This is a genomic window from Streptomyces sp. NPDC045701 (assembly GCF_056432045.1).
Window position 1 is genome coordinate 1 of sequence record NZ_JBWKJV010000020.1, and the last position, 54,713, is coordinate 54,713.

Annotated in this window: 55 protein-coding genes and 1 riboswitch (1 of these 56 running past the window's edge); of the genes, 30 read left to right on the forward strand and 25 right to left on the reverse strand. The window is 73.1% G+C overall.

The window, feature by feature from the left end; genetic code table 11:
- Positions 1–116 precede the first annotated feature (116 nt).
- From AC07DW_RS20865 to otsB, 3 genes are read left to right on the forward strand one after another with little or no spacing between them, the layout of a single operon-like run.
- Positions 117–1,337, forward strand: a complete 1,221-nt coding sequence (locus AC07DW_RS20865; protein ID WP_478859263.1) for an extracellular solute-binding protein — start codon at positions 117–119, stop codon at positions 1,335–1,337.
- A 13-nt stretch (positions 1,338–1,350) separates the two neighbouring features.
- The gene (locus AC07DW_RS20870) at positions 1,351–1,602 is read left to right on the forward strand and encodes a DUF3263 domain-containing protein (protein ID WP_478859155.1); all 252 of its coding nucleotides are present in this window, start codon (positions 1,351–1,353) and stop codon (positions 1,600–1,602) included.
- Positions 1,603–1,638: 36 nt separating this feature from the next.
- On the forward strand, positions 1,639–2,490 hold the full coding sequence (gene otsB, locus AC07DW_RS20875; protein ID WP_478859156.1) for a trehalose-phosphatase: 852 nt from the start codon (positions 1,639–1,641) through the stop codon (positions 2,488–2,490).
- Between the two features lie 129 nt (positions 2,491–2,619).
- Here otsB and AC07DW_RS20880 read toward each other — a convergent pair whose 3' ends face one another.
- Both AC07DW_RS20880 and AC07DW_RS20885 read right to left on the reverse strand, forming a co-directional pair.
- On the reverse strand, positions 2,620–4,062 hold the full coding sequence (locus tag AC07DW_RS20880) for an alpha,alpha-trehalose-phosphate synthase (UDP-forming) (RefSeq protein WP_478859157.1): 1,443 nt from the start codon (positions 4,060–4,062) through the stop codon (positions 2,620–2,622).
- 45 nt (positions 4,063–4,107) lie between these two features.
- The gene (locus AC07DW_RS20885; RefSeq protein WP_478859158.1) at positions 4,108–5,052 is read right to left on the reverse strand and encodes a glucosyl-3-phosphoglycerate synthase; all 945 of its coding nucleotides are present in this window, start codon (positions 5,050–5,052) and stop codon (positions 4,108–4,110) included.
- 132 nt (positions 5,053–5,184) lie between these two features.
- A riboswitch (SAM riboswitch) is annotated at positions 5,185–5,329 on the forward strand.
- Here AC07DW_RS20885 and thrC point away from each other — a divergent pair.
- The 5 genes from thrC (at position 5,323) to AC07DW_RS20910 (ending at position 10,092) form a co-directional block, all read left to right on the forward strand.
- Positions 5,323–6,630, forward strand: a complete 1,308-nt coding sequence (gene thrC, locus AC07DW_RS20890; RefSeq protein ID WP_478859264.1) for a threonine synthase — start codon at positions 5,323–5,325, stop codon at positions 6,628–6,630. Its footprint overlaps the riboswitch before it by 7 nt.
- A 24-nt stretch (positions 6,631–6,654) precedes the next feature.
- Positions 6,655–6,933, forward strand: coding sequence for a ubiquitin-like small modifier protein 1 (locus AC07DW_RS20895; protein WP_064067524.1), 279 nt, complete (start codon positions 6,655–6,657; stop codon positions 6,931–6,933).
- Positions 6,934–7,372: 439 nt separating this feature from the next.
- Positions 7,373–7,579, forward strand: a complete 207-nt coding sequence (locus tag AC07DW_RS20900; RefSeq protein ID WP_008743607.1) for a cold-shock protein — start codon at positions 7,373–7,375, stop codon at positions 7,577–7,579.
- 310 nt (positions 7,580–7,889) lie between these two features.
- The gene (gene groL, locus AC07DW_RS20905) at positions 7,890–9,512 is read left to right on the forward strand and encodes a chaperonin GroEL (RefSeq protein ID WP_478859159.1); all 1,623 of its coding nucleotides are present in this window, start codon (positions 7,890–7,892) and stop codon (positions 9,510–9,512) included.
- A gap of 133 nt (positions 9,513–9,645) precedes the next feature.
- Complete coding sequence (locus AC07DW_RS20910; protein ID WP_478859160.1) at positions 9,646–10,092, forward strand: SRPBCC family protein; 447 nt, start codon at positions 9,646–9,648, stop codon at positions 10,090–10,092.
- Between the two features lie 29 nt (positions 10,093–10,121).
- On the opposite strand, the gene AC07DW_RS20915 is transcribed toward AC07DW_RS20910, so the two are convergent.
- Positions 10,122–10,307, reverse strand: a complete 186-nt coding sequence (locus AC07DW_RS20915; RefSeq protein WP_478859161.1) for a DUF397 domain-containing protein — start codon at positions 10,305–10,307, stop codon at positions 10,122–10,124.
- Positions 10,288–11,130, reverse strand: coding sequence for a helix-turn-helix domain-containing protein (locus tag AC07DW_RS20920; RefSeq protein ID WP_478859162.1), 843 nt, complete (start codon positions 11,128–11,130; stop codon positions 10,288–10,290). The genes AC07DW_RS20915 and AC07DW_RS20920 overlap by 20 nt, the downstream gene beginning before the upstream one ends.
- Positions 11,131–11,251: 121 nt before the next feature.
- Between AC07DW_RS20920 and AC07DW_RS20925 the strand changes: the two genes are divergently transcribed.
- From AC07DW_RS20925 to AC07DW_RS20940, 4 genes are all read left to right on the forward strand, one after another.
- The gene (locus tag AC07DW_RS20925; protein WP_478859265.1) at positions 11,252–11,443 is read left to right on the forward strand and encodes a hypothetical protein; all 192 of its coding nucleotides are present in this window, start codon (positions 11,252–11,254) and stop codon (positions 11,441–11,443) included.
- Positions 11,440–11,643, forward strand: coding sequence for a hypothetical protein (locus AC07DW_RS20930; RefSeq protein ID WP_478859163.1), 204 nt, complete (start codon positions 11,440–11,442; stop codon positions 11,641–11,643). Before AC07DW_RS20925 ends, AC07DW_RS20930 begins: the two co-directional genes overlap by 4 nt.
- A 289-nt stretch (positions 11,644–11,932) precedes the next feature.
- A complete protein-coding gene (locus tag AC07DW_RS20935; RefSeq protein ID WP_478859164.1) occupies positions 11,933–13,381 on the forward strand; it encodes an ABC transporter permease in 1,449 nt (482 codons plus the stop codon).
- Between the two features lie 44 nt (positions 13,382–13,425).
- Positions 13,426–14,109 carry an ABC transporter ATP-binding protein gene (locus tag AC07DW_RS20940; RefSeq protein WP_478859165.1) on the forward strand — a complete coding sequence of 228 codons (684 nt, stop codon included), beginning with the start codon at positions 13,426–13,428 and terminating at the stop codon, positions 14,107–14,109.
- Here AC07DW_RS20940 and AC07DW_RS20945 read toward each other — a convergent pair.
- The 3 genes from AC07DW_RS20945 to AC07DW_RS20955 form a co-directional block, all read right to left on the reverse strand.
- On the reverse strand, positions 14,087–15,484 hold the full coding sequence (locus tag AC07DW_RS20945) for a PTS transporter subunit EIIC (RefSeq protein ID WP_478859166.1): 1,398 nt from the start codon (positions 15,482–15,484) through the stop codon (positions 14,087–14,089). The two genes, AC07DW_RS20940 and AC07DW_RS20945, sit on opposite strands and share 23 nt — an antisense overlap.
- A 67-nt stretch (positions 15,485–15,551) precedes the next feature.
- Positions 15,552–16,454: an N-acetylmuramic acid 6-phosphate etherase gene (murQ, locus tag AC07DW_RS20950; protein ID WP_478859167.1), complete on the reverse strand. Its 903-nt coding sequence runs from the start codon at positions 16,452–16,454 to the stop codon at positions 15,552–15,554.
- A gap of 93 nt (positions 16,455–16,547) precedes the next feature.
- Positions 16,548–17,489: a MurR/RpiR family transcriptional regulator gene (locus AC07DW_RS20955; protein ID WP_478859168.1), complete on the reverse strand. Its 942-nt coding sequence runs from the start codon at positions 17,487–17,489 to the stop codon at positions 16,548–16,550.
- Positions 17,490–17,554: 65 nt separating this feature from the next.
- Here AC07DW_RS20955 and AC07DW_RS20960 point away from each other — a divergent pair, with 65 nt between their 5' ends.
- Positions 17,555–17,911: a hypothetical protein gene (locus AC07DW_RS20960; protein ID WP_478859169.1), complete on the forward strand. Its 357-nt coding sequence runs from the start codon at positions 17,555–17,557 to the stop codon at positions 17,909–17,911.
- The gene (locus AC07DW_RS20965) at positions 17,908–18,177 is read left to right on the forward strand and encodes a DUF4031 domain-containing protein (RefSeq protein ID WP_478859170.1); all 270 of its coding nucleotides are present in this window, start codon (positions 17,908–17,910) and stop codon (positions 18,175–18,177) included. Before AC07DW_RS20960 ends, AC07DW_RS20965 begins: the two co-directional genes overlap by 4 nt.
- A 13-nt stretch (positions 18,178–18,190) precedes the next feature.
- On the opposite strand, the gene AC07DW_RS20970 is transcribed toward AC07DW_RS20965, so the two are convergent.
- From AC07DW_RS20970 to AC07DW_RS20985, 4 genes are all read right to left on the reverse strand, one after another.
- Positions 18,191–19,414: a Cmx/CmrA family chloramphenicol efflux MFS transporter gene (locus AC07DW_RS20970; RefSeq protein ID WP_478859266.1), complete on the reverse strand. Its 1,224-nt coding sequence runs from the start codon at positions 19,412–19,414 to the stop codon at positions 18,191–18,193.
- Between the two features lie 54 nt (positions 19,415–19,468).
- Positions 19,469–20,122 carry an HD domain-containing protein gene (locus tag AC07DW_RS20975; RefSeq protein ID WP_478859171.1) on the reverse strand — a complete coding sequence of 218 codons (654 nt, stop codon included), beginning with the start codon at positions 20,120–20,122 and terminating at the stop codon, positions 19,469–19,471.
- A gap of 238 nt (positions 20,123–20,360) precedes the next feature.
- Positions 20,361–21,062: a copper homeostasis protein CutC gene (locus AC07DW_RS20980; RefSeq protein ID WP_478859172.1), complete on the reverse strand. Its 702-nt coding sequence runs from the start codon at positions 21,060–21,062 to the stop codon at positions 20,361–20,363.
- A gap of 40 nt (positions 21,063–21,102) precedes the next feature.
- A complete protein-coding gene (locus tag AC07DW_RS20985) occupies positions 21,103–21,993 on the reverse strand; it encodes a hypothetical protein (RefSeq protein WP_478859173.1) in 891 nt (296 codons plus the stop codon).
- A 163-nt stretch (positions 21,994–22,156) separates the two neighbouring features.
- On the opposite strand from AC07DW_RS20985, the gene AC07DW_RS20990 reads away from it, so the two are divergent.
- Positions 22,157–24,409, forward strand: a complete 2,253-nt coding sequence (locus AC07DW_RS20990; RefSeq protein ID WP_478859174.1) for a heavy metal translocating P-type ATPase — start codon at positions 22,157–22,159, stop codon at positions 24,407–24,409.
- Between the two features lie 261 nt (positions 24,410–24,670).
- On the opposite strand, the gene AC07DW_RS20995 is transcribed toward AC07DW_RS20990, so the two are convergent.
- A complete protein-coding gene (locus AC07DW_RS20995; RefSeq protein ID WP_478859175.1) occupies positions 24,671–26,779 on the reverse strand; it encodes a HelD family protein in 2,109 nt (702 codons plus the stop codon).
- 218 nt (positions 26,780–26,997) lie between these two features.
- Here AC07DW_RS20995 and AC07DW_RS21000 point away from each other — a divergent pair, with 218 nt between their 5' ends.
- Positions 26,998–27,171, forward strand: a complete 174-nt coding sequence (locus AC07DW_RS21000; RefSeq protein WP_478859176.1) for a hypothetical protein — start codon at positions 26,998–27,000, stop codon at positions 27,169–27,171.
- Here the strand turns inward: AC07DW_RS21000 and AC07DW_RS21005 are convergent.
- The 3 genes from AC07DW_RS21005 to AC07DW_RS21015 all read right to left on the reverse strand — a co-directional run bounded on the left by AC07DW_RS21005 (position 27,158) and on the right by AC07DW_RS21015 (position 32,133).
- Positions 27,158–28,825, reverse strand: coding sequence for a DNA repair helicase XPB (locus AC07DW_RS21005; RefSeq protein WP_478859177.1), 1,668 nt, complete (start codon positions 28,823–28,825; stop codon positions 27,158–27,160). The genes AC07DW_RS21000 and AC07DW_RS21005 overlap by 14 nt on opposite strands.
- A gap of 182 nt (positions 28,826–29,007) precedes the next feature.
- A complete protein-coding gene (locus tag AC07DW_RS21010; RefSeq protein ID WP_478859178.1) occupies positions 29,008–29,160 on the reverse strand; it encodes a hypothetical protein in 153 nt (50 codons plus the stop codon).
- 351 nt (positions 29,161–29,511) lie between these two features.
- Positions 29,512–32,133, reverse strand: coding sequence for a helicase-associated domain-containing protein (locus AC07DW_RS21015; RefSeq protein ID WP_478859179.1), 2,622 nt, complete (start codon positions 32,131–32,133; stop codon positions 29,512–29,514).
- 42 nt (positions 32,134–32,175) lie between these two features.
- On the opposite strand from AC07DW_RS21015, the gene AC07DW_RS21020 reads away from it, so the two are divergent.
- Together AC07DW_RS21020 and AC07DW_RS21025 are read left to right on the forward strand one after the other, a co-directional pair.
- Positions 32,176–33,135, forward strand: coding sequence for a hypothetical protein (locus tag AC07DW_RS21020; protein WP_478859180.1), 960 nt, complete (start codon positions 32,176–32,178; stop codon positions 33,133–33,135).
- 57 nt (positions 33,136–33,192) lie between these two features.
- Positions 33,193–33,813, forward strand: a complete 621-nt coding sequence (locus AC07DW_RS21025; RefSeq protein ID WP_478859181.1) for an HAD family hydrolase — start codon at positions 33,193–33,195, stop codon at positions 33,811–33,813.
- Here the strand turns inward: AC07DW_RS21025 and AC07DW_RS21030 are convergent.
- Positions 33,792–34,040 (reverse strand): hypothetical protein, encoded by a 249-nt coding sequence (locus tag AC07DW_RS21030; protein ID WP_478859182.1) that lies wholly within the window; start codon positions 34,038–34,040, stop codon positions 33,792–33,794. The genes AC07DW_RS21025 and AC07DW_RS21030 overlap by 22 nt on opposite strands.
- A gap of 187 nt (positions 34,041–34,227) precedes the next feature.
- On the opposite strand from AC07DW_RS21030, the gene AC07DW_RS21035 reads away from it, so the two are divergent.
- The 6 genes from AC07DW_RS21035 to AC07DW_RS21060 all read left to right on the forward strand — a co-directional run bounded on the left by AC07DW_RS21035 (position 34,228) and on the right by AC07DW_RS21060 (position 38,557).
- A complete protein-coding gene (locus AC07DW_RS21035; RefSeq protein WP_031073201.1) occupies positions 34,228–34,611 on the forward strand; it encodes a cold-shock protein in 384 nt (127 codons plus the stop codon).
- A 168-nt stretch (positions 34,612–34,779) separates the two neighbouring features.
- Positions 34,780–35,583: an alpha/beta fold hydrolase gene (locus AC07DW_RS21040; RefSeq protein ID WP_478859183.1), complete on the forward strand. Its 804-nt coding sequence runs from the start codon at positions 34,780–34,782 to the stop codon at positions 35,581–35,583.
- Positions 35,583–36,917, forward strand: a complete 1,335-nt coding sequence (locus tag AC07DW_RS21045; protein ID WP_478859267.1) for a PP2C family protein-serine/threonine phosphatase — start codon at positions 35,583–35,585, stop codon at positions 36,915–36,917. Before AC07DW_RS21040 ends, AC07DW_RS21045 begins: the two co-directional genes overlap by 1 nt.
- The gene (locus AC07DW_RS21050) at positions 36,914–37,252 is read left to right on the forward strand and encodes an STAS domain-containing protein (protein WP_478859184.1); all 339 of its coding nucleotides are present in this window, start codon (positions 36,914–36,916) and stop codon (positions 37,250–37,252) included. The genes AC07DW_RS21045 and AC07DW_RS21050 overlap by 4 nt, the downstream gene beginning before the upstream one ends.
- Before the next feature lie 290 nt (positions 37,253–37,542).
- Positions 37,543–37,767 (forward strand): hypothetical protein, encoded by a 225-nt coding sequence (locus AC07DW_RS21055; protein WP_478859185.1) that lies wholly within the window; start codon positions 37,543–37,545, stop codon positions 37,765–37,767.
- Positions 37,760–38,557, forward strand: a complete 798-nt coding sequence (locus tag AC07DW_RS21060) for a DUF2637 domain-containing protein (RefSeq protein ID WP_478859186.1) — start codon at positions 37,760–37,762, stop codon at positions 38,555–38,557. Before AC07DW_RS21055 ends, AC07DW_RS21060 begins: the two co-directional genes overlap by 8 nt.
- A 183-nt stretch (positions 38,558–38,740) precedes the next feature.
- Here the strand turns inward: AC07DW_RS21060 and AC07DW_RS21065 are convergent, their stop codons facing one another.
- From AC07DW_RS21065 to AC07DW_RS21085, 5 genes are all read right to left on the reverse strand, one after another.
- Complete coding sequence (locus AC07DW_RS21065; RefSeq protein WP_478859187.1) at positions 38,741–39,196, reverse strand: cold-shock protein; 456 nt, start codon at positions 39,194–39,196, stop codon at positions 38,741–38,743.
- Between the two features lie 139 nt (positions 39,197–39,335).
- Positions 39,336–40,208: a 1,4-dihydroxy-6-naphthoate synthase gene (locus AC07DW_RS21070; protein ID WP_478859188.1), complete on the reverse strand. Its 873-nt coding sequence runs from the start codon at positions 40,206–40,208 to the stop codon at positions 39,336–39,338.
- Positions 40,205–40,984, reverse strand: coding sequence for a futalosine hydrolase (locus tag AC07DW_RS21075; RefSeq protein WP_478859268.1), 780 nt, complete (start codon positions 40,982–40,984; stop codon positions 40,205–40,207). The genes AC07DW_RS21070 and AC07DW_RS21075 overlap by 4 nt, the downstream gene beginning before the upstream one ends.
- A 2-nt stretch (positions 40,985–40,986) precedes the next feature.
- Positions 40,987–41,466, reverse strand: coding sequence for a DUF2771 domain-containing protein (locus AC07DW_RS21080; RefSeq protein WP_478859189.1), 480 nt, complete (start codon positions 41,464–41,466; stop codon positions 40,987–40,989).
- Between the two features lie 27 nt (positions 41,467–41,493).
- Complete coding sequence (locus AC07DW_RS21085) at positions 41,494–42,840, reverse strand: MFS transporter (protein WP_478859190.1); 1,347 nt, start codon at positions 42,838–42,840, stop codon at positions 41,494–41,496.
- A 286-nt stretch (positions 42,841–43,126) separates the two neighbouring features.
- On the opposite strand from AC07DW_RS21085, the gene AC07DW_RS21090 reads away from it, so the two are divergent.
- The 3 genes from AC07DW_RS21090 (at position 43,127) to AC07DW_RS21100 (ending at position 47,667) form a co-directional block, all read left to right on the forward strand.
- A complete protein-coding gene (locus AC07DW_RS21090; RefSeq protein WP_478859191.1) occupies positions 43,127–44,050 on the forward strand; it encodes a DUF3027 domain-containing protein in 924 nt (307 codons plus the stop codon).
- Positions 44,051–44,251: 201 nt separating this feature from the next.
- Positions 44,252–47,380, forward strand: coding sequence for a sacsin N-terminal ATP-binding-like domain-containing protein (locus AC07DW_RS21095; protein WP_478859192.1), 3,129 nt, complete (start codon positions 44,252–44,254; stop codon positions 47,378–47,380).
- A gap of 26 nt (positions 47,381–47,406) precedes the next feature.
- Positions 47,407–47,667, forward strand: coding sequence for a hypothetical protein (locus AC07DW_RS21100; protein ID WP_478859193.1), 261 nt, complete (start codon positions 47,407–47,409; stop codon positions 47,665–47,667).
- 70 nt (positions 47,668–47,737) lie between these two features.
- Here AC07DW_RS21100 and AC07DW_RS21105 read toward each other — a convergent pair whose 3' ends face one another.
- Both AC07DW_RS21105 and AC07DW_RS21110 read right to left on the reverse strand, forming a co-directional pair.
- Complete coding sequence (locus AC07DW_RS21105) at positions 47,738–50,188, reverse strand: HAD-IC family P-type ATPase (RefSeq protein WP_478859194.1); 2,451 nt, start codon at positions 50,186–50,188, stop codon at positions 47,738–47,740.
- Positions 50,189–50,281: 93 nt separating this feature from the next.
- Positions 50,282–50,554, reverse strand: coding sequence for a DUF2530 domain-containing protein (locus tag AC07DW_RS21110; protein ID WP_478859195.1), 273 nt, complete (start codon positions 50,552–50,554; stop codon positions 50,282–50,284).
- A gap of 191 nt (positions 50,555–50,745) precedes the next feature.
- Between AC07DW_RS21110 and AC07DW_RS21115 the strand changes: the two genes are divergently transcribed.
- A complete protein-coding gene (locus AC07DW_RS21115; RefSeq protein ID WP_478859196.1) occupies positions 50,746–52,203 on the forward strand; it encodes an NCS2 family permease in 1,458 nt (485 codons plus the stop codon).
- A gap of 100 nt (positions 52,204–52,303) precedes the next feature.
- Here AC07DW_RS21115 and AC07DW_RS21120 read toward each other — a convergent pair whose 3' ends face one another.
- Positions 52,304–52,492, reverse strand: a complete 189-nt coding sequence (locus tag AC07DW_RS21120) for a ribbon-helix-helix protein, CopG family (protein WP_478859197.1) — start codon at positions 52,490–52,492, stop codon at positions 52,304–52,306.
- 131 nt (positions 52,493–52,623) lie between these two features.
- On the opposite strand from AC07DW_RS21120, the gene AC07DW_RS21125 reads away from it, so the two are divergent.
- Together AC07DW_RS21125 and AC07DW_RS21130 are read left to right on the forward strand one after the other, a co-directional pair.
- On the forward strand, positions 52,624–53,067 hold the full coding sequence (locus AC07DW_RS21125; protein WP_478859198.1) for a MarR family winged helix-turn-helix transcriptional regulator: 444 nt from the start codon (positions 52,624–52,626) through the stop codon (positions 53,065–53,067).
- 27 nt (positions 53,068–53,094) lie between these two features.
- Positions 53,095–54,534 carry an MFS transporter gene (locus tag AC07DW_RS21130; protein ID WP_478859199.1) on the forward strand — a complete coding sequence of 480 codons (1,440 nt, stop codon included), beginning with the start codon at positions 53,095–53,097 and terminating at the stop codon, positions 54,532–54,534.
- Here the strand turns inward: AC07DW_RS21130 and AC07DW_RS21135 are convergent.
- Positions 54,488–54,713, reverse strand: partial view of a GNAT family N-acetyltransferase gene (locus AC07DW_RS21135; protein ID WP_478859200.1) — the end only. It continues 284 nt past the right edge of the window; only the last 226 of its 510 coding nucleotides appear in the window; its start codon lies beyond the right edge, outside the window; the stop codon is at positions 54,488–54,490. The two genes, AC07DW_RS21130 and AC07DW_RS21135, sit on opposite strands and share 47 nt — an antisense overlap.

A 54,713-nucleotide genomic window follows, 5' to 3' on the forward strand; every position in this document is an offset into this window, starting at 1 on the left:
GCCCGCGAGGTCTACCGCGCCCTGACCAGCACACCAACCGAACGAATCACTCAAACCGACCTCGCTCCAGCGGCTTGACAGCCATAGGAGCATCCGCGGCGGTGGCCGCACTGGGCATGGCGGCGACGCTGGCCGGCTGCGGAGCCGGTGAGGGCGGCGGGGACGTGACCCTCAAGCTCGTCGCCGCCGACTACGGCAGCAGCGACGCCAACAGCTCCCAGGGGTACTGGGACGGCGTGGCGCGCTCGTTCGAGAAGACGCACCCCGGCATCACCGTCGACGTCGACGTCATGTCGTGGAAGGACGTCGACCGGGAAGTCGCCGAGATGGTGCGGAACGGCGAGGCGCCCGACCTCGCGCAGATCGGCGCCTACGCGGACCACGCCGCCGAGGACCGGCTCTACAAGGCCGACGAACTGCTCCCCATCCCCACCCAGGCCAACTTCCTGCCCCTGCTCGCCCGGGCCGGCCAGGTCGGCCGGTCCCAGTACGGCATGCCCTTCGCGGCCAGTACCCGCCTGCTCTTCTACAACAAGGGCCTGTTCGAGAAGGCCGGCGCCACGCCGCCGAAGACCTGGGACGAGATTCGCGCGGCGGCCGGGAAGCTCAAGGACGAGGGCGTCAAGTTCCCCTTCGCCCTGCCCCTCGGCTCCGAGGAGTCCCAGGCCGAGACCATGATGTGGATGCTGGCCGGCGGCGGCGGTTACCGCGACGTCAGCAACATCTCGTACGACATCGACTCCGCCGAGAACGTCGCGACCTTCACCTGGCTGAGGGACAACCTCGTCGGGAAGGGCCTGACCGGCCCCGTCGCCCCCGGCGAGCTCGACCGGCAGGAGGCGTTCGACGCCTTCGTCCAGGGCGACGTCGGCATGCTCAACGGCCACCCCACGCTGATGGACGCCGCCGAGAAGGCCGGCGTGGACGTCGGCAAGGTGCCGCTGCCGAGCCCCGACGGCGAGGGCCGGCCGTCGATGGGCGTGGCGGACTGGATGATGGCGTTCAAGCAGAACGGCCACCGCAAGGAGATCGGCGAGTTCCTCACGTACGTCTACGAGGACAAGAACGTGCTCGCCTTCTCCGACCGGTACGACATCCTCCCGGTGACCTCCACCGCCACCTCCACGATGCGCGACGACCCCAAGCACCGTGCGCTGTGGCCGTTCCTGGAGGAGCTGCCCACGTCCGAGCTGTACCCGGTCGGCCACACCTCCTGGGCGAAGGTCAGCGAGAGCGTCAAGAAGAACATCGGCAAGGCCGTCGCGCCGGGCGGCGACCCCGAAGCGGTGCTGTCGGGCATCGCGCGGGACGCCAAGGACGCGGAGGCGGACGAGTAACTATGTTGCTCATATGACCGCTTCTCCTCCCCCGACGGGCCCGGACCTCACCGACCGGGACCGCGCCGTCCTCGCCGTGGAACGGCGCTCCTGGCCCGGGCCCGGCGCCAAGGAACGCGCGATACGCGAGCAACTGGGCCTGTCGCCCACCCGCTACTACCAGCTGCTCAACGCCCTGCTCGACGACCCGAGGGCCCTCGCGCACGACCCCGTGACCGTCAACCGGCTGCGGCGGCTGCGGGCGTCGCGGGACGCGCGGCGGTAGGTGTGCGGGGCCGGGGCCCTGGATAGGTTTCCGGGCATGGGCACCCAACCGGAATCCTTGCCGCGTCCCGCCACGTCCGCCGGCCGTGAGGGCCTGGCCGCGTTCCTGGCCCACCCCGGCCGGGCGGTCGTCGCGCTCGACTTCGACGGCACCCTCGCCGACATCGTGGACGACCCCGAGCAGGCCAGGGCGCACCCCGGAGCGGTCCCCGCCATCGCCGCGCTCGCGCCGCGCGTCGCGTCCGTGGTGGTCATCACCGGCCGGCCGGCCGGGGTGGCCGTGCGGTACGGCGGCTTCGCCGGGGTGCCGGGGCTGGAGCACCTGGTGGTCCTCGGCCACTACGGCGCCGAGCGGTGGGACGCCGTCACCGGCACCGTCCGGGCCGCCCCCGAGCACCCGGGCGTCGCGGCCGTCCGGGCCGAACTGCCCGGCTTCCTCGACCGGGCGGGCGCCTGGCGCGGCACCTGGATCGAGGAGAAGGGCCGCGCGGTGGCCGTCCACACCCGCCGCGCGGAGGACCCCCAGGCGGCGTTCGACGCGCTGCGCGACCCGCTGGCCGACCTGGCCGCCCGGCACGGTCTGGTCCTCGAACCGGGCCGCATGGTCCTGGAACTGCGCCCCCCGGGCGTCGACAAGGGCGTGGCGCTCACCGAGTACGTCCGGGAGACCGGCGCGGAGACGGTCGTGTACGCGGGCGACGACCTGGGCGACCTGCCCGCGTTCGCCGCCGTCGAGAAGCTGCGCTCCGACGGCCTGTCCGGCCTGCTGGTGTGCAGCGGCAGCGACGAGGTCGCCGAGGTCGCCCAACGCGCCGACCTCCAGGTCCCGGGCCCCTCCGGGGTGGCCGCGTTCCTGTCCGCGCTGGCGGCCCACGCCGACGTGACGTAGATCGATACCACCCGCGGACGGGTGCGGGTCATACGTGCCTGACCGGCTCCGGGCCCGCCGGACGGGAAGGTGACCCCTCCCGTCCGGCGAGCCCCGCGGGACCGGGGGGCCGGGGGCGGCGGGCGCCGGTCAGGGGCGCAGGGCGGTGAGCTGGTCGAGGAACCAGCGGGCCGGGGGGAGGGACGTGGCGGCGGCGGCCAGGCGCTTGGTGCGGTCCGCGCGCTCGGCGGGCGGCATGGACAGCGCCTCGTGGAGGGCGTCGGCGGTACCGGTCACGTCGTACGGGTTCACCGTGATGGCGTCGTCGCGCAGCTCCTCGTACGCGCCCGCCTCCCGGGACAGCACCAGCGCGCAGCCCGCGTCGGAGACGACGGGGACCTCCTTGGCGACGAGGTTCATGCCGTCCCGGATCGGGTTGACCAGCGCCACGTCCGCCAGCCGGTACGCGGCCAGCGAGCGGGCGAAGTCGTCCTCGACGTGCAGGATCACCGGGGTCCAGCCGTCGCGGCCGTACTCCGCGTTGATCTCGTCCGCGAGGCGGGAGACCTGGGCGGTGTACTCGCGGTAGACGGGCAGGTCCTGGCGGGAGGGGTAGGCGAACGCCAGGTGCACCACGCGCTCGTGCCACTCGGGGTGCTCGGCCAGCAGGTGCCGGTAGGCCAGCAGGCCGCGGACGATGTTCTTGGACAGTTCCGTGCGGTCGACGCGGACGATCGTCCTGCGGTCCGGGCCGATCTGCTCGCGCAGCATCGCCATCCGGTCGTCCACGTCCGGGCGCCGGGACCGTTCGCGGAGGAAGTCGCCGTCCGCGCCGAGGCCGTGCACACCCAGGTGGGTGCGGTGGGCCTGCCCGTGCGACTGGTACCGCACGCTCGGCGACTGGTCCTTCGGCCAGTGCGTCGTCACGTCCATGTCCCGCAGGGACGCCGCGCAGCAGTCCTGGAACGCCTTCAGCCAGCGCCAGGTCAGGAAGCCGAGCCGGTCCGCGCCGAGCATGCCCAGGAGGAGTTCCTCGGCGATGTCGTCGGGGAGCATGGAGAAGTACTCCGGCGGTGCCCACGGCGTGTGCGAGAAGTGCCCGATGCGCAGGTCGGGGCGGAGCTCGCGGAGCATGCCGGGGACGAGGGCCAGGTGGTAGTCCTGGACGATCACGACCGCGCCGTCCGCCGCCTCCTCGGCGAGCGCCTCGGCGAAGGCGCGGTTGTAGAGGCGGTAGGACGCCCACCGGCGGCGGAACTCCGCGTCGAAGACCGGTTCCAGTGGCGTCTGGTACAGCATGTGGTTCACGAACCACAGCACGGAGTTCGCGATGCCGTTGTACGCGTCCGCGTGCACCGCCGCGTCGATGTCGAGCATCTTCACGCCCGGCTCGGCCGCGACGCCCTGCCGCACCGCCTGCCGGTCGCCGTCGCTCAGCGCCGCGCACACCCACAGGGCGCCCGCCTCCGGCCCGATCGCGGACAGTCCCGACACCAGTCCGCCCCCGCCGCGCCGGGCGTCGAACGTCCCGTCCTCACGTGGCACGTAGCTGACGGGACCGCGGTTCGAGGCGACAAGAATCTGGGCTGCCATGGAGACGAACCTAGCCCGTAGCGGAAACGCTCAAACGTACGGCGCTCACGCCACGCGCCGGTGCCGCGCGTACTCGGCCACCTCGGTCATCGGCGGGCGCTCCTCGGTGTCGACGTCATGGGTGCGCGGGACGAAGCCCGCGTCCCCGCGGTCGAACTGCGTCAGCCGCGGCCGCACCAGGTGCCCGCGCGACAGCCGCAGCTGCGCCGTGCGGTAGATCGCCGCCGCCATCCGGCCCAGTGCCCGCTCGTCCTGGTGCCGGTGCTTGCGCACCCCCACGTCCACCTGCGCCAGGGCGTCGAGGCCCACGGTGTGCAGGGCGTCCACCAGCAGGCCGAGCTCCACCCCGTACCCCACCGGGAAGGGGAGCCGTTCCAGCAGCGAGCGGCGCGCCGCGTACTCGCCGCCCAGCGGCTGCACGAATCCGGCCAGCCGCGGCCAGTGCAGGTTCAGCAGCGGCCGCGCCACCAGCTCGGTCACCCGGCCGCCCTGGCCGGGCGAGCCGGCCAGGGGCCGGTCGTACATGGCCTTGACGAACTGGACGGACGGGTCGGTGAGGAGCGGGCCGACGATCCCGGTGACGAAGTCGGCCGAGAAGTCGCGCAGGTCGGCGTCGACGAAGCAGACGATGTCGCCGCTGGTGGCGAGGAGGGAGCGCCACAGGACCTCGCCCTTGCCGGGGAGCGCGGGTATGCGGGGGAGGATGGCGTCCCGGTGCACCACGCGCGCCCCGGCCGCGGCGGCGACCTCCGAGGTCCGGTCGGTGGAGCCCGAGTCGATCACCACGAGTTCGTCGACGAGCGGGACGGGGCCGGACATCAGTTCGCGGCGGACGACGGTGACGATGTCGCCGACCGTCGCCTCCTCGTTCAGCGCCGGCAGGACGACACTGACGGTCGTGCCGTGCTTGGCCGCGAGCAGCCGGTCGAGCGGTCGATCGGCCACGGACCAGGACCGCCGCTCCAGCCAGCGCTCCACCTCTTCCAGCACGTGATCTCCATCTCGCGTATCGGACGACCGTCTCGAGCGTCCAGGGGTTCGGTTACAGTCTTGAACAACGCGGACGACCGTCGTATGTCGGGTCCCCGCGTTGGCTGCACAAGCACCGCCACAATCGAATACCGCTCATCCAGAGGGGCAGAGGGACACGGCCCGTTGAAGCCCCGGCAACCCTCCAGTCGGCACTCGCAACGTCTTGCGCGAGGCCCCGGCTAGGGAAGGTGCCAAATCCGTCTCATGGCGAAGTGCGCCATGAGGAAGATGAGGAGAAAGGGCCTCGCCTCCATGGCTGTACAGACTGTCGCCACCGCCAAGAACGTCGACCTCGGGCCTGCTTCCGCCCTCTCCTGTCGCGAATGCGGCGAGCGTTTCGAGCTCGGTCCCATTTTCGCCTGTGAGCTGTGTTTCGGGCCTCTAGAGATCGCCTACGACCTGCCGGTCGGCGACCCCGAGGCGCTCCGCGAGCGGATCGAGGCCGGACCCGCGAACATCTGGCGGTACGCGCCGCTGCTGCCCGTCCCGGCGGACGTCGCCGGCAAGCCGAACCTGAACCCCGGCTGGACCAAGCTCGTCCAGGCCGACAACCTGGCGCGTGAGCTGGGCGTCGAGCCGGGCAAGCTGTTCGTCAAGGACGACTCGGGCAACCCGACGCACTCCTTCAAGGACCGGGTCGTCGCCCAGGCCCTGGAGGCCGCCCGCGCCTTCGGCTTCACCACCCTGTCCTGCTCCTCCACCGGCAACCTGGCGGGTGCCGTCGGCGCCGCCGCCGCCCGTGCCGGCTTCCGGTCCTGCGTGTTCATCCCGCACGACCTGGAGCAGGGCAAGGTCGTCATGGCCGCCGTCTACGGCGGTGACCTCGTCGGCATCGAGGGCACCTACGACGACGTCAACCGTTTCTGCTCCGAGCTCATCGGCGACCCGCTGGGCGAGGGCTGGGGCTTCGTGAACGTCAACCTGCGGCCGTACTACGCCGAGGGGTCGAAGACCCTCGCGTACGAGATCTGCGAGCAGCTTGGCTGGCGGCTGCCCGACCAGCTGGTGATCCCGATCGCGTCCGGCTCGCAGCTGACGAAGATCGACAAGGGGTTGCAGGAGCTGATCAAGCTGGGTCTGGTCGAGGACAGGCCGTACAAGATCTTCGGTGCCCAGGCGGAGGGCTGCTCCCCGGTGTCGGCGGCCTTCAAGGCCGGCCACGACGTCGTACGCCCCCAGAAGCCGAACACCATCGCCAAGTCGCTCGCCATCGGCAACCCGGCGGACGGCCCGTACGTCCTGGACATCGCCCGCCGCACCGGCGGAGCGGTGGAGGACGTCGACGACGAGCAGGTGGTCGACGCGATCAAGCTGCTGGCCCGTACGGAGGGCATCTTCGCCGAGACGGCGGGTGGTGTCACCGTGGGCGTGACGAGGAAGCTGATCGAGGCGGGCGCCCTGGACCCGTCGCTGACCACCGTCGTGCTCAACACGGGCGACGGCCTGAAGACCCTCGACGCGGTGGCCCCGACCACCGGCCCGACCGCGACCATCCGCCCGAGCCTGGACGCGTTCCGCGCCGCCGGCCTCGCCTGAACGACTGAAAGGCAGCACCACGACATGAGCGTCAACGTCCGCATCCCCACCATCCTCCGCACGTACACGGGCGGCCAGGCCGAGGTCACGGCGGAGGGCGCGACCCTCTCCGAGGTCATCGAGTCGCTGGAGAAGAACCACCCGGGCATCGCCGCCCGCGTCCTGGACGACCAGGGCAAGCTGCGCCGCTTCGTGAACGTGTACGTCAACGACGACGACGTGCGTTTCGAGGACGGTCTGGGGACCGCCACGCCCGACGGCGCGGGCGTGTCGATCATCCCGGCCGTGGCGGGCGGCTGCTGACGTACCCGGCGCGACGGACGTTGCCCCCTCCGCGAGAGAAGCGGAGGGGGCAATTCTGCATGGTTGAGCGCGGTAGAGTTGGGGAAGTCCCCGCCGCCGCCTGTGCCGGACGCATATGAAATAGTGCGCGGCCGCGACGAGATGCAGTCAATGTACCCCCGCGAGTTGTGTCATTTGCGCCCTTTGCCGGGCCCGACTTGCCCGGGATTCTGGCCCCTTCGGCCACATTTTCCGTTCACCCGTGCTCGGAATTCTCGTCCGATTGACCTGTTGCAGACGGCAGTTGGGCAGATACATTCAGCGGCGGTCGACGCGTTCCGGCGCACGCCCGCTGGGGCATCTCCAGGCTCCCAGGGCCTGGGAACTGTCTGCGGGTGAGGTCTGACCCGGGTCCGCGAAGTGCGGTCCTGTGCAAGGGCCAGTAATAGGGGAGTTAGGCATGGCTCAGGGCACCGTCAAGTGGTTCAACGCGGAGAAGGGGTACGGCTTCATCGCGGTCGACGGTGGTGCGGATGTTTTCGTCCACTACAGCGCGATCCAGATGGACGGCTACCGCACCCTTGAAGAAGGTCAGCGAGTGGAGTTCGAGATCTCGCAGGGCCAGAAGGGTCCGCAGGCGGACATGGTCAAGCTCGCCGCCGGCTGAGAGCCGCGTCGCGATCGACCGACCATCGACTGTCGACATCGCAAGTGCCGAGGGGCTCGCGTTCCAGGGGACGCGGGCCCCTCGCGCGCGTCCGGACGCCGCCCCGGATCCATGGGGGGCGCTTGCACTCGCATGGGTCGAGTGCTAATCATTGGCGTTAGCACTCTGAAGGTGAGAGTGACAACGAAGGACCGGGTCGGCGAGGTCCGCAGGCCAGTGGGGCAAGGAACCACTTCAGGCAGGCAGACCGTCCGTCGCGGGCGCCAGCGCGGTCCGGAGCATCCACCCCAGTCCGGGAGGACCACTTCACATGGCCAAGATCATCGCGTTCGACGAGGAGGCACGGCGCGGCCTCGAGCGCGGCATGAACCAGCTCGCCGACGCCGTCAAGGTGACCCTGGGCCCCAAGGGTCGCAACGTCGTCCTCGAGAAGAAGTGGGGCGCCCCCACGATCACCAACGATGGTGTATCCATCGCCAAGGAGATCGAGCTCGAGGACCCGTACGAGAAGATCGGCGCCGAGCTGGTCAAGGAAGTCGCCAAGAAGACGGACGACGTCGCCGGTGACGGTACGACCACCGCCACCGTCCTCGCCCAGGCGCTCGTCCGCGAGGGTCTGCGCAACGTCGCCGCCGGCGCCAACCCGATGGCCCTCAAGCGCGGCATCGAGACCGCCGTCGAGGCCGTCTCCGGCGCGCTGCTGGAGCAGGCGAAGGATGTCGAGACCAAGGAGCAGATCGCTTCCACGGCCTCCATCTCCGCCGCCGACACCCAGATCGGCGAGCTCATCGCCGAGGCGATGGACAAGGTCGGCAAGGAAGGCGTCATCACCGTCGAGGAGTCCCAGACCTTCGGTCTGGAGCTGGAGCTCACCGAGGGTATGCGCTTCGACAAGGGCTACATCTCGGCGTACTTCGCCACCGACATGGAGCGTATGGAGGCGTCGCTCGACGACCCGTACATCCTGATCGTCAACTCCAAGATCTCCTCGGTGAAGGACCTGCTCCCGCTGCTGGAGAAGGTCATGCAGTCCGGCAAGCCGCTGCTGATCATCGCCGAGGACGTCGAGGGCGAGGCCCTGTCGACCCTGGTCGTCAACAAGATCCGTGGCACCTTCAAGTCCGTCGCCGTCAAGGCCCCGGGCTTCGGCGACCGCCGCAAGGCCATGCTGAACGACATCGCCATCCTCACCGGTGGCCAGGTCATCTCCGAGGAGGTCGGCCTCAAGCTCGAGAACGCCGGCCTGGACCTGCTGGGCCGCGCCCGCAAGGTCGTCATCACCAAGGACGAGACCACGATCGTCGACGGTGCCGGTGAGAGCGACCAGGTCGCGGGTCGCGTCAACCAGATCCGTGCCGAGATCGAGAACTCCGACTCGGACTACGACCGCGAGAAGCTCCAGGAGCGCCTGGCGAAGCTGGCCGGCGGCGTGGCCGTCATCAAGGCCGGTGCCGCCACCGAGGTCGAGCTCAAGGAGCGCAAGCACCGCATCGAGGACGCGGTGCGCAACGCCAAGGCCGCCGTCGAGGAGGGCATCGTCGCCGGTGGTGGCGTGGCCCTGCTCCAGGCGTCCAGCGTCTTCGAGAAGCTGGAGCTCGAGGGTGACGAGGCGACCGGTGCCAACATCGTGCGCCTGGCGCTCGAGGCCCCGCTGAAGCAGATCGCCGTCAACGGTGGTCTCGAGGGTGGCGTCATCGTCGAGAAGGTGCGCAACCTGCCCGTCGGACACGGCCTGAACGCCGCGACCGGCGAGTACGTCGACATGATCGCCGAGGGCATCATCGACCCCGCCAAGGTGACCCGTTCCGCTCTGCAGAACGCGGCCTCCATCGCGGCGCTGTTCCTCACCACCGAGGCCGTCATCGCCGACAAGCCGGAGAAGGCCGCGGCCGGTGCTCCGGGCGGCATGCCGGGCGGTGACATGGACTTCTGATCCTCACGGATCGGACGCAGTCCGCTCGTTCCGAGGGCGGTACCCCCACTCCCAGGGGGTACCGCCCTCGGGCGTTCACCGGGTGCCGTCCCGCCCCGGGGCCGGGCCGCCGAGGACGACCTACGCTGGGACCATGGCCGTCGACGTCCTGACCGAGACCGTGATCGACGCCCCGTGCGACACCGTCGCCGCGTACGCCGCCGATCCGTCGAACGCGCCCGAGTGGTACGTCAACATCGTCTCGGTCGAGTGGGAGACGGTGTCCGAGGTCGCGGTCGGGGCCAGGGCCGCGTTCGTGGCCCGCTTCCTGGGGCGGCGACTCGTTCACACGTACGAGATCGTCGCCTACGAGCCCGGCCGGCGCCTGGCGATGCGCGCGGACCAGGGACCGTTCCCGATGGAGACCACGTACACCTGGGAGCCGTACGGAGAGGACGGCACCCGCACCCGCATGACCCTCCGCAACCGGGGCGGAGGCAGCAGCCGCGTCCTGGCCGCCGCGATGCGCCGCGCCGGCCGCAAGGACCTCGCGCTGCTGCGGCACCTGATGGAGACGCGGTACGGCCCCGGAGCCTCATGAGCCCGGGACCGCGCGTCGCGCCTGTGCGCCTATCGCTTGAGGTCCGCCACGAACGCGGACCAGGCGGCGGCCCCGAACACGAGCTTCGGACCGGTGGGGGTCTTGGAGTCCCGGACGGGGACGATGCCGGGGTGGCCGTCGGCGACTTCGAGGCAATTGCCGCCGTCCCCGCCGCTGTAACTCGACTTGCGCCACTCAACGATCTCGATCTTCATGGGCGTAATCCTCCGCCACTGACGCGATCAAGGCCAGGGATTCTTTGGGTGACAGTGCGCTGGCCCGGAGCAAATCGTAGGCCAGTTCGTGCCGCCTCACGCCGGCCGGGTCGTCCCGCAACTGGCCCGTGCCGTGGCCTTCGAGGTAGGCGAGTGGCGGGGCGTCGTCGAAGCTCATCAGCTTGATCCCGCCGTCCAGGGACGCATGCGCGCCCGCCGCGAAGGGGAGGACCTGCAAGATGACTCGGTGCGAGCGGCCCAACCACGTGATGTGTTGGAGCGCCTCGGCCATCACCGCCGGACCGCCGACCTTGCGCCGTAGTACGGCCTCGTCCAGAACCGCCCAGAACAACGGCTTCGTTGGATCGTCGAGGATGTGCGCACGGGCGAGCCGGGCGTCGACCAAGCCGTCGATGACGTCTTCCGTCGCGGTCGGCTGGTAGGCGCGGAACACCTCCCGCGCGTAGCCCTCCGTCTGCAACACGCCCGGGATCAGCAGCGGCGCGTACTCCCTGATCGACGTGGCGACCGCTTCCGCCTCCGCCGCCTCCGCGAAGTGGTCGGGGTAGCGCGACCTGTTGGCGGCCTGGCAGTTCCGCTGGAAGAACCCGTTCGTGCCCAGTATGGCGTCGATCCTGGCGGCGATCTCCGGCTGCATCCGGCGCGTACCGGCCTCCAGCTGGCCGATGAACGAGCCGCTCACGAAGAGCTGCTCGCCCAGGGCGTCCTGGCTGAGACGGGCGTTCTCGCGGGCATGGCGCAGTTCGGCGCCGAGCAGTGCCCTGGGTGAGGAGGACGGGTCGAGACCCTTCGGACCGGGCATGTGTCAACTCCCGTTAGCACAGATGGGGTTGTTGGGCCGCCTTTGTGTTCAGACTAGCCGCGAATCGACCACGCTGTGTTCAGAACACGAACACTCAGCGTGGAGGTGCCTGGTCGTGGGGATGCTGTCCGTGGAGCAAGTGGTGAACCAGCTGCGGGATGAACTCGGCAGGGTCGGTGTCGTACTGCCGTCCCTGCGGGTGGACCCGGTGTCGGCAGCGAGTGAGATGCCGTGCCCGCTGGTGGAGCTGGGCCGGTGCAACGTGGACACCGCGATGCGCCTGGTCGCCGCGCTGCACGAGGCGCGGCGATGAGCGCCCCCGAGTACATGATCGACGGCCGCGACGGTCGGATCGGTGAGGTCGTGGGCCGCGTCGGCGGCCGCGTACAGCTACGCCCGCTGGGCGGCGGGCGGGAGTGGGACTGCCCGGCCGACCAGCTCACGCCCGCCCCGCCGGGCGAGGTGCTGCGGGCACGCGTTCGAGAGTTGAACCAGAGAGGACGCCTGCCATGAACAAGTCGAAAGCATTGAGCACCAGGGCGAAACACCCGCCGGCCGCTGTGATCGGCGGCTGACACGCGTACCCGGAGATCGCCGGGCAGGTGGACCTGCCCGGCGACGGCAGGGCGGGCGACCCGGGGCCCCACAAGGGCACAGCCGGCCGCCTCACGCGGGAGGACCGGATCCGGCCCCCGCCCGCACGGGGGAGACGCGGCCGCCCGCCCGGCGGGCCCGGCCGTTCTCATACGACTCTCACCGGGGCCTCAACCGGCCATCACACCGCGCCCATAGCTTTCGCGCCATGTTCTTCACCTACCTCCGGCGCGAGTTGCGCCGTCGACGCAAGGCGGCGCTGGTCGTCGCCTCGGGGCTGGCCCTCGGAATCGCGCTGGTCATCGTGGTCGACTCGGTCACGGCCGGGATGAACCGGGCCCAGGGCAGGGTGCTGGAGTCGCTGTACGGGCTCGGCACCGACATGACGGTCACCAAGGCCGCTTCCCCGCCCGGGGAGGGGGACACCGTGCGGCGGCCCAGGTTCCGGTTCGACGCCGGCGAGGGGGCGGGCGCGGACGGCGAGCAGCAGAGCCAGGACGTGGTCATGGTGCAGGGGTTCGAGACGCTCGCCGCCTCGACCGTCGCGGAGGTGGCCCGGCAGGACGGGGTCGCGGAGGCCGTCGGCGGGCTGAACGCCCGGGTGATGAAGGTCGACGGGCAGTTCGGGAGCGGTGAGGTGCAGCCCGCACAGCCGGACCAGGGCCGGGGACAGGGCGGCGGCGACGTGCGCGGCGGCGGGGCGGACTTCGGGGTCGACTCGTACACCGTGTACGGGACCGACGTCGCCCATCAGGGGCTCGGGCCGCTGACGTCCTCGAAGATCACCGCCGGGCGTACGTTCACGGCGACCGAGACGTCCGCCAAGGTGGCCGTCGTCGACAGCGCCTACGCCCAGGAACAGGGGCTGGCCGTCGGGGAGAAGCTCACCGTCTCCGGCACCGGGTACGCCGTCATCGGCGTCGCGACCGCCGACAGCGGGGACGCCGCCGCCGACGTCTACCTGCCGCTCGCCGAGGCGCAGACCCTCGCCGACGCCAAGGGCAGGGTCACGACCGTCTACGTCCGGGCGACCGACTCGCAAGCCATCGACGAGGTCGAGGGCGCCGTGCGGAAGAACGTCCCGGGCACCACCGTCACCACGTCCGCCGACCTCGCCGACACCGTCTCCGGGTCGCTGTCCACCGCGGCCGGCCTGGCGGAGGGCGTCGGGAAGTGGCTGTCGATCGTGGTGCTGGGCGCGGCGTTCGTCGTGGCGGGGCTGCTGACGTCGTCGGCGGTCGGCAGGCGGGTGCGCGAGTTCGGCACCCTCAAGGCGCTGGGATGGAGGAGCGGGCGGGTCACCCGCCAGGTGGCCGGTGAGGCGCTGGTGCACGGGCTGATCGGCGGGGTGCTCGGGATCGGCGCGGGGCTGGCCGGGGCGTGGGCCGTCACGGCGTTCGGCCCGACGCTCACCGCCGAACTGGGCGGGGCCGCCGGTGGTGGCGGGCAGCGGTTCGCGGGCGGGCCCGGCGGTGGCGGGCCGGTGCGTGAGGCGGCCTCCCGCGCGCTGGACGTCACACTCACCGCGCCCGTCTCCCTCACCACCATCGGGCTCGCCGTGGCCCTCGCCGTCGCGGGCGGCCTGGTCGCGGGCGGGTTCGGCGGCTGGCGCGCCTCCCGGCTGCGGCCGGCGGACGCGTTGCGCCGCGTCGAGTGACCCGTATCCGCACCCCCCTTACGTACGACTGGAGTTGACAGCACATGTACCAGCTCAGTGGCGTCACCAAGCGCTACCGGCGTGGCAAGGAGACCGTCCAGGCCCTCGACGGGGTGGACCTGGTCATCGAGGACGGCGGGCGGCTGGTCATCCAGGGCCCGACCGGCGGCGGCAAGTCCACGCTGTTGCAGATGCTCGGCGGCCTCGACCGGCCGACGGAGGGCAGCGTGGTCCTGGACGGCACCGACCTGGCGACGCTGCCGGAGGCGCGGCTGACCCGCGTGCGGGCGGAGAAGATCGGGTTCGTGTTCCAGGGCTTCAACCTGGTGCCGACGCTCTCCGCCCAGGAGAACGTGGAGACCGCTCTCGTACCGCTCGGGCTGCGGGCTCCCGAGCGGCGCGAGAGGGCGGCGGAGGCGCTGGTGTCGGTGGGCCTCGGGGAGCGGCGCGGCCATCTGCCCGGCGAGCTGTCGGGCGGGCAGCAGCAGCGGGTGGCGATCGCGCGGGCGCTGGTGAAGCGGCCGGCGGTGCTGCTGGCGGACGAGCCGACCGGAAACCTGGACGAGTCGATGCGCGACGAGATCATGGACCTGCTGGAAGGGCTGTGGGAGGAGAACGGGCTGACGTTCGTGATGGTCACCCATGACACGGCGCTGGCGCGGCGCGCGCCCCGGCTCGCCACGATCCGCAAGGGGCGCGTGACGATCAAGGAGCAGGTGGTGGGCTGAGCAGCGGCTTGCCGATGCCGAAGAGGTACGTGGCGGCGAACCCGGCCACGTACCCGGTCAGCAGTCCGCCCGCGTAGACGGCGACCGTGGTCACGGACAGGCCCCGGTCGCCGCTGAGGAGCGGGAACAGCGCCCAGCCGGACGGGCCGATCGCCGTCGAGCCGACCGGGTCGCCGAGCATGTGGAACAGCCCGACGAACCCGCCGCCGAACGCGCCGCCGACGCAGGCCGTGACGAACGGCCGCCCGAGTGGCAGCGAGACGCCGTAGATCAGCGGCTCGCCCACGCCGAGGAGACCGGCGGGCAGCGCGGACCGGATGGTGCGGCGCAGGTCGGTGCGGTGGCGGAGCCGTACGTAGACGGCGGCGGCGGCGCCGACCTGACCCGCGCCGGCCATCGCGAGCATGGGGAGGAGCACGGTGTGGCCCTGCTGCTCGATCAGGGTGGTGTGGATCGGGATGAGGGCCTGGTGCAGGCCGAGCATGACGAGGGGGAGGAACAGCCCGCCCAGGACGAACCCGGCGACCGCTCCGGCGTGGCCGAGGAGCCAGTCGGCGGCCACCCCGATGGCGGTGGACACCTCGCCTGCGACGAACATCAGGCCGTACACGGTGACGAGCCCGGCGACGAGCACGGTGAGGGTGGGGGTGACGAGCACGTCGAGGGTCTCGGGTACGTGGCGGCGGCACCACTTCTCCACCCGGACGGCGAGCACGGCGGCGGCCAGGGCGCCCAGGACGCCGCCCTGGCCGGGGGAGAGCTGCTGGCCGAACACCTCGACCTTGGCGACGCCCGCGTACACGACGATCGCGGCGACGGCGCCGCCGAGGACCGGCGTACCGCCGAACTCCTTGGCCGTGTTGAGGCCGACGAACACGGCGATCAGCGCCATGAAGCCGGCGGCGACGGCGGCGAGGGCGGGGGTGAGGGCGGGCAGCAGGCCCAGGTTGAGGAGCAGGCCGTTGATGCCGGCGATGATGCCGCAGCCGATGAGGGCGGGGATCAGCGGTACGAAGATGTTCGCGATCCGGCGGAGGAGGACCTTGCCGGGGGTGGCGTTCCGCTCCTTCTGCGCGGCCTTGATGGCGGTGCCCCGGGCCCGGAGGAGGAGGGCCTCGAACTCGGGGGTGACGCGGGCGACGGTGCCGGGGCCGAGCACGATCTGGTAGGTCGTGTCGTCCTCGACGACGCCGAGCACGGCGGGGTGCGCCCTGAGCGCCTCGTCCTGGACCAGGGCCCGGTCGCGCAGGCCGAGGCGCAGGCGGGTCATGCAGTGGGCGACGGAGGTGACGTTGCCGGCGCCGCCGACGAGGGGGAGAAGGGCCCCGGCGGTGGTGCGGGGGTCGGGGGAGGGTGCGGGTGCGGCTGCGGTCATGCGCGGATGGTGCCAGGGGGCGGGGTCCGGGACGGTGGGTCCGCGCCGGTGGGCGGCCGCTGCCCGCCTATTGGTCGAGCGCCGCGCGCAGCCGGCCGCCGGTCTTGGCGAGGAGCTGGTTCGCCGTGTCGGCGTCGACGCCGGCGAGGAGGGCGAGGATGGCGGGCTTGACCTCGCCGTCCGTGGCGGTGAGGGCCGTCTCGATGTCGGTGTCGGACGCGCCGGTGGCGAGGGAGACGATCCGGCGGGAGCGGGCGCGGAGCTTGTCGTTGGTGGCGCGGACGTCGACCATCAGGTTCCCGTACGTCTTGCCCAGCCGGATCATGGTGATCGTCGAGATCATGTTGAGGACCAGCTTCTGCGCGGTGCCCGCCTTGAGGCGGGTGGAGCCGGTGAGCAGTTCGGGGCCGACGACGACCTCGATGCCGTGCTCGGCGGTGGCGGCGAGGGCGCTGCCCGCGTTGCAGGACAGACCGATCGTCAGGGCACCGGTCGCGCGGGCGTGTTCGACGGCGCCCAGGGCGTACGGGGTGCGGCCGGAGGCGGAGACGCCGACGACGGTGTCGTCGGAGGTGAGGCGCAGGGCGTCCAGGTCGGCGGTTGCCAGCTCGCGGGAGTCCTCGGCACCCTCGACGGCCTCCAGCAGGGCGGTCGGCCCGCCCGCGATCAGTCCGACGACCTGGCCCGGGGCGGTGTTGAAGGTGGGCGGGCACTCGCTGGCGTCCAGGACGCCGAGCCGCCCGGCCGTGCCCGCGCCGGCGTAGACGAGGCGGCCGCCTCGTTCCATGCGCTCGGCGGTGGCGTCGATGGCGGCGGCGATGCGGGGCAGCTGGGCGGCGACGGCGCCGGGGACGGACCGGTCCTCGGCGTTCATGAGGCGGGCGATCTCCGCGGTGGGGAGGCGGTCGATGTCCGCGAGCTCCGGGCGGAAGGCTTCCGTGGTGAGGGCGGACAGTTCCGAGGGGTTCATTCGTGCGCGCTCTTTCGGGCGAGTGGGGCGGGCGGGGCCGAGGGTGAGCGGGGCCTGGGGTGAGCGGGGCCGGTGAGCGGGGCGTGCGGGCGGTCAGCGGGTGCGGGGCGAGTGGCGGTGCGCGAGGGCCTCGTAGGAGGCGGAGAGCGCGGGGGCGGCCGTCTCGTACGTACGCTGCGTGACCCCGGTGAACAGGCAGTCCACGACCAGGAGTTGGCTGGTGCGGGAGGACATGGCGGCGGGCCGCAGTTCGCTCTCACGGGCCGTGGAGGTGGTGAGTATGTGGTCGGCGTACTGGGAGACCGGGCCGTCCGGCCGGCCGGTGATCGCGACGGTGGTCGCGCCGTGGTCGAAGGCGACGCGGAGCGGTTCTATGACGTCGCCGGTGGAGCCCGAGTGGGTGATGGCGATGGCGACGTCGCCGGTGCGGAGCTGGACGGCGTTGGTGACGGCGAGGTGCGGGTCGCTGTGGGCGTGCGCGACCAGCCCGATGCGCAGCAGCTTCTGCGCGAGGTCCTGGGCGACGAGGCCGGAGGCGCCGACGCCGTAGATGTCGGTGCGGCGGGCGGCGGCCAGCGCGGTGACGGCGGCGCCGAGCTGGATGGTGTCGAGCCCGGCGGCGGTGTCGGCGAGGGTCTGCTGCTCGTCGTGGGCGAGCTTGGCGACGACGTCCGCTATCGGGTCGTCCACCGCGATGTCGGCGGTGACGGAGGGGGCCCGGCCGGACTGCTGGTGGGCCGCCAGCCCGGCGAGGGCGAGGCGCAGGTCGCGGTAGCCGGGGTAGCCGAGGAGGCGGGCGGTGCGGACGACGGTCGCCTCGCTGGTGCCGGTCAGCTCGGCGAGGCCGGTGACCGTGAGGGCGGCGCAGCCGGCGGGGTCTCCGGCGACGGCCTCGGCGACGCGCTGCATGGAGCGGGTCATGGAGGGGGCGAGGGTGCGGACCTTGGCGGCGAGGGCGGCGGGCGCGGGGGCGGCCTCCCCGCCCGGTCTGCCCTTCCCCCCGTTGCTGAAAATTTCCTTCACGTCATTGGTCACACCTGAAAGGTATTTTCAGCCCTGGGGGTCGTCAAGCCCTCCGGACCTGGGGTGACAATGGCTGCATGGACGCCGTGGACCCCCTTGAGCAGGCCCTGCACGCCGCGCGGGCGCTGGTCCTCGCCGACCTGATGGCGCGGAACGTCGCGGAGGCCGAGGTGGTCTCGCTCGTGGAGGACGCGGTGACGCACCGCCGCTGGTGGGTCGAGCAGTGGCCGGAAGGCATCGAGTACGTCGCCGGACTGGTCGCCCAGGACGTCCAGGACGCCCTGCTGGAGCGGTACGGCCGCTGGCCACTGTGCCCGGTGTGCAGCTCGGGCGACCCGCACGCGCTGGACGTCGAGCCCGAGTTGGGGCCGGACCCGCACTGGGTGTGCGGGAAGGCCGGCGTGCGGGTGGCGCGGGTCGGCGGGCTCACGTGACGGTGTACATCGACCCGCCGAACTGGCCGGGCCACGGTCGTATGTGGTCCCACCTGGTGAGCGACACGTCGTACGACGAGCTCCACGCCTTCGCCGCCCGGATCGGCGCCCCGTCCCGCGCGTTCGACCGCGACCACTACGACGTCCCCTCCGAGCGGTACGCGGACGCGGTGGCGGAGGGTGCGGTCGAGGTGGGCTCCAAGGAACTGGTCCGCCGGCTCAAGGAGTCGGGCCTGCGGCGCCCGAAGCACCGGCCGGCCGGCTGAGGCCCGGTCGGTCTCAGACGCGGGACGGGCGGTCCGGCTCGCGGTCCGCCGGTGTGTCCGACGGCGTGTCCGACCGGCTCACCACGCGGGACGGCGAGCCGTGCAGGCGCAGGGCCACGGCCGCCGCCGCGAGGCCCAGCACGGTCATCGCGGCGCCCGCCCAGGCCGTGGACGGGAAGCCCAGGCCCGCGTCGATGACCGTGCCGCCGAGCCACGGGCCGCCGGTGTTGCCCAGGTTGAACGCGGCCGTCGTCGTGGCGCCCGCCAGCGTGGGCGCCGCCCCGGCGACGTTGAACATGCGGGCGTTGAGGGCGGGGGCGGTGTAGAACGCCGAGACGCCGAGGAGGAAGGAGAGGACCACCGTGACGGCGGGGCTGGACGCGAAGACCGCGAGCGCCACCAGGAACACCGTCGACGCGGCGATACCGCTCAGCAGCACTCCGAACAGGTGCGCGTCCGCGACCCGGCCGCCGATCGTCGTACCGATCAGCGCCCCGATGCCGAAGAGGGCCAGCACGGTCGGCACCCAGCCCGCGTCGAGTCCGGCGACGTCGGTCAGCAGCGGCGCCAGGTAGGAGAACGCGCAGAACACGCCGCCCGCCGCGAGCGCCGTGACCGCGACCGCGAGCCAGACCTGCCGGTCGCGGTAGATGCTCAGCTCGCGCCGCAGCTGCGGCTTCTCGTCGGGCAGGGGGATGCGCGGGATCAGGGTCGCCACGCCGACCAGCGCGACGGCGGAGGCGGCGCCGACCGCCCAGAACGCGGAGCGCCAGCCCAGGTGCTCGCCGAGGAACGCGCCGGCCGGGACGCCGAGGACGTTCGCGATCGACAGGCCGCCGATCATCACGGCCATCGCGCGGGCGCGGGAGCCGACCGGCACCATCGCGATCGCCACGGCCGCGCCCACCGCCCAGAAGCCGGCGCACGCGAGGGCGCTGACCACGCGGGAGGCGAAGAGGATCCCGTACGAGGGAGCCAGCGCGCCCGCGAGCTGCCCGACGCCGAACGTGCTGATCAGCGCGATCAGCGTCGTCCTGCGCGGCAGGCGCAGCGTGGCGACCGCGAGGAGCGGGGCGCCGACCACCATGCCGATGGCGAAGGCGGATATGAGCAGCCCAGCCTTCGGGATCGAGACGTTCATGTCGTCCGCGATCGGGGGCAGCAGACCCGACAGCATGAACTCGCTCGTACCGAGCGCGAAGACGGACAGGCCGAGGATGTAGACGGCCAGGGGCATGCGGGTGCGATCGGCGGGTGACGGCATGCCCGGGGTCAACGTCTCCGGCAGGTCCTACATTCCCGGGCTCTCCAGCAGCTTCAGCTCCGTGGTGAGGTTCTGGCGGGCCCGCTCCTCCCACGCGCGTGCGCCGTGCGGTGTACGGAACAGACGCGGCAGACCCAGCAGCTGCCGCAGCACCGCCGCGCGCCCCTCACGGAACGCGTCGTCCGGCACGAAGGCGTACTCCTCGCGTACGGCGGCGGCGTAGGCGGCGTACGCGTCGGGCGCGGCGGCCAGGATCGCGAGGTCCGCGTCGCACAACACCTCGCCGTTGCGGTCGCCGTCCGCCGGGTCGTGGGTGACCGTGAGCCGGACCAGGCGGGCGACCTCCGCCGTACGGGCCGCGTCGACGCCCAGCTCGGGCAGCGCCCGCTCGGCCAGCCGGGCGCTGCGCTCCTCGTTGGTGGACCGCTCGGGCAGGTACACGGCGTCGTGGAACCAGGCGGCGAGCCGTACGAGGTCGGGGTCGGCCGCGTGGTCCGCCAGCTCGTCGACGTGGTCGAGGACGGCGAGGAGGTGGTCGGTGGTGTGGTACCGCCGCTGGGGCTCGGCCCAGCGGGCGAGGAGGGCGTCGGCGTACCGGTCGGCATGCTCGGCACCACCCACGGCCGATGCCCAGCGGTGGCGGAGGTCGGCATGGGCGGGGTGCTCGGGGAGGGACGCCATGGGGTCATTGTGCCGGGTGCGCACCGGTGCCGGAGCGGGCCTACGGGCGTAGGCGGGCCCGCTGCTGCCGCGGCCCGCCACCCCGGGCGCGGCGCCGATCCCCGGTCCGCCTCCGCGCCCGCACGGGCGCCCGCTGCGACCTCGCGGGCGCCCCGTGGGCCGGACCCGGCGCTGTGCGGTGTGCGTCCGGCCCGGCGGGCGCCACCGTGCCGGGCGCCTCCCGGGCGGGACCGCGCGCTCAGGCCCCCGCGTCGATCGCCGTGCGCCAGGCGCGGACCGCCGTCGGGGAGACCGGGGCGGTCCAGCCGGACGGGCGGGCCGCGCCGCCGATGTGGAAGGCGGTGACGCCGCCCGCGAGGAGCGCCGGGACGTGGCCGAGCCGGAGGCCGCCGCCCACCAGGAGGTCGGGTTCGTACCCCGGTTCGCCGCGCCGGGCGGCGGCGGCCTCGGCCAGCAGGGTGGGCAGGCCCTCGTCGACACCGGCCGCCGAGCCCGCCGTCAGGTAGGTGTCCAGGCCGGGGAGGTCCGCGAGCTGCTTGCGCGCCGCGTCCCGGTCGGCCGCCCGGTCCAGCGCGCGGTGGAACGTCCAGCGGCAGCCCTCCAGCTCGGCCACCAGCCGCTCGACGGTCACCAGGTCCACATGGCCCCCGGCGTCGAGGAAGCCGAGGACGAACTCGTCGGCGCCCTCCTCGCGCAGTTCCCGCGCCACCCGCACCAGCGCCTCGACGTCGCCCGCGGCGAACCCGTCCGTCAGGCGCAGCATCACGCGCAGCGGGATGTCCACGGCGGCGCGGATCCGGCCGTAGGTCTCGCGGGACGGGGTGAGCCCGTCCGCCGCGATGTCCGTGACCAGTTCGAGGCGGTCCGCTCCTCCGGCCTGCGCGGCGATCGCGTCCTCCGCGTCGAGGGCGATCACCTCCAGGACTGCACGGTTGCTCACTGCCGGCTCCATTCGCTACAGGTCTAGTCCAATGGCCACCCTAGTGCGCGTGCACGGTGAAGGCAGCCGTACGCACCTTCCCGCCGTGCTTGAAGTCGAGGAAGAGCCGGTACGCGCCCGGGCTCGGCGCCGTCGCCGTGAACGACACCTCGGGCCCGGCGGGACCCTCGTGCGGGTGGACGTGCAGGTAGGCGAGGTCTCCGGCGCGCAGCGCCACCAGGTGGCCGTACGCGCCCAGGTAGGGCTGGAGGTCGGTGACCGGCCGCCCGCCCCGGCTGACGCGCAGGGTCAGCTCGCTCGCCCGGCCGGGTGCGGGCGCCCCGGCCAGCTCGACCCGGTAGCCGTCGACCTCGGCGACGCGCCCGGCCGCGGGCAGCGCCGCCGGTCGGTACGCGCCCGACACCGCCAGGTCCGCCCCCAGCGTCAGCGCCTCGCCGCCCGCGGGCGTGAAGTCGGCGAACGCCCGGTAGTCCCCGGCCTCGGGCAGCTCGACCGGTGTGGACCAGGTGCCGTCCGCGCCCCGCTCGGGGTGGAGGTGCCGGTACACGGTCAGGTCCCGTGAGGCGAGGACGAGGTGCAGCTCCTTGCCGTGCTCCCGTTCGTACGCCGTCACCGCCCGCCCGTGGGCGTCGGTGATGCGGAACCGCAGCTCGCCGCGGCTCCCGGCCGCGAGCGCGGAGGGCTGGAGGGTCAGGGTGTGGCCGCCCTCCGAGACCTGGAGCCCGCCGGGCGCCCGCGGGGCGGCGGGCGCGTCGTGGTGGCCGTGCGCGGTGGCCGGTGGCTCCTGCTCGCCGTGCGGCGCGTCGTGCCGCACGGCCGGGCGCTCCTCCGCCGCCACGACCGGGCCGACGCCCTTGCCCACCCCGTACGCCGTGCCGAACGTCGCGGCCAGCGCGGCGGCGAATGCGGTGATCTTCACTCCGGTGTTCATGGCGACTCCTTGGTGAGGCGTGTCCGTTGTCGCCAGAATACCCCTGGGGGGTATCAAGTCAAGAGCGGTGATCGCTTGCTTCCTAGTACCCCCTGGGGGTATACCTGTTCCCCATCGGAACGACATACCCTGTCGGGGTATCAATCGGCGAGGAGCAGCACTCATGAGCACCCCCACGACGACGACACCCGGCCCCGCCGCCGAGGTCGAGCTCGCCATCGGCGGCATGACCTGCGCCTCGTGCGCGGCCCGCATCGAGAAGAAGCTCAACCGGATGGACGGCGTCACCGCGACCGTCAACTACGCCACCGAGAAGGCCAAGGTCGCGTACGCCGACGGGGTACGGGTGGCCGACCTCATCGCCACCGTCGAGGCGACCGGGTACACCGCCCGGGAACCGGCACCCCCGGAACCCGAGGACCGCCGGGAGGAGCCGGCGGACGAACTGCGCCCGCTGCGGCAGCGCCTGGTCACGGCCGTCGTCCTCTCCGTACCCGTCATCGCGATGGCGATGGTCCCGGCCCTCCAGATCGAGTACTGGCAGTGGCTCTCCCTCACCCTCGCCGCGCCCGTCGTCACCTACGCCGCCTGGCCGTTCCACCGCGCCGCCTGGACCAACGCGCGGCACGGCGCCGCCACGATGGACACCCTCATCTCGGTCGGCACGTCGGCCGCGTTCCTCTGGTCGCTGTGGGCCCTGTTCTTCGGCACGGCGGGTACGCCCGGCATGACGCACCCCTTCGAGTTCACCATCGCCCGCACCGACGGCGCCGGGAACATCTACCTGGAGGCGGCGGCCGGTGTCACCGCCTTCATCCTGGCCGGCCGCTACTTCGAGGCGCGCTCCAAGCGCAAGGCGGGCGCCGCGCTGAAGGCGCTGCTGGAGCTGGGCGCGAAGGACGTCACCGTCCTGCGCGGTGGCCGCGAGGTCCTCGTCCCGACCGCCGAACTGCGGGTCGGCGACCGTTTCCTCGTCCGGCCCGGCGAGAAGATCGCCACGGACGGCAGGGTCGTCGAAGGCACCTCCGCCGTGGACGCCTCCATGCTCACGGGCGAGTCCGTGCCGGTCGAGGTGGGCACCGGCGACCCGGTCACCGGCGCCACCCTCAACGCGGGCGGCCGGCTGGTCGTCGAGGCCACCCGGATCGGAGCCGACACCCAGCTGGCCCGCATGGCGAAGCTGGTGGAGGACGCCCAGAACGGCAAGGCCGCCGCGCAGCGCCTCGCCGACCGGATCTCCGCCGTCTTCGTGCCGGTCGTCATCGGCCTCGCGCTCGCCACGCTCGGCTTCTGGCTCGGCACCGGCGCGGGCCTGACCGCCGCGTTCACCGCCGCCGTCGCCGTACTGATCATCGCCTGCCCCTGCGCGCTCGGCCTGGCGACCCCGACGGCGCTCATGGTCGGTACCGGACGCGGCGCGCAGCTCGGCATCCTGATCAAGGGCCCGGAGGTCCTGGAGACCACCCGCCGGGTGGACACGATCGTCCTCGACAAGACCGGCACCGTCACCACCGGCCGGATGACCCTGATCGGGATCCACACCGCCGAAGGGACCGACGAGCGTGACGTCCTGCGCCTCGCGGGAGCCCTGGAGCACGCCTCCGAGCACCCCATCGCCAAGGCGGTGGCCACCGGGGCGGCCGAGCGCGTCGGTACGCTCCCCACCCCCGAGGACTTCGCCGGCGTCGCGGGCCTCGGCGTCCAGGGAGTGGTGGGCGGCCACGCGGTACTGGTCGGGCGGGAGCAACTGCTGAAGGAGTGGGCCATCGAGCTGCCGGCCGCGCTGGGGCGCGCCAGGCAGCAGGCCGAGGCGGCCGGCCGGACCGCCATCGCCGTCGCCTGGGACGGCGAGGCGCGGGCGGTCCTGGAGGTCGCCGACGCCGTCAAGGACACCAGCGCCGAGGCGATCACCCGCCTGCGTGCCCTGGGCCTCACGCCGATCCTGCTCACCGGCGACAACCGGGCCGTCGCCGAGGCGGTCGCCGCCGAGGTCGGCATCGACGAGGTGTACGCGGAGGTCATGCCCGAGGACAAGGTCGACGTGGTCAAGCGCCTCCAGGCGGAGGGCCGGTCGGTGGCCATGGTCGGCGACGGGGTCAACGACGCGGCGGCCCTCGCCCAGGCCGACCTGGGGCTGGCCATGGGCACCGGTACGGACGCCGCCATCGAGGCGGGCGACCTCACGCTCGTACGCGGCGACCTGCGCGCCGCCGCCGACGCGATCCGCCTCTCGCGCCGCACCCTCGCCACGATCAAGGGCAACCTGTTCTGGGCCTTCGCCTACAACGTCGCCGCCCTGCCGCTCGCCGCGGCCGGTCTGCTCAACCCCATGATGGCGGGCGCGGCCATGGCGTTCTCGTCGGTGTTCGTGGTCGGCAACAGCCTGCGCCTGCGGGGCTTCCAGCCGGCGGCGTGACGCCCGCCCGGGGGCTCGCGCCCCCGGGTGCCCCCGGCCCCGAGGGGCCCGCGCCGGGTGGTCCGGGCCGGTATGCCTGGCCGGATGCCGGGGCCTCGCGGGACCCCCGGCCCGCCCCGGAGGGGGCCATCCCCATGGAGCGGCCCCCAACGGCAACCGGTGCCCGGACGGGCGACCACCGCGCCCGGGACCCGGGGTTCGTGGGGGCGAGAGCCCCGACGGCGCGTGCCCGGCGCCGGGGGCGACGGGGCGCCCGCCCCGTCAGGCGCCCAGCTGCGGCGGGAGCGGGGCCGCGTGGAGCACCGTGAGGCCGGAGACCGCCCTGGTGAGCGCCACGTACAGGCGGCGCAGGCCGGTGCGCTCGTCGGGCTCGCCGTCGACGACGGCCGCCGGCTCGTCCAGGACGACGTAGTCGTACTCCAGGCCCTTCGCCAGCGACGCGGGGACCAGGGTCAGGCGGGACTCCTGGGTCGTCTCCTCGCCCGGCGACAGCCACGCCAGGCCCGCTTCCCGCAGCGCCTCGGCCAGCACAGGCACGCGCGCGTCCGCCGCGATGAGGCCGATCGACCCCTCGTGGCGGAGCGCGGCGCGGCACGCCGACACCACCGACGCCGACAGGTCCTCCGCCCGGCACGGGACGATCTCCAGCGAGCCCGGCGACTCACGTACCGACCGCACCTCCGCCAGCCCCGGCGACATGTGGGGGAGCAGCCGAGACGCGTACGCGATCACCTCGCGCGGCACGCGGAAACCGGCGGTCAGCTCCTCCACCACCGCGTCCGGCTTGCCCAGGTGCGCCAGCGCCTCCGCCCAGCTCGCCGTCGCCCACGGGGTCGTGCCCTGCGCCAGGTCGCCCAGCACCGTCGCCGAACCGGTCGAGCAGCGCCGCCCCACGGCGCGGTACTGCATCGGCGACAGGTCCTGCGCCTCGTCCAGGACCACATGACCCAGCGACGGGGTGCGCTCCACCAGGTCGGCCGCCTCGTCGATCAGCACCGCGTCCGCCGCCGACCACTTCGCGGACCTCACCGAGCGCGGCGGCTTCGCCCACAGCACGGCCTTCTGCTCATCGGCGGTCAGCACCCCGTCCGCGTGCTCGGCCAGGAACGCGGCGTCCGACAGCAGCCGCAGCACCAGCTTCGCCGGGTCGACGGCCGGCCACACCGCCTTGACGACCGCCTTCACCGCCGCGTTCCTGGCCACCGCGTCCTGCACCCGGTCGTCGGGCGCCTCGCCCGCCTGCTCCATCCGCACCAGCACCGTGTGCGCGATCCGCTGCGGCAGGGCGTCCCGCGCGGCCCCGTACCGGATGTCCCGGTCCAGCAACTCGCGGACGATCTCCTCCAGTTCGTACGCCGGCACCCGCCAGCGCCGCGACCCGCGCACCACCATCAGCGGCTCGGTGGGCGGCGTCACGTGCGACCGCACCGCCCGCCGCAGCACCTCCGCCATCCGGGCGTCGCCCTTGACGACGGCCGCCGTCGGGTCGTCCTCGCCCCGCACCTCGACGTGCGCGACCAGGTCGCCGACCGTCGCCTGCTTCACCTCCAGCTCGCCCAGCGCGGGCAGCACCTGCTCGATGTAGTGGAGGAAGGACCGGTTCGGCCCGATGACCAGCGTGCCGGTGCGGGCGAGCCGCTCCCGGTGCGCGTACAGCAGGTACGCCACCCGGTGCAGGCCCACCGCCGTCTTGCCGGTGCCCGGCCCTCCCTGGACGCAGACGGAGCCGGACAGGCCGCTGCGGACGATCTCGTCCTGCTCGGGCTGGATCGTCGCCACGATGTCCCGCATGGGGCCGACGCGCGGCCGTTCGATCTCGGCCTGGAGCAGGCGGGACGTCGTCTCCGCCTCCGCCGGGTCGGACAGGTGCTCGTCCTCGTACGCGGTCAGCTCCCCGCCCGTGTACCCGAACCGCCGCCGCAGCGCGACGTCCTGCGGGTCCTTCTTCGACGCACGGTAGAACGGCTGCGACACCGGCGCGCGCCAGTCGACGACCATCGGGTCGCCGTCCGCGTCGTGGACGTGCCGCCGCCCGATGTAGAACTTCTGGCCCTCCTGCGTGGTGTGCAGGTAGTCCAGCCGCCCGAAGAACAGCGGGGTGTGCGACAGGTCGGCGAGCGCCTTGATCCGCTCGTCGATCTGCGCCGACAGCACGGCGGCGTTGACCCAGTTCGCCGTGACGTCGCGGATGTCGAGGGCCTGGACGTCCTCGCGCATGGTGCGCAGGGCGGCGCGCGAGGCGGCGAGGTGGGCACGCTCCTGAGCGAGCGGATCGGGCACGGCGAAGCCTCCGGGGGTCGTACGCGGGGTGACGGCGGGCCGGCCGGTTTCCGACCGGCGGGCGGCGCTCCACGAGAGGGAGGCGGGCAAGGTCGGCGATTCTAGCGACCCGCCGGGGAGCGGGCGACCGAATATCCGCCGCGCCCGCCGCCGCCCCCGCGACGCCCGCGCCCGCGAGCCCCCGTGCGACGCTCGCGCCCGAGTCCGTCCCGTAGGGGATGCCGTATGCCTGGAGTCGTACGGGGACGGCGCCGGGGTTCGGTCTGCGGACCGATGTACCGCCCGGGCGCGGAAACCATCATGGAGACATGACCACAACCATCTTCCACCACGCCTCCGGCGCCACCGCCCTGGGCGCGGCCCCGCACCCCGCCCACCGCCTCGGCAACGCCCTGCGCGCGATCAGGGTGTTCGCCGAAGCGGCGTTCGGGGTCGTCGTCCTCGGCGAGTTCGCCGAGGAGGCCGGCGTCAGGCGCCGCTGAGATCCGGGTCCGCGTCCTGCGCGAGCAGCTCGTCCGCGTCGACGATCCGGTACGCGTACCCCTGCTCCGCCAGGAACCGCTGCCGGTGCGCCGCGAAGTCCTGGTCGATCGTGTCCCGCGCGACCACCGAGTAGAAGTGCGCCTGGTGCCCGTCCGCCTTCGGACGCAGCACCCGGCCGAGGCGCTGCGCCTCCTCCTGGCGTGATCCGAAGGTGCCCGACACCTGGATGGCGACGGTCGCCTCCGGCAGGTCGATCGAGAAGTTCGCCACCTTGGAGACCACCAGCACGCTGATCTCCCCCTGCCGGAACGCCTCGAAGAGCTTCTCGCGCTGCGCGTTCGGCGTCTCGCCCTTGATCACCGGCGCGCCCAGGTGCTCACCCAGCTCGTCGAGCTGGTCGATGTACTGGCCGATGACCAGGATCTGCTGGCCCGCGAACTTCCGCACCAGCGCCTCCGCGACCTTCTGCTTGGTCGCGGTCGTCGCGCAGAACCGGTACTTCTCCTCCGTCTCGGCGGTCGCGTACGCGAGCCGCTCGGTGTCCGTGAGGTTCACCCGGACCTCGACGCAGTCGGCGGGCGCGATGTAGCCCTGGGCCTCGATCTCCTTCCACGGGGCGTCGAAACGCTTGGGCCCGATGAGGGAGAAGACGTCCGACTCGCGGCCGTCCTCGCGCACCAGCGTCGCGGTCAGGCCGAGCCGCCGCCGCGCCTGGAGGTCGGCGGTGAACTTGAAGACCGGCGCGGGCAGCAGGTGCACCTCGTCGTAGACGATCAGGCCCCAGTCGCGGGAGTCGAACAGCTCCAGGTGCGGGTAGACGCCCTTCCGCCTGGTCGTCAGCACCTGGTAGGTGGCGATGGTGACGGGGCGGATCTCCTTCTTCGTCCCGCTGTACTCGCCGATCTCGTCCTCGGTCAGGGACGTCCGCTTCACCAGCTCGTGCTTCCACTGGCGGGCGGAGACGGTGTTGGTCACCAGGATCAGGGTCGTGGCCTTGGCCTTGGCCATGGCGCCCGCCCCGACGAGGGTCTTGCCCGCTCCGCAGGGCAGGACGACGACGCCCGACCCGCCGTGCCAGAAGCCCTCGACGGCCTGCTGCTGGTACGGGCGCAGCGCCCAGCCGTCCTCGGCCAGGTCGATCCGGTGCGCCTCGCCGTCCACGTAACCGGCGAGGTCCTCGGCCGGCCAGCCCAGCTTCAGCAACGTCTGCTTGATCTGGCCGCGCTCGGAGGGGTGCACGGCGACCGTGTCCGCGTCGATGCGGTCACCGACGAGCGGCTGGACCTTCCTGGAGCGGAGGATCTCCTCCAGAACCGGCCGGTCGGTGGTGGTGAGGACCAGGCCGTGCGTGGGGTGCTTGGAGAGCGTGAGCCGCCCGTAGCGGGCCATCGTCTCGGCGACGTCCACGAGCAGGGCGTGCGGCACCGGGTAGCGGGAGAACTCGACCAGCGCGTCGACGACCTGCTCGGCGTCGTGTCCGGCGGCCCGCGCGTTCCACAGGCCGAGCGGGGTGACCCGGTAGGTGTGGATGTGCTCGGGTGCGCGCTCCAGCTCCGCGAAGGGAGCGATGGCGCGGCGGCAGGCGTCGGCCCGCTCGTGGTCGACTTCGAGCAGGAGCGTCTTGTCGCTCTGGACGATCAGGGGTCCGTTCACGCCTCACCCTTTCCTGGCGGCCGCGGTCTGTGGCCAAACATCCAGTGTCGCGCATCGGCGGCGGAAGCGGCCGGGCCGTGCGGGATGAGGAGCGGCACACCGGGGCGGGGAACGGACCCGGACGCCGGTGTCTCACCGGCCACGGTCCGTCGTGACCGGTGAGGGGCCGGCGGGCCGCCGGGTCAGATCAGGGGGCTGGTGAACAGTGGGCCCTCGATCTGGAGGTCGGCCAGCGGGCCGCCGATCGGCGGGAGGGTGGAGGCGGCGGCCGGGGTGGCCAGGGCGGTGAACAGCAGGGCGGCGCCCGTCAGGAGGAGGGCGATGCGTCGGCTCATCTCGAGTCGGTCCTTTCTCGGCTGCGGCAGCGGACCGGGCCCGCACCTTCCGTGGTGGTGCGGGCCCGGTCGCGTCGGGGGGACGGGCGGTCAGAGGGTGATGCCGCCGCCGAGATCGATGCCGATCGCGGCGGCCTGGGTGGTGAGCGCGGAGAGGAACGCGGCGGTGGTCAGCAGGACGGTGGTGACTCGGCGCATCGGGACGACCTCTTTCGGTGCGGTGCCGTTCGGGACGTCCGGTGGCTGCCCGCGACCCGCCGGGGGAATGCGGAAGGTCCCCCTGAGGTGGGGTGTCGGTCACTCACGGGCGGGAAATCCGCCGCCCGTGCGCATGATCCGGGGCCGGGCGGGTCAGGTGGCGTCGTCGGCCAGCTCGGCGACGCCCGTGATGCGGTGCAGCGGGTAGGTGCGGACCTCGTCGGCGGTGTGGTCGTACGCGGTGACGAAGCCGCCCTCCACCCGGACCGGGGCGATGACGCGCTGGCTGGCCGCGCCGTCGGCGTTGACGTAGCCGATCCAGACGGCCGAGCCGGTCATCGCGGCGGCCTGGACTGTGGCGAGGGTCTCGGCGGCCGAGGTCCGGGGCGGCGCGCCGTCGCCGCTTCCGGCGGAGCCGGCCGGCTCGTCCTTGCGGACGACCGTCGTGGCGAGGTCACCGGCGCGGATCGCCCGCACGGCGGCGCCCAGCAGCGTGGCGTCCGGCTCCGGCGGACCCTCCGGCACCGGCGCGGGCGCCGTGCGCGCCGGGGTGCGGTACGCGTGCGCCCGGGTGATCAGGACGTCCCCCTCCGCCGACTCGGCCGCCGGGGCGAAGCCCATGGACCGCAGCCCCTCCAGCAGCGTCGCCGGGTCGGCCTGGGCGGCCAGCACGGTGGGCGCCAGGCGCCGCAGCCGCAGGGGCGCCGACCGCTTGTCGGCGAGGATCTCGCCCAGCACGGCGTCGTCGTCGCAGCGTACGTAGGCGGAGGCGGCGCCGACCCGGAGGTGGCCGTGCCTGCGGGCGACGTCGTCGATGAGGTACGCGAGCGGCTGCGGGACGGGCGTGCGGGAGTGGGCCGCCAGGAAGGCGTGCAGGTCGGCGGCGGCCTGCCCGGCGTCCAGGGCGCGGCGCACCGAGCCCGGCGTGAAGCGGTACACGGTCGCGCCGCCCTTGGACTCGACGTCCGCGAGCACGGCCAGCATGTCGGCGAGCGGGCGTCGCAGCGGGCCGGGTGCGACGGCCGTGAGGTCGGCCTGGAGCAGGACGTGGTCGACCGGTTCGGGCATCAGCGGCGCCAGGAGCGCGGCGGCGCCCGCGTGGTCGGCGACGGCGGTGTGGGCCGCGCGGCGGCCGCCGAACGTGTCGGAGCCCTCACCGGTCGCGGGGGCGGGCACGTGCACGGCGGCCGTGCGCGGGTGCTCCGGCGCGTGCGCCACCGGGTGCCGCGTGCCGGGGGCCGGTGCCTCCGGCAGCAGGGCGCGGCCGTGGGCCGACAGGGCGCCCCGCCCGGTCACCCCGAGCAGCTCGGCCTCCGTCAGCGTCCAGCTCGCCAGGCGGGCCCGCAGGTCGCTGCCGGTCTCCCGCGCGGCGCCCCGCAGTGGGCGTTCCCACCGCAGCCGGGCCAGCAGCGTCTCGGGGTCGGGGGACGCCCCGGCCGGGAGCCCGGCCAGCAGCGTCAGCACCCGGCGGCGCACCTCCGGCGCGGCGCCCCGGTCGAGGTCCGGCCCGAGCGCGGCGAGCGTGCGGCCCTTGGTGTCCTGGGAGCCCACCAGGCCGGATGTGCGCGTCGCGGCCAGCCACGCCCCGGCGAGCCGCGCCCACCGCTCGGCGGCGGGCAGGGCGAGCCAGTCGTCGTACGCGGGTGTCGGCGCGAACCGCTCGTCGGCCTCGCCGTCCGGCGCGATCAGCCCCGCGCCGTACGCCACCTCCAGCCAGAACGCGGCCACGTGTTCGGTGACGTCCAGTGCCGTGGCGGTGCGCTTGAGGTCCCGTACGGACATGCCGCCGGCGCGCAGGACGGCCGGGCCGCCCTCGTTCCACTCCTTGGCGAGTTCCTCGACGGTGGCGAGCGCGGTGTACGCCTGGCCCGCCGCCGCGCTGTCCACGACCTGTGGACGGTACTCGCGGGACGGCGTGACGGCGGGTGCCACCGGCTCGGGCACCCGGTGCGCGCGCCCGGCGCGCAGGTGCAGGGCCGCCTCGCGCGGCAGTACCACCGTGCGGGCCGTCGCGGGCAGCAGCAGGCCCCGGTCGCGCAGCCAGCGCACCGGCGGCGTCGGATTGGGCGTCACCTCGCCGTACGGCGGTCCCCACACCAGCCGGTCCAGTACGCCCAGCGCTTCCATCGGCGCGGTGTCGAGCAGCTCGCCCATCCGTTCCCGGTCGGTGAACAGGTTCGTCAACGCGGCGACCGCCGACACCGGATCGTGTGTCGTCGGCAGCCCCGCCGTCGCGATGATCTCCTGCAACCGGGTCGGCGACATGCCGGCCGTCGCCTCGGCGACCGTCGGGCCGAGGCCCGTGGGCGAGGGGTGCTGCGGCGAGGGCGCCAGCAGTTCGCGGGCGGTCCGCACCAGGCGCAGCCGCTCGTCGTCGCCCCACACCAAAGCCTGTTCGCGCAGCAGCCCGACCGCGCGCGGGAGCGCCGCCTCGACGTCCGCGTCGCCCTCGTCACCGGCCATCAACCCGAACAGCACCCGGTACGGGGCCGGGTCCGGCGCCACCGCGAGCGCCTCGGCGGTCTGGAGCGTGAACCGGTCGAGCCGCTCCAGCGCCCGGACGACGGAGGCGCGGGTCCCGGCCCGGGTGGCCAGCTGTGTCAGGTCGCCCGGTACCGGAACCAGCAGGTCGGGGCGGGCGCGCAGCAGCACGGCCAGGCCCTCGTCGCCGCGGGTCCGCAGCGCTTCCGCGAGGGTGCGCGGAGCCGCCGTACCGCCATTGCCTTCGGTCCCTGCGGCCACGTGCGCCTCCCGATCGAGCTCACCGGTCCCCATCCGGACCACGTTAGCCCCTGCGCAGGCGCTAACGTCGTGACGGTGGGGATCGAGAGCGACCAGCTGGTCTTCGACTACCTGAGCCGGGTGGGTGACCTGGCCCAGCAACGGCAGCTGTCCTCGCAGACGCGGATGCGGCTCGTGGCCTCGCTGCGCGGCGAGATCGACAGCCGGCGGGCCAAGGACGACAGCCCGGGCGCGGTGCGGGGCATCCTGGCCGCCCTCGGCACGCCGGACGAGGTCGTCACCGCGGCGGTGTCGGGCGCGCCGAGGACACCGGAGGCGCCGGGACGGTCCGCCGTGCCGGAGCAGCGCACACCGCGCACGCGGTTCCGCCGCCGCGCGGAAGCCGCCCCGGACGTGCCGCCCACGCGCGGGACGCCCGCCTCCGAGGCGTGGAGTCCGCACCTGGCCGGGATGGACGAGGTCGGCGCGTCGGTCGAGCAGCCGGACTGGTGGCGGGTCGAGGAGGGGGCGTTCGGGGGCGCGGACGGCGTGCCGCCGGGGTTCCGGGGCGGGGTCGAGATCCCCGACATGCTGAAACCCCCGCCCGTGGAGGATCCCGCCCCGGAGCAGGAGGCCGACCCGGAGCCGCCGTCGCCGCCCGGTGCCGCGTCCCCGGCGCCGCCGCGCCGCCGCCTGTCCTGGCCGCTGCCGCCGCTGCGGTTGGGCCACCCGATGCTGGTGGGCGCGGCGCTGCTGCTGGTCGCCGGTGTCGTCCTCGGCTCGTGGCTCGCGCTCCTGGGCGGCTGGCTCGTCGCGTACGCCTCCGGCCGCCTCAGCCGCAGGGAGGCGAAGCTGGCGGTGTTCGGGCTGCCGGGCGCGGTCGCCGCGGGCGTCGCGGTCTGGCTGTGGGGCCGCGTCGCCGGCCGCTGGGGCGACCCGATCCCGCCGGGCGGCGACGCCCTGGGCGAGGCGCTCGCCGCCGCCTGGCCCTGGACCCTCCGCGCGGCGGCCCTCGCCTCCGCCGTCTTCCTCCTCTGGCGGGCCCGCCGTAGCTGACGCCCGGGGACGTCTGCCCCCGCCGGCGCGGCGGGGGCAGACCGCACAATGGCTCGCATGGTCTCCCCGCTGACGGTCGGCTTCGACCTGGACATGACGCTGATCGACTCACGCCCCGGCATCCACGCCGCCTACCGGGCGCTGTCCGCCGAGACGGGCGTGTGGATCGACGCCGACCTGGCCGTCACCCGCCTCGGGCCGCCCCTGGAGCAGGAACTCGCGCACTGGTTCCCGGCCGACCGGATCCGGGAGACGGGCGACCGGTACCGGGAGATCTACCCCGCGTACGCGATCGAGCCGACGCTCGCGATGCCCGGCGCGCGGGAGACGATTCACGCCGTTCGCGCGGCGGGCGGCCGGGCGGTCGTCGTCACGGCCAAGCACGAGCCGAACGCCAAGCTGCACCTCGCCCACCTGGGCATCGAGCCGGACGCGGTGATCGGCCGGCTGTGGGCCGAGGCCAAGGCGGAGGCGCTGCGCGAGCACGGCGCGCGGGTGTACGTCGGCGACCACACCGGCGATGTGCGCGGCGCCCGCGCGGCCGGCGCCCTCGCCGTCTCCGTACCCACCGGGCCGTGCGACGCGGACGAGCTGCGGGCGGCCGGCGCGGATGTCGTCCTGCCCGACCTGACGGCCTTCCCCGCCTGGTGGGACGCCTACAGGGCGGAGTTCGCCTGACGGCGCTGCGCGGCGATCGAGCGCAGCACACCGGCGCCCGCGATCAGGAAACCGACGCCCATCAGCATGCAGACGGCGTACGCGACCGGCGGGAACGGGTCGGTGCCGAGGAACAGCGGGGCCACCGTGACGAGAGTGGCCACGGCGCCGACGATGAAGACGATCCCGCCGGCACGGACGAGACCGTCACCGGGGGCGGAGCCGCTCGCGGGGGTTTCACTATGCATTCGGCCAGGGTAGTTCCCTGGCCGGAGGAACGGACCGGGGACGTCTTGTCAGCAGCCGCCGGACCATTAGCCTTGGGGCGATGGGGGTGCCCCGAGCGAGGCCGAGAGTTTCGGGGAGGGCCCGAGCGGCCCGCTGTAGTGCTATCCGCAGCCAGTTTTCTTATCGAGTACGAGGACGAGGACAGACGTGCCTACCGGCAAGGTCAAGTGGTTCAACAGCGAGAAGGGCTTCGGCTTTCTCTCCCGTGACGACGGCGGCGACGTCTTCGTGCACTCGTCGGTGCTCCCTGCCGGGGTGGACGCCCTCAAGCCGGGCCAGCGCGTGGAGTTCGGCGTGGTCGCCGGTCAGCGCGGCGATCAGGCGCTTTCGGTGACGGTGCTCGACCCGACTCCGTCGGTCGCCGCGGCGCAGCGGCGCAAGCCGGACGAGCTGGCGTCGATCGTGCAGGACCTGACGACGCTGCTGGAGAACATCACTCCGATGCTGGAGCGCGGCCGCTACCCCGACAAGGTCCACGGCAAGAAGATCGCCGGTTTGCTGCGGGCGGTGGCGGACCAGTTGGACGTCTGACCCGTCCGAACGCGTACGGACTCGTCCGTACGACGGCGCATCCCGGCCGAGGGGCGGCACCCGCCCCTCGGCCGTCGCACGTCCGGTCCGCCGAACGGGCCGTCGCGTCGGGCGGGCGGTGAAGAGGTGCCGTCCGGAGCGGCGGGCGGAGCCTGAGAGACTGGCTGGATGGATGCCATCCGCAGGAACAACGTCAACGTCGTGGGCAACCCGCAGGGTCCCGTGGTGGTACTGGCTCACGGGTTCGGGTGCGACCAGAACATGTGGCGGTTGACGGTGCCCGCCCTGGCCCGGGACTACCGCGTGGTGCTCTTCGACTACGTGGGTTCGGGCCGCGCCGACCCGGCCGCGTTCTCCGAGGAGCGTTACGGCTCCCTGGACGGGTACGCCCGGGACGTGGTCGAGGTGTGTGAGGCCCTCGACCTGCGGGACGCCGTGTTCGTGGGGCACTCGGTGAGCGCGATGATCGGTGTGCTGGCGGCGGAAGCGGCTCCGGAGCGGATCGGCGCACTGGTGATGGTCGCGCCGTCTCCCCGGTACATCGACGACGAGGGCTACCGCGGTGGGTTCAGCGCCGAGGACATCGACGAGCTGCTGGAGTCGCTGGAGTCGAACTACCTGGGGTGGTCGGCGGCGATGGCTCCGGTGATCATGGGCAACGAGGAGCGGCCCGAGCTCGGTGAGGAGCTGAAGAACAGTTTCTGCGCCACCGACCCGGACATGGCGCGTGTCTTCGCCCGGACCACGTTCCTGTCCGACTCCAGGGACGACGTGCGGACCGTGAAGGTGCCGACGCTGGTGCTGGAATGCACCCAGGACGCCATCGCTCCCCGGGAAGTGGGCGCCTTCGTCCACCGGGCGATACCCGGTTCGACACTGGTCACCCTGGACGCGACCGGTCACTGCCCGCACCTGTCCGCCCCCGAGGCCACCAACGAGGCGATCACCGGGTTCTTGGCCGGCCTGCGATGATGTGCCGCACCGGGCAGCAGCCCGACCCGCAGGACGCCGGCGGAGGAGGGGGTGGGGGCGGCGGCGGGGGCGGGGGCGACGAGCCGACAGCGACCGCGGCGTTCGCCGCACTGCTGGAGGACGACCCGGAGGAACTGTACGACTCCGCTCCGTGCGGGTATCTGTCCACGCTGATGGACGGCACCATCGCGAAGATCAACGCCACGCTGCTCACCTGGCTCGGTCTGGAGCGCAGGGCGGTGGTGGGCCGGATGCGGTTCACCGATCTGCTGACCGTGGGCGGCAAGCTGTACCACGAGACGCACTTCGCTCCGCTCCTGCGCATGCAGGGCGAGATCAGCGGGATCGCCCTGGACATCAAGCAGGCCGACGGCGGCCGGATACCGGTCCTGGTGTCGTCCGTGGTCAAGCAGGGCAGCACCGGTGATCCCCTGCTGATCCGCACCAACGTCTTCGACGCCCGCGACCGCCGTGCCTACGAAGAGGAACTCCTGCGCAGCCGCAAGGCGGCCGAGGAGGCGCGCAAACAGGCGGAGGCCGAACGTGCCCGCGTGCAGGAAGCCCTCGCCGTGCTCCAGCGGTCGCTCGTGCCCGACACCCTGCCGACGCTCCCGGGAGTGGAGACGGCGGCGTACTACCACACCGCCTCCCCCGACCGGCTCGGCGGCGACTTCTACGACGTCTTCCCCATCGACGGCAAGCGGTTCGCCTTCTTCCTGGGCGACGTCTGCGGCAAGGGCCCCCAGGCCGCGGCGGTCACCTCACTGACCCGCTACACCCTGCGCGCCGCCGCCCTGCACGACCCCGATCCCGTCGCCGCCCTGACCACTCTCAACAAGGTGCTGCACGAGCGGTACGCCGGCAGCGGCGATCCCCGCTACTGCACCGCCGTGTTCGGCACGATGGAACCCGATCCCGCGACCGGACACGTCGACGTCCACCTCGCCTCGGGCGGCCACCCGCCGGCGCTGGTCCTGCGCGCCGGAGGCACGGCCGACTACCTGCCCACCCCCGGCGGCCTCCTCGTCGGCATCCTGCCCACCGCACGCTTCACCACCGCCACCACCACCCTGGCACCCGGCGACACCCTCCTGCTCTACACCGACGGTCTCCCCGAGGCCCGCACCGGCGAGGACCGGACGAGCCTGTACGGCGACGAGGCCCTGCTCGCCTTCGCCGCCGAGTGTGCCGGTGAACCTCCCCACGCCGTCATCCACGCCCTGACCGGCCTGCTGGACCACCTCGGCGACGGCCTCGACGACGACACCGCCCTGCTCGCCCTCGGCGCACCCGCCCACCCCGCCACCGGCCCGACGACGAGAATCACCGCATGAGCTCGCTGAAGATCACCGTCCGAGACGCCCCGACCGGTCCCGTTCTGGAGATCGCCGGTGAACTCGACTACGTCACCGCCGCCGGATTGCGCGAGAAACTCACCACGCTCGGCCTCCAGCCGGGTCAGCGGCTCGTCCTGGACCTGGCCGGCATGCTCTTCTGCGACTCCAGCGGCATCACCGCCCTGATCGCCGCCCGCGGCCACGCCCAGGCCGCGCAGGCCGACGTCGCGCTCGCCGCGGTGCCCGCTCGCACCCAGCGTGTGCTGCACATCGTCGGGCTCGACCAGATCTTCGCCCTGTACCCCGACAGCGACACCGCCACCCGTTCCTGACCCCCAATCACGTCCCATTCGGGGGAGGGGCTGAAAATCCTCTCAGTCGCCAGAGCGTGGGTGATTTGCCGGGGGTTGTCTTCTCCGAGGTCATTTTATTTCGTCTTTGGGCACACTTGCAGAACTGATGAAAGGTCAAGAGGACGCCCGAACGAGGGTCGACGGCCACTCGGATGGCTCAGACCCGGGGAGTTTCATACGCGCGTTAGCTGGTTATGACAGCGGCACTCCCTGATGGTTACTCCCGCGGACGAACCGGCCCCCGATCGTGGGCGAAGAATTCTGTTGCCATGGGCGACTTTCTGTTCATCCCCGCTTCGTCCCCCGTCGCGGGAATCGACGGAACGCTGCGGGGAGGCGGTGCGGTGATTGCCCTGACCTGGTCGGCTCCCGCGCTGCGGGAACTCGCGGCAGCGGTGGACGACCTCGAAACCGCGTTCCTGGACGCCTGGAAACGAGCCGGGCTGCCCGCCGGAGCGGGCAAAGGAAGGGCGGGGCTCCACGAACATGCGTGATTACCGCGTCGAGGACGCGCTCAGCCCGCACGTGCCCCTCTCCGAACTCGACGACCAGTACTGGATCCCTGCCTCGCAGTACCAGACCATCCCTGACGATCCGCTCGGTCTGGACCTGTCGGCGGACGGGCGGCAAACGGCGTGGGACCCAGCCGAAGAGCTCGCCTTCCTCCTTCAGGAGGCCAGGGAGGCGGACCGGGATCCCGCCCCTCCTCCGCGGGACGGAACGGACTGTCCGCTCGAACGCGACGGCATGACGAACCTGGCGAACATGTCGGCGGGCCTGCCGCCGGTGAACCCGGCGGGCCACGGCCGTCGCAAGCCCCGGCCGCCGGTCGTCACCTGGGCGCGCGTCGGGAGCTTCCTGCTCGCCGCCGTCTCGGTCGGCCTGGTGTCAGCGGTCAGCGTGTTCAGCGGCATCATCGCCTACGATCCGCTGCGGCACATCGCCGAGGCCCACTCGCCCGAGAACGTCGTCAACTGGTGGCCGCTGCTCGTCTACGGCCCCTGGGCGGTGGCGTCCCTGTCCGTCCTGCGTGCCGCTCTCCATCAGCGTCGCGCGGCGCATTCCTGGTCGGTCGTCCTGCTCTTCTCCTTCATGGGAATGCTGTTGTGCGTGGCGCAGGCTCCCCGCAATTACACGGACATGGCCGCGGCCGCGCTGCCCACCGTGGCGTCACTGGCCTGCTTCCACCAACTGGTCCGCTTCATCACCCTCACCCGGCCGCCCCGCAAGGTGAAACCGCGTCACCGGATTCTCGACCGGTCTCCCAACCGGCTCTCCTCCTGACGCGGTCCACCGCGGCCTTCCCCCCCGCGGGCCGGGTGCTCCCACGGGCGGCAGAACAGACAGGTAGGTGTGTGCTCTGCCGCCCGCGGGTGCGTCCCGCTCCCCGGTGATCACTTTTCCAGGTGCAAGATCGACTGTGCAAGATTCATCACTCTTACGGTTGATCACCACCCGAAAGTCATTTCATCCGCATGGTTCCCCGGGCGGTGCTTTCCTCATCCGCAGATCTGAAAGGGCGGTCGATCCATGAACGCGATCCACTGGCTGGTCCTGGTGTGTGCTTCGGTTTGTTCGACGGCGCCGGCCTTCGCCGTGTCCATGCGGACCGGGATGTCCGGGACCGACAGCCGGGAACTGCGCCGCCGTCAGCTCTTCATCCACGTCCTGCGGAACAACTGCCGCACGACGGTGCCGCCCAGGCAGTACCCGGACGTTGTCCGCGCGGACGCCGTCGGAGTCCAGGGTGACGTCGAACAGCACCCGCCGGCCGGGCACCAGGGTGCGGTCCGGACCGTGAATCGCTGACCGGTCGACCAGAGCCTCGCCCCGGCCGTCGTCCCGCACCACGACGCCGACCCCCCGGAGTGGATCGAACCACTTCACCTGTCCCACAGGCACAAGCCATCGCCCCCTGATCATCGGCTCGGATGAGGTGTCCGCACAGCTTGTGCCGACCCACCGCAGGGAGCAAGGGGCGCGACCACCGCGCCAGGAGCACCGCCCAGGCGCTCGCGACAGCCGCCACCACCGGTCCGTCCCCGGCCGGGGCGGCGCACCGTCACGGGAAGGACAGCGCGCCGGGCTCCAGGGGCGGCACCAGGCCCTCGGCCGCCGCGCGGGTCAGCAGCCCGCGCACCGCCGCGTAGCCGGATTCGCCGAGGCCGGCCGTGAACTCGTTGACGTACAGGCCGATGTGCTGGTCGGCCACGGCCCGGTCCATCTCCTGGGCGTGTTCCCGTACGTACGGGCGTGACGCCTCCGGGTCGTCCCAGGCCATGCGGACCGACGTCCGCGCCGACTCGGCGAGCAGCTCCAGCGTGTCCGAGCCCAGCGACCGCTTCGCGATGATCGCGCCCAGCGGGATCGGCAGGCCCGTCGTGGACTCCCAGAACTCGCCCATGTCGGCGAGGCGGTGCAGGCCGTACCGCTGGTAGGTGAACCGGGCCTCGTGGATGACGAGGCCCGCGTCGACCTTGCCGTCCCGCACGGCCGGCATGATCTCGTGGAACGGCATGACCACGACCTCACCGACCCCTCCGGGGACGACCTCCGCCGCCCACAGGCGGAACAGCAGGTAGGCGGTGGAGCGTTCGCTCGGCACCGCGACCGTCCTGCCCGTCAGCACCCCGGGCTCCCGGCTCGGCCCGAGCGGGGAGCCACCCCCGTCGCCGGGCTCCCGGGTGAGGACCAGCGGCCCCACACCGTGGCCCAGCGCACCGCCGCACGGCAGCAGGGCGTACTCGTCCAGCACCCAGGGCAGCACGGCGTACGACACCTTCAGGACGTCCAGCTCGCCACGCTCGGCCATCCCGTTGGTGACGTCGATGTCCGCGAACGTCACGTCCAGCTCGGGCGCGCCGGGCACGAGGCCGTGCGCCCAGGCGTGGAAGACGAACGTGTCGTTCGGGCACGGGGAGTACGCGATCCTCACAGGTCCTCCAGGAAGACGGTGGTGCCGAGCAGCCGGAAGGCGTTCCGCAGGGAGTCCAGCGCCTCGCCGATCCGCCAGGCGGCGCGGTCGCGCGGGCCGACGGCGTTGGAGACGGCACGGATCTCGACGGCGGGTACGCCGTGGGCGGCGGCCGCCTCGGCGACGCCGAAGCCCTCCATCGCCTCCGCGGCGGCACCGGGGTGGCGGGCGATCAGCTCGGCGGTGCGGCCGGCGGTGCCGGTGACCGTCGACAGGGTCAGTACGGGGGCGACGACGTGCCGCTGCCCGCCGACGTGGAGGGCCTCGGCGATCCGGCCGGCCAGCCCGGGCGGCGGCAGGTGGACGGAGCGGCCGAAGCCCAGCTTCTCGACGGCGAGGTACCCGTCGGGCGTGTCGGCCCCCAAATCCGCGGCGACGATCGCGTCGGAGACGACGACCGAGCCGAGGGGTGCGTGCGGGGCGAAGCCGCCGCCGATGCCCGCCGAGACGACCAGGTCGTACGCGTACGGGGCGGTGGCGAGCGCCACGGCCGTCGCGACGGCCGCGGCGGCCGGGCCGACGCCCCCCGCGACGACGTCCACGACCGCGTGGGCCGTGGGCGCGCCGGGGCCGTCCGGACCGGGCCGCCCCACCGGAGCGCCGGGCGCCGGGCGGCGCAGCCGCGTCAGGACGTGCCCCGACGGCAGGGTGCGCGGGGCGGACGCCGCGTAGCCGTGGAGGCCGGTGGCGACGGAGTCCGACTCCACCGCCACCGCCGTCACGACCAGGACCCGCAGGGTCAGGATTCCTTCTTCAGCTGGAAGTGCCAGATGCCGGTCAGCTTCTTGCCGGTGGTCTCCACGATGCTGATCTGCGCCGTGTTGGAGGTCTCACCGGTCTGGCTGGAGAGGAAGGCGCTGGCCGGGATCGACCGGTACGTCTTCTTGTAGGGCTCCTGCTCGGCCTGCTGGCCGCCGATGAACAGCGTCCAGCCGTTCTCGGCGACCTCCGGGTCGACGCCGAAACGGATCCGGTCGTCCGCCGAGACGGTGATGGTCTTCTCCGCCTTCTTGTTCAGGCAGGTCTGGATCTGCGACTCCTTGATGGCCTTGCCGTCGTTGTAGCAGGTCGCCTCGGTGTTGACCGAGTCGGACCCGACCGTCACGGTCGCGAGCGGCGTCGGCTTGTCGCAGGCGGAGAGTACGAGGAGTCCGGCGGAGACGGCACCCAGAGCGACGCCGGCCCGGCGGGCCCTACCGGAAAAGAACGCAACGGTCATGGGCCGAAGGCTATACGTCGCCCCGGGTCACGCCACGCGGGGGTGCGGCGTGCCGCGTCGCGCGGCGGCCAGCAGGCCCCGCACGGTCACCGCCACGCCCAGTGCCAGGATGCCCGCCGCGACCGACATCCCGAGGGTCCCGTTCAGCGGCAGGGCGATGCCGACCGCGCCGCCCACCACCCACGCCATCTGGAGCAGCGTCTCGGACCGGGCGAACGCCGAGGTGCGCACCACCTCCGGCACGTCCCGCTGGATCATCGCGTCCAGCGACAGCTTCGACAGCGCCTGGGACAGGCCCGCCACCGCGCCCAGCACCGCGACCGCGAGCCCGCCGAAGAACACCGCCGCCACGATCGCCGCCGCCATCGCGAGCGTCACCATCGCGGCGACGATCAGCTCCGGGGCCCGGGACCGGAGCAGCGCGCCGAGCGCCGTGCCGCACGCGTTGCCGACGCCCGCCGCCACGCCCACGATGCCGAGCGACACCGCCGCGCTCTGCCCGGACAGCGGATGCTCGCGCAGCAGGAAGGCGAGGAAGAAGATCAGGAAGCCGGACAGCACCCGGTGCGCGGCATTGGCCTGGAGGCCGTGCAGGACGGACGGGCCGACCGTCCGCAGGCTCGGCCTCCGCTCGCCGTGGGTCAGCATGTGGGCCTTGCGCTCGCCCTTGGCCGAATCCACCTTGTGGGGCATCGACAGCGCCAGCAGCGTGCCCCCGGTGAACAGCACGCACGCCCCGTACAGCGGCCACTGCGGCCCGATCTGCTGCAACCCCACCCCGACCGGCGCGGCGACGCCCGTCGCCAGCAGCCCGGCGAGGGTGACCCGGGAGTTCGCCTTCACCAGCGAGAAGCCGGGCGGCAGGAGTCTGGGGACCACGGCGCTGCGCACCACTCCGTACGCCTTCGACGCCACGAGCACGCCGAGCGCCGCCGGGTACAGCTCCAGGTCGCCGGTGGCGACCGCGCCGGACAGGGCGATCGCGAGCACCACCCGCGTCCCCATCGCGCCCGCCATCGCCGCGCGGCGCCCGTGCGGGAGGCGGTCCAGGAGCGGGCCGATCACCGGGGCGAGGAGCGTGAAGGGGGCCATGGTGATGGCCAGGTACAGCGCGACCCGGCCGCGGGCCTCGTCGGTCGGCACCGAGAAGAACACCGTGGAGGCGAGAGCGACGGTGATCATGACGTCGCCGGCGCCGTTCACGGCGTGCAGTTCGATCAGCTTGCCGAGCCCCGATTCCCCGGCCCCGTGGGCGTGCGTCGCTTTTCGGATACCGCGTGCCGTGCCGGTGAACGGCAGGTGGAGGGCACGGCCCACCCGCCGGCCCGCCCTCTGGAGCGGCCCGGCGTCGTCGGACGACCGCACGGTTGCCACCCCGTCATAGTGCCCCAGCAGCCGCTTCCGCGAACCGTGATGAGGGCTACTTGGGGCGGGCAGGTGGGCGGCGGGCTGCGGAGGGGGTAGCGTGCGTAGCGCGCCACCGGCGGAAGTTCTCGGCCGCGCGCCTCTTCGGCATCCCGCAGAATGGATGACGTGAGGTGTGCCCGAGACACGTCGGGCGCGGACGTCGATGCGGCCCGTTGGTCCGCTCCGCCCGCCGCCCGTACATCGCGAATCGGCCGGCGCATCTGTGAGACGGCGTAGGAGATGAGCGAGACCTGTGAGTGCTGCGACGACGCGAAGCCGTACTGCGCGTACCCCCGCCCCCGACCGCCTGTGCGCCGAGGCGGTGGACCTTGCGCGGGAGGCCGCCGCGGAGGTGGCGGCGCCCGGGGTGGTGGGCGAGCACACCGGTGTCGTCGCGGAGGGCGACCGGGTCGTCACGCACTTCTTCGAGTGCCGGGACCCCGGCTACCGGGGCTGGCGCTGGGCCGTGACGGTGACCCGCGCCTCGCGGGCGAAGGCCGTCACGCTCGACGAGGCGGTCCTGCTGCCCGGACCGGACGCCCTCCTCGCGCCCGAGTGGGTGCCGTGGAGCGAGCGGCTGCGCCCGGGTGACCTCGGGCCCGGCGACCTGCTGCCGACCGAGCAGGACGACCTGCGGCTGGAGCCCGGGTACACCGGCGAGGACGTGCCGCCGCCGAACTCGCCCGTGTCGGAGGAGATGGCCGAGCTCGTCGACGCCGAGGACGCCGACCTCGTCGCCCGCACCCCCTCGCGCGGCTCCATCGCGGCCGTCGCGGAGGAGCTGGGCCTGCGCCGGGCCCGCGTGCTCTCCCGGTACGGGCTGCACGTCGCGGCCGACCGCTGGGAGGAGAACTTCGGCGCGAAGACCCCGATGGCCCAGGCCGCCCCGGCGCCGTGCGTGTCGTGCGGGTTCCTGATGCCGCTGGGCGGGTCGCTGAAGCAGGCGTTCGGCGTGTGCGCCAACGAGTTCTCGCCGGCGGACGGGCGCGTCGTCTCCCTGACGTACGGCTGCGGCGGCCACTCCGAGGCGGCCGTCATGCCGAAGCCCCCGCGCCCCGCGCCGCCCGTCCTGGACTCGATGGGCGCCGACGACTTCCCCCTCCGCCCGGCCCGCGACAGCGGTTCGGTGCCGCCGGTCTCCCCGGACGCCGCCTCCGAGGACCTGGGCCACAGCTAGCCCTCCCCCTCCGGGCGGGGGCGCCCTGCGTGCGGGTGCCGCCGCCCGTGCGGGGTTGCCCACCGTCCCGGACCAGCGGCGCGGGCCCGGGACGTCGCAGGCCCCGGCACCCGGCCCGGGTGGGGGCGTCGGCCCCGCGTATGCCGCACGCGGTACCTTCGGGCCCCGTAGCAAACGCAGGGCGAGAGAGCGGAGCACGACGTGGGCGTGAGGGCGACGGCGACCGATGGGGCCGACCCGTTCGGGACCGCGCGACTGCGGCGCGGGGTGCTCGACGCCTGGGGCGCCGGGCCCGCGCGGTTCCGGGAGGACGCCAACGCGGAGGAGGACCTCGCGCTCGGCGGCTACCGCGACCGGCTGGTGGTGGAGCTCGCCCAGAACGCCGCCGACGCCGCCGCCCGCGCGGGTGTTCCGGGGCGGCTGCGGCTGACGCTGCACCCCGCCGACGCTGACGGCCCCGCCGTGCTCGCCGCCGCCAACACGGGCGCGCCCCTGGACGCCACCGGCGTCGAGTCGCTCAGCACGCTGCGGGCGTCCGCGAAGCGGGAGGGCCACGAGAGCGCGGTCGGCCGGTTCGGCGTCGGGTTCGCCGCCGTGCTGGCGGTCAGTGACGAACCGGCCGTCGTGGGCCGGCACGGCGGCGTGCGCTGGTCGCTGCGCGAGGCCCGCGAGATGGCCGCCCAGGCCGCGCAGGCCAGCCCCGGCCTCGGCGACGAGCTGCGCCGCCGCGACGGCCACGTACCGCTGTTGCGCCTCCCGCTGCCCGCCGAGGGCACCGCTCCCGAGGGCTACGACACGGTGGTGATCCTGCCGCTGCGGGACGCCGCCGCCGTGGACCTGGTGGAGCGGCTGCTCGCCGGGATCGACGACGCCCTGCTGCTGACCCTGCCGGGGCTCGCCGACGTGGTCGTGGAGACCCCGAAGGGGACGCGGACGCTCACCAGGCGCGAGCGGGACGGGTACGTCCACGTCGACGACACCGCCAGCGGCACCCGCCGCTGGCGGACCGTCAGCCACCGGGGCGCCGTCGGGCCGGAGTTGCTCAAGGACCGGCCCGTCGAGGAGCGGCTGCGGCCGCACTGGTCGGTCACCTGGGCCGTACCCGTGGACGACACGGGCGCGCCGGCCCGGCCCCGCACCGCGCCCGTCGTGCACGCCCCGACGCCCACCGACGAGCCGCTCGGCATCCCGGCCCTGCTCATCGCGTCGTTCCCGCTGGACACCACCCGCCGCCACCCGGCGCCCGGTCCGCTCACCGACTTCCTGGTCCGGCGCGCCGCCGAGGCGTACGCCGAGCTGCTGGGCGACTGGCGGCCGGTGTCGACCGGGACGATCGACCTCGTGCCGGGCCCGCTCGGCAAGGGCGTCCTCGACGGGGCGGTCCGGGGCGCCGTGCTGGAGCTGCTGCCGCGCGTGGCGTTCCTGGCGCCGGCGATCCCGCCCGGCGACGACGAGCCGCCCGCGCTGCGCCCGTTCGAGGCGGAGGTCGTCGAGGGCGCCGGCGCCGACACCGTGCGCGTCCTGGCGGAGGTCCTGCCGACGCTGCTGCCCGGCGGCCTGGAGCGCCGCGCCGAGCTGCGCGCCCTGGGCGTGGCCCGCCTCTCCCTCGGCGACGCCATCGACCGGCTGGCGAACACCGAGCGCACCCCCGCGTGGTGGCACCGGCTGTACGAGTCCCTCGCGGGCGTCGACCCCGACCGGCTGACGGGCCTGCCCGTGCCGCTCGTCGGCGGCCGTACCGCGACCGGCCCGCGCCACGTGCTGCTGCCGTTGCCGGACACGCCCACGGACCTGACGAAGCTGGGCCTGAAGGTCGCCCATCCGGACGCCGCCCACCCGATCCTGGAGAAGCTGGGCGCCCTGCCCGCCACCCCGCGCGCCGTGCTCACCACGCCGCAGGTGCGGGCGGCCGTCGCCGGGTCGCTGGACGCGGGCGAGACGTGGTACGACGGCGTCGGGGAGGAAGCCGCCCCGGACGCCGACGAGCTGGCCGAGACGGTCCTCACCCTCGTGCGTGACGCCGGTCTGGAGCCGGGCGACGAGCCGTGGCTGGGCGCCCTGGCGCTGCCCGACGAGGAGGGCGAGCTCGCCCCGGCGGGTGAACTGGTGCTGCCGGGCAGCCCGTTCGCCGCCGTCATGCGCGAGGACGAACTGGCCCTGGTGGACGCCGACCTGGCCGAGCGGTGGGGCGAGCAGCCGCTCGCCGCGTGCGGGGTGCTCGCGAACTTCGCCCTGGTACGGGCCACGGACGTCGTCCTGGACCCGGACGAACTGGAGCCCAGGGACGGGGACTTCGCCGAGCCGGACGACATCGGGCTGCTGGACGCGGTCGACGTGTGGTGCGAGGACGCGCTGGACCGGCTGCCCGAGACGCCGGTGCCGCCGGTGGCGACCGAGATCGTCGCCGTACGGGACCTGGACCTGGTCGACGACGACGCCTGGCCGCAGGCGCTGTCCCTGCTCGCCCGGCCGCCGCTGCGCGACGCGCTGACCCAGCCGGTGCGCGTCCTGCTGCCGGACGGCACGACCGAGACCGTCCGCTCGTACACCGCCTGGTGGCTGCGCGACCACCCGGTGCTCGACGGGCGCCGCCCCGCCGGGCTGCGGGCCGCCGGGGTGGACCCGCTGCTGGAGGGGTTGTACGACTCGGTCGACATCGCGACGGGCTTCCGGGACCCGCAGGTGCTGCGCGCCCTGGGCGTGCGGACCTCCGCCGTCGCGCTGCTGGACGAGCCGGGCGGCGCGGCCGAGCTGCTGGGGCGCCTCGCCGACCCGGAGCGTGAGGTGACCGGCGCGCAGCTGCACGGCCTGTACACCGCCCTCGCGGACCTCGACCCGGAGCAGGTCACCCTGCCCGACGACCTGCGCGCGGTCGTCGACGGCGAGGTGCGGGTGGTGGACGCGGCCGACGCGCTGGTCGCCGACGCGCCCGACCTGCTGCCGCTCGCCGGGGGCCGCGCGCTGCTGCCGGTGGCCCCGGCACGGGCGGCCGAGCTGGCGGAGCTGTTGCAGGTGCGGCGGCTGAGCGAGGAGGTCGAGGCGGAGGTCACCACGGCCGGCGAGGAGCACGAGGTACCGGAGTCGGTGCACGCCCTGCTCGGTCCGGGCACGCCCGAGACGTACGTCGAGCACGAGGAGCTGCGCGCGGGCGGCGTCGAACTGGACTGGCGCCACGCCCCGGACGGCACGGTCCACGCGGCCACCCTGGAGGGCGTCGCGGCGGGCCTGGCGTGGGCGGCGGGCCAGTGGCCGCGCCGTTTCGAGGTGGCGGCGCTGCTGGAGGACCCGTCGCGTACCGCCGAGCTGGCCCGCGACCGCTGGTTCGACTAGAGCGCGGGCACGAGGGGGCGGGGGCGATGTGGGACGGCGTGGAGCTGTGGCTCCGCAGGGCCGGTAAGCCCTTGCTGATAGGCCTGTTCGTGATGGCGCTGGCCGTGGCCCGTGAGCGCTGGTGGCTGCCACTGCGCGCCCTGGTCCTGCTGGCCGGGGCGGCCGGGGTGGTGGCGTGCGGCGTCGAGACGTGGAAGCTGATCCGCAGCCGGGAGACCACCGGAGTGGCCCTGGACCGGCTGGAGGCGGAGGAGCACGGGCTGCCGGCCGGTGGAAGCGGTCGCTGAGGGCGGCCGTTGACGGCGGCTCGCAGCGGTGCCGGTCACGCGGCCGGCCCCGGACCCGCAGCCACCCCGGTCACGCGGGGAACCGGCGGTCCACCAGCCGCCAGGCCGCCTCCACCAGGGCCGCGCCGGCCGCCGCGATGCCCACGGCCAGCCACGGCATCGTCGTGCCCACCAGCCGCAGCGCGAAGAAGCCCTGGAGCCAGGGCACGACGAGGACCAGCAGGAACGCCCCGCCCATGGCCGCGACCAGTGCGATCCGCCACCACGTGTAGGGGCGGGCGACGATCGCCAGCACCCACATCGACACCAGGAACAGCGTGAGCGTCGCCGCGCTGGTCTCGGCGCTCAGGGCGTCGGGCCCGCTGTAGTGGGCGCGGGCGAGCAGGTACGTCGTGAAGGTCGCCACCGCCGCGACGAGCCCGCCCGGGATCGCGTACCGCATCACCCGGCGGACGAAGTGGGGCTTCGCCCGCTCGGTGTTGGGCGCCAGCGCCAGGAAGAAGGCGGGCGCGCCGATGGTGAGGGTGGACAGCAGCGTGAGGTGGCGGGGCAGGAAGGGGTACTCGATACCGCTGCACACCACCAGGATCGCGAGCAGCACCGAGTAGACCGTCTTGGTGAGGAAGAGCGTGGCGACGCGGGTGATGTTGCCGATCACCCGGCGCCCTTCGGCGACGACGGCGGGCAGGGTGGAGAAGCTGTTGTTCAGCAGGACGATCTGCGCCACCGCCTTCGTCGCCTCCGAGCCGGACCCCATGCTGACGCCGATGTCGGCGTCCTTCAGCGCCAGTACGTCGTTGACGCCGTCGCCCGTCATGGCGACCGTGTGCCCGCCGGACTGGAGCGCTCCGACCATGGTCCGTTTCTGCTGCGGGGTGACCCGCCCGAAGACGGCGCCCTCGTCGAGGGCCTTGGACATCTCGTCCCGTTCGGCGGGCAGGCGGCGGGCGTCGACGGTGTGCGCGGCGCCGGGCAGTCCCAGCTTGCCGGCGACGGCGCCGACCGAGACGGCGTTGTCGCCGGAGATGACCTTGGCGGCGACGTCCTGGTCGGCGAAGTAGGCGAGGGTGGCGGCGGCGTCGGGGCGCAGTCGCTGTTCCAGGACGACGAGCGCGGCGGCGCGCGCGCCGGCGGTGACGTCCGGGTCGTCCAGCTCGCCGGTGACCTCGGCGAGGAGCAGGACGCGCAGTCCCTGCTGGTTGAGGTCGTCGATGTCGTCGAGGACGGGGTCGTCGTCGGGGAGGAGGACGTCGGGCGCGCCGAGGAGCCAGGTGCTGGTCCGGCCGCCACCCTCGCTGAAGGTGGCGCCGCTGTACTTGCGGGCGGAGGAGAACGGCAGCGCCTGGATGCACCGCCAGTGCTCGTCGTCGGGGTAGGCGTCGATGATCGCCTGGAGGGAGGCGTTCGGGCGGGGGTCGGACTCCCCGAGGGCGCCGAGGACCGTGCGGACGTAACCCTCGTCGGAGCCGTTCAGGGTGCGCAGCCCGGTGACGTCCATGCCGCCCTCGGTGAGGGTGCCGGTCTTGTCGAGGCACACGACGTCGACGCGGGCGAGCCCCTCGATGGCGGGCAGCTCCTGCACGAGGCACTGCTTGCGGCCGAGCCGGATGACGCCGATCGCGAAGGCGACGGAGGTGAGGAGGACCAGGCCCTCGGGGATCATCGGCACGATGCCGCCGACGGTCCGGGCGACGGAGTCCTTGAAGGCGGCGTCCTTGACGAAGAGCTGGCTGATGATGAGCCCGATCGCGGTCGGCACCATCATCCACGTGACGTACTTGAGGATCGTGGAGATGCCGCTGCGCAGCTCGGAGCGGACGAGTGTGAAGCGGGACGCCTCCTCGGCGAGCTGCGCCGCGTACGCCTCGCGGCCGACCTTGGTGGCGGTGAACGCGCCGCCGCCGGCGACGACGAAGCTGCCGGACATGACCTGGTCGCCGCGCTTCTTCACGACGGGGTCGGACTCGCCGGTGAGCAGCGACTCGTCGACCTCCAGGTTGTCGGCCTCGGCGACCTCGCCGTCGACGACGACCTTGTCGCCCGGCCCGAGCTCGATGCAGTCGCCGAGGACGATCTCCGACATGTGGACCTCGGCGGGCCGCCCGTCGCGCCGGACGGTGGGTTTGGTCTCCCCGATGACGGCGAGGGAGTCGAGGGTCTTCTTGGCGCGCAGCTCCTGGACGATGCCGATGCCGGTGTTGGCGATGATGACGAACCCGAAGAGGCCGTCCTGGATCGGCGCGACGATCAGCATGATCACCCACAGGACGCCGATGATCGCGTTGAAGCGGGTGAAGACGTTGCCGCGGACGATGTCGGTGGTGGAGCGGGAGCTGCGGACGGGTACGTCGTTGACCTCGCCCCGCGCGACCCGCTCGGCCACCTGGGCGGACGTCAGTCCGGTGGGCCGGTGGTGGACGGGTGGCCGGCGCGGGTGGACGGGGTCGAGTTCGGACCCGGCGTCGATGGTGGGCCCGCCGGGTTCGGAGCCGTCGGTGTGGACCTTTGCCCGGTGCGTCATGTTTTCGACGGTACGACCGTCCTCGCGCCCGCACACCGCGAGCGGCGGGAAGATCCGTCCCCGGTACGGCGGGAAGGGTCCCGCGGCCGTACGTCAGGCGGTGTCGCCGTGCGGCGGGCGGGCCGTCGCCGCCCGCTTGAGGGCCGCGTCGCGCCGGCGGACGTACCAGATGCCGATCAGGCCGAGTCCGCCACCGGCGAGGCAGGTCCACACCCACCAGGTGAGGTCGCGGTCGGCGAACCAGGCGTAGAAGGGGACCTGCGCCAGGAAGAGGACGAACCAGATGACCGTGCCGCCGGTGATGGTGGCGACGACGGGCCCCTCCAGGGGCTCGGGTGCCTCGTGCTTGGGGGTCCACTTCGCCATGCGCCCAGTGTAGGCGGGGCTTCCGGGGCGGCTCGGTGGCCGTGCGCGGGACCGGTCTACGCGCGGAGATACCGATCTTCGCATGATGCGTTCATACTGAAACAGCTTGTGTCTGACCGGGTTTCTTAGTGTGAATGACCAAAAACAACCGGTCGGGACCCCATCCCCGCCCCCGCACCCTGAGGTTTCGCATGCCCTCCTCGGCCACCACGCTGACGGACGCCGGCGACCGGCCGCCGTCCCCCGGGCAGCCGGTCAACGGCCGTCTGGACCGCTTCTTCAAGATCTCGGAGCGTGGCTCCACGGTCGCCCGTGAGGTACGCGGCGGCTTCGCGACCTTCTTCGCGATGGCCTACATCATCGTGCTGAACCCGATCATCCTCGGCAGCGCGAAGGACATGTACGGTCACCAGCTCGACGGTGGCCAGCTCGTCACCGCCACCGTGGTGACCGCCGCGTTCTCGACGCTGCTGATGGGCGTCATCGGCAACGTGCCGATCGCCCTGGCGGCCGGACTCGGCGTCAACACGGTCGTCGCCCTCCAGCTCGCGCCGCGCATGTCGTGGCCGGACGCCATGGGCATGGTCGTGCTGGCCGGCGTCGTGGTGATGCTGCTGGTGGCGACGGGCCTGCGCGAGCGGGTGATGAACGCCGTGCCCACCGGGCTGCGCAAGGGCATCGCCATCGGTATCGGCCTGTTCATCATGCTGATCGGCCTCGTCGACTCCGGCTTCGTCTCCCGCATCCCGGACGCCGCCCACACCACCGTCCCGCTCCAGCTGGGCGCCGGGGGACATCTCGCCGGCTGGCCCGTCCTGGTCTTCGCGCTGGGTGCGCTGCTCACGCTGGCGCTGATCATCCGCAAGGTGCCGGGCGCGATCCTCATCTCGATCGTCGTCATGACGATCGTCGCCATGGTCGTCAACGCCGTCGCGACGATCCCCTCCTGGGGCCTGACCACGCCGGAGTGGCCCGGCAACCCGGTCGCGTCCCCCGACTTCGGGCTCGTCGGGAAGGTCAGCCTGTTCGGCGGCTTCGAGAAGGTCGGCCTGCTGACCGGCTGCCTGTTCGTGTTCACCGTGCTGCTGTCCTGCTTCTTCGACGCTATGGGCACGATCCTGGGCGTCGGCGACGAGGCCAAGCTGATGGACAAGGACGGCAACTTCCCGGGCATCAACAAGGTGCTCCTGGTGGACGGCCTGGCCGTCGCCTCCGGCGGTGCCACGTCCTCCTCGGCCACCACCTGCTTCGTGGAGTCCACGGCGGGCGTCGGCGAGGGCGCGCGCACCGGCCTGGCGTCCGTCGTCACGGGCGCGCTGTTCTCGGTGGCGCTGTTCCTCACGCCGCTCGCCACGATGGTCCCCTCCCAGGCGGCCACCCCTGCGCTGCTGGCGGTCGGCTTCCTCATCCTGGCCGGGTCGGTGAAGGACATCGACTGGAGCGACTTCACGATCGCGGTGCCGGCGTTCCTGGCGATGGTGATGATGCCGTTCACGTACTCGATCACCAACGGCATCGGCATCGGCTTCATCGCCTTCAGCGTGCTGCGTCTGGCGGCCGGGCGCGGTCGCGAGGTCCCGGTGGCGATGTACGTCGTCTCGGCGGTCTTCGCCTTCTACTACGCCATGCCGGCGCTCGGCCTCACGTAACCGCCACCGCCCCCGCTTCCCGGTCGGCCCGGCCCGTGTCCCCACGGTCCGGGCCGCCGCGTTCCCCCTCCCGCGTGGGGGTCGTGCCCGGCGCCGGGCCTCAGGTGGGGCGGGGGCCGTAGAAGCGGTCGGTGCGGTCGACCGCCGCTTCGAGGCGCTCGTCGAAGTCGTCGCGGACGAGCGTCCGGACCACGTAGTCCTGGACGCTCATCCCGCTGCGGGCGGCACGGCGCCGGACCCGGTCGAGCAGCTCTCCGTCCATCCGCAGGCTGAGCACGGTCGATCCCATGGCGCCCAGACTCGCCGCCCCGCCGCGCCGCCCGCGTCGCTTTCCGGCCCGCTCTCACTCGTACGGGTGACCCCCACCACTCCGTGACCACCGAGTAGTATTTAGCCAGGGTAATGAGTTACGCTAAATACATGCCTGCCCTCTCCCACGGCGACCCCGCAGACGAAGCCGCCGTGAACGCCCTGCGCTCGGCCGTCATGCGGCTGGGCCGACGCCTGAAGCACCAGCGCGTCGACGAATCGCTGAGCCCCACCGAGATGTCGGTGCTCGGCACCCTCGCCCGCTGCGGTTCCGCCACCCCCGGTGAGCTGGCCCGCAAGGAGCATGTGCAGCCGCCGTCGATGACGCGCATCGTGGCACTGCTGGAGGCCAAGGGACTGGTCCGGCTGGAGCCGCACCCCGAGGACCGCCGGCAGAAGGTCGTCAGCCAGACCGAGACGGCCGAGGCCATGCTCGAGGAGTCCCGCCGCAAGCGGAACGCCTGGCTCGCCGGCCTCGCCGAAGGTTTGGACGAGGACGAGTGGGCAAAGCTGCGCGATGCCGCACCCGTGCTGGAGAAGCTCGCAGATCTGTAAACAGTCACAGCAAGGAGGCGAACGCTTTTGAGTTCGGGACCCGGAGCACTCTCCGCACCCGCACACAACCCCGACAACGACACCACCACCCGCACCGGGACCTTCTCCTCGCTCAAGGTCCGCAATTACCGGCTGTTCTTCACCGGCGCCATCGTCTCCAACACCGGTACGTGGATGGCCCGCATCACCCAGGACTGGCTCGTCCTCAGCCTCACGGGCTCCGCCGCCGCCGTCGGCATCACGACGGCGCTGCAGTTCCTGCCGATGCTGCTCTTCGGCCTGTACGGCGGCGTCATCGCCGACCGCTACCCCAAGCGCAACCTGCTGATGCTCAGCCAGGGAGCCCTCGGCCTGTGCGGTCTCGCCCTGGCCGTCCTCACCCTCTCCGGGCACGTGCAGGTCTGGCACGTCTACCTGATCGCGTTCCTGCTCGGCCTGGTGACGGTCATCGACAACCCGGCCCGCCAGTCGTTCTACTCCGAGCTGGTCGGCCCCGCCCACGTCCGCAACGCCGTCAGCCTGAACTCGGCGAACTTCCAGTCGGCCCGCCTCGTCGGCCCCGCCGTCGCGGGCGCGCTGATCGCGTCGGTCGGCAGCGGCTACGCCTTCCTGGTCAACGGCCTGTCCTTCCTCGCCCCGCTCGCCTCGCTGATGCTCATGCGCACCGGCGAGCTGCACCAGGTGGAGCGGGCGCCGCGCGGCAAGGGCCAGCTGCGCGAAGGGCTGCGGTACGTCGCCGGGCGCCCCGAGCTGATCTGGCCGATCACGCTCGTCGGCTTCGTCGGCACCTTCGGCTTCAACTTCCCGATCTGGCTGACCGCCTTCTCCGACGACGTCTTCCACGCCGGGGCGGGCACGTACGGCTTCCTCAACACCCTGATGGCCGTCGGCTCCCTCATCGGCGCCCTGCTCGCCGCCCGGCGCGGTACCTCACGGCTGCGGCTGCTGGTCGGCGGCGCGGTCGCCTTCGGCGTACTGGAGATCGCGGCGGCCCTGTCGCCGTCGTTCTGGCTCTTCGCGCTGCTGCTGGTCCCGATCGGCATGTTCGGCCTGACCGTCAACGTCACCGCCAACTCCTCGGTCCAGCTCGCCACCGACCCCGTCATGCGCGGCCGGGTGATGAGCCTCTACATGATGGTGTTCGTCGGCGGTACACCGGTCGGCGCGCCCCTGCTGGGCTGGATCACCGACACGTACGGCGCCCGCGCCGGCTTCGCCGCCGGTGGTGCCGTCTCGCTGGCCGCCGCCGTGGTGATCGGCCTGGTGCTGGCCCGGCTGGGCGGGCTGCGGGTGAAGGTCGAGATGCACGGCCGCCACCCGCACGTGCGGTTCGTGCCCCGCGAGCAGCTGGCCACGGCCGCCCAGGACGTGCCCTTCGCGACGGAGAGGGGCCCCGCCCGTACCGGGCCGGGCCCCTCCGTCACACCCGCCGCTCCAGCACCTGCCCCGGCCAGTCGCCGACCGTGAAGGTCTCCGTCGGCGTGAAGCCGTTGCGCACGTAGTAGTCCACGAGCCGCCCCCCGCTGCCCGCGAAGCAGTCCACCCGCAGCAGCGAGACGCCCTGCCGACGGGTCTCCTCGGCCGCGTGCGCCAGCAGCGCGCTGCCCACGCCCCGCCCGTGGAACCGGCTGTCGGTGGCCAGGAAG

What these genes read in the sequence shown, in the direction of transcription:
- AC07DW_RS20865 (WP_478859263.1), top strand. Translation starts at nt 117, where the DNA reads ATGGCGGCGACGCTGGCCGGCTGCGGAGCCGGTGAGGGCGGCGGGGAC.
- AC07DW_RS20870 (WP_478859155.1), top strand. Translation starts at nt 1,351, where the DNA reads ATGACCGCTTCTCCTCCCCCGACGGGCCCGGACCTCACCGACCGGGAC.
- otsB (WP_478859156.1), top strand. Translation starts at nt 1,639, where the DNA reads ATGGGCACCCAACCGGAATCCTTGCCGCGTCCCGCCACGTCCGCCGGC.
- AC07DW_RS20880 (WP_478859157.1), bottom strand. Translation starts at nt 4,062, where the DNA reads ATGGCAGCCCAGATTCTTGTCGCCTCGAACCGCGGTCCCGTCAGCTAC.
- thrC (WP_478859264.1), top strand. Translation starts at nt 5,323, where the DNA reads ATGAGGAGAAAGGGCCTCGCCTCCATGGCTGTACAGACTGTCGCCACC.
- AC07DW_RS20895 (WP_064067524.1), top strand. Translation starts at nt 6,655, where the DNA reads ATGAGCGTCAACGTCCGCATCCCCACCATCCTCCGCACGTACACGGGC.
- AC07DW_RS20900 (WP_008743607.1), top strand. Translation starts at nt 7,373, where the DNA reads ATGGCTCAGGGCACCGTCAAGTGGTTCAACGCGGAGAAGGGGTACGGC.
- groL (WP_478859159.1), top strand. Translation starts at nt 7,890, where the DNA reads ATGGCCAAGATCATCGCGTTCGACGAGGAGGCACGGCGCGGCCTCGAG.
- AC07DW_RS20910 (WP_478859160.1), top strand. Translation starts at nt 9,646, where the DNA reads ATGGCCGTCGACGTCCTGACCGAGACCGTGATCGACGCCCCGTGCGAC.
- AC07DW_RS20915 (WP_478859161.1), bottom strand. Translation starts at nt 10,307, where the DNA reads ATGAAGATCGAGATCGTTGAGTGGCGCAAGTCGAGTTACAGCGGCGGG.
- AC07DW_RS20920 (WP_478859162.1), bottom strand. Translation starts at nt 11,130, where the DNA reads ATGCCCGGTCCGAAGGGTCTCGACCCGTCCTCCTCACCCAGGGCACTG.
- AC07DW_RS20925 (WP_478859265.1), top strand. Translation starts at nt 11,252, where the DNA reads ATGCTGTCCGTGGAGCAAGTGGTGAACCAGCTGCGGGATGAACTCGGC.
- AC07DW_RS20930 (WP_478859163.1), top strand. Translation starts at nt 11,440, where the DNA reads ATGAGCGCCCCCGAGTACATGATCGACGGCCGCGACGGTCGGATCGGT.
- AC07DW_RS20935 (WP_478859164.1), top strand. Translation starts at nt 11,933, where the DNA reads ATGTTCTTCACCTACCTCCGGCGCGAGTTGCGCCGTCGACGCAAGGCG.
- AC07DW_RS20940 (WP_478859165.1), top strand. Translation starts at nt 13,426, where the DNA reads ATGTACCAGCTCAGTGGCGTCACCAAGCGCTACCGGCGTGGCAAGGAG.
- AC07DW_RS20945 (WP_478859166.1), bottom strand. Translation starts at nt 15,484, where the DNA reads ATGACCGCAGCCGCACCCGCACCCTCCCCCGACCCCCGCACCACCGCC.
- murQ (WP_478859167.1), bottom strand. Translation starts at nt 16,454, where the DNA reads ATGAACCCCTCGGAACTGTCCGCCCTCACCACGGAAGCCTTCCGCCCG.
- AC07DW_RS20960 (WP_478859169.1), top strand. Translation starts at nt 17,555, where the DNA reads ATGGACGCCGTGGACCCCCTTGAGCAGGCCCTGCACGCCGCGCGGGCG.
- AC07DW_RS20970 (WP_478859266.1), bottom strand. Translation starts at nt 19,414, where the DNA reads ATGCCCCTGGCCGTCTACATCCTCGGCCTGTCCGTCTTCGCGCTCGGT.
- AC07DW_RS20975 (WP_478859171.1), bottom strand. Translation starts at nt 20,122, where the DNA reads ATGGCGTCCCTCCCCGAGCACCCCGCCCATGCCGACCTCCGCCACCGC.
- AC07DW_RS20985 (WP_478859173.1), bottom strand. Translation starts at nt 21,993, where the DNA reads ATGAACACCGGAGTGAAGATCACCGCATTCGCCGCCGCGCTGGCCGCG.
- AC07DW_RS20990 (WP_478859174.1), top strand. Translation starts at nt 22,157, where the DNA reads ATGAGCACCCCCACGACGACGACACCCGGCCCCGCCGCCGAGGTCGAG.
- AC07DW_RS21000 (WP_478859176.1), top strand. Translation starts at nt 26,998, where the DNA reads ATGACCACAACCATCTTCCACCACGCCTCCGGCGCCACCGCCCTGGGC.
- AC07DW_RS21010 (WP_478859178.1), bottom strand. Translation starts at nt 29,160, where the DNA reads ATGAGCCGACGCATCGCCCTCCTCCTGACGGGCGCCGCCCTGCTGTTC.
- AC07DW_RS21015 (WP_478859179.1), bottom strand. Translation starts at nt 32,133, where the DNA reads ATGGGGACCGGTGAGCTCGATCGGGAGGCGCACGTGGCCGCAGGGACC.
- AC07DW_RS21025 (WP_478859181.1), top strand. Translation starts at nt 33,193, where the DNA reads ATGGTCTCCCCGCTGACGGTCGGCTTCGACCTGGACATGACGCTGATC.
- AC07DW_RS21030 (WP_478859182.1), bottom strand. Translation starts at nt 34,040, where the DNA reads ATGCATAGTGAAACCCCCGCGAGCGGCTCCGCCCCCGGTGACGGTCTC.
- AC07DW_RS21040 (WP_478859183.1), top strand. Translation starts at nt 34,780, where the DNA reads ATGGATGCCATCCGCAGGAACAACGTCAACGTCGTGGGCAACCCGCAG.
- AC07DW_RS21045 (WP_478859267.1), top strand. Translation starts at nt 35,583, where the DNA reads ATGTGCCGCACCGGGCAGCAGCCCGACCCGCAGGACGCCGGCGGAGGA.
- AC07DW_RS21050 (WP_478859184.1), top strand. Translation starts at nt 36,914, where the DNA reads ATGAGCTCGCTGAAGATCACCGTCCGAGACGCCCCGACCGGTCCCGTT.
- AC07DW_RS21055 (WP_478859185.1), top strand. Translation starts at nt 37,543, where the DNA reads ATGGGCGACTTTCTGTTCATCCCCGCTTCGTCCCCCGTCGCGGGAATC.
- AC07DW_RS21060 (WP_478859186.1), top strand. Translation starts at nt 37,760, where the DNA reads ATGCGTGATTACCGCGTCGAGGACGCGCTCAGCCCGCACGTGCCCCTC.
- AC07DW_RS21065 (WP_478859187.1), bottom strand. Translation starts at nt 39,196, where the DNA reads ATGATCAGGGGGCGATGGCTTGTGCCTGTGGGACAGGTGAAGTGGTTC.
- AC07DW_RS21080 (WP_478859189.1), bottom strand. Translation starts at nt 41,466, where the DNA reads ATGACCGTTGCGTTCTTTTCCGGTAGGGCCCGCCGGGCCGGCGTCGCT.
- AC07DW_RS21100 (WP_478859193.1), top strand. Translation starts at nt 47,407, where the DNA reads ATGTGGGACGGCGTGGAGCTGTGGCTCCGCAGGGCCGGTAAGCCCTTG.
- AC07DW_RS21105 (WP_478859194.1), bottom strand. Translation starts at nt 50,188, where the DNA reads ATGACGCACCGGGCAAAGGTCCACACCGACGGCTCCGAACCCGGCGGG.
- AC07DW_RS21110 (WP_478859195.1), bottom strand. Translation starts at nt 50,554, where the DNA reads ATGGCGAAGTGGACCCCCAAGCACGAGGCACCCGAGCCCCTGGAGGGG.
- AC07DW_RS21115 (WP_478859196.1), top strand. Translation starts at nt 50,746, where the DNA reads ATGCCCTCCTCGGCCACCACGCTGACGGACGCCGGCGACCGGCCGCCG.
- AC07DW_RS21120 (WP_478859197.1), bottom strand. Translation starts at nt 52,492, where the DNA reads ATGGGATCGACCGTGCTCAGCCTGCGGATGGACGGAGAGCTGCTCGAC.
- AC07DW_RS21125 (WP_478859198.1), top strand. Translation starts at nt 52,624, where the DNA reads ATGCCTGCCCTCTCCCACGGCGACCCCGCAGACGAAGCCGCCGTGAAC.